This window comes from Streptomyces sp. NPDC044033 (assembly GCF_056434425.1).
The window spans coordinates 497,974-552,900 of sequence record NZ_JBWKFF010000002.1 but is presented as its reverse complement, the minus strand read 5'-3'; the positions used below and the strand labels follow the sequence as shown (position 1 = coordinate 552,900).

Here is a 54,927-nt window from a genome sequence, read left to right as displayed (position 1 = left end):
GCCGCGTACAGGTTGGTGAACGTCGCCAGCTCGTCCAGCGGGTCGTAGAACCGGCGCAGATAGAGCACGAACGCCGTGAGGATGCCCAGCGGCAGCGCCCCGTTGTTCACCCGCCAGCAGCCGAGCGCCAGCACCAGGGCGAGCGCGATGTTGCCCGCCAGCCGGACCCCGGCGGTGTAGCGCGCCACCACGCTGAGCGCCTCGGTGTGGGCGTCCCGGAAGACCTCGTTGAGGTCGTTCATCGCGGTGTGCTTGCGGCGCTCCGCGCGGAACGCCTGTACCGCCCGTACCGCGTTCATCGTCTCGCCGAACTGCACGATGATGTCCGCGACGGTGTTGCGGGCGCGGCGGTACGCCCGCTGCGACCGCTCCCGGAACCAGCGCGTCATCAGCACCAGCGGCACGATGGAGACGAGCACGATCAGGGCGAGCGGCAGGTCCAGCCAGAGCAGCAGCACGGTGATGCCCGCCACCGTCAGCAGCGAGGTCAGCAGCCCGTCCAGACTCCCCTCGACGAGATCGCGCACCGCGTCGATGTCGGAGGTCAGCCGGGAGATGACCTTCCCCGAGGTGTACGACTCGTGGAAGGCGACCGGCAGCCTGCCCGCGTGCTGGAAGATGCGCGTCCGCAGGTCGAGCAGGAGTGACTGGCCGATGCTGCCGGACAGCCGGAAGAACCCGAACCGGGCCGCGGCCGCCAGCACCCCGCAGGCGGTGAAGCCCGCGACGCACCACGTCAGCGTGGTGGAGTCGCCGGCGACCGCGTCCGGGATGCCGTGGTCGATCGCCTGCGCGATGAGCAGCGGGCCGATCAGCTGGGCCGCGTTCTCGACGATCAGCGCGGACATCGCGATGACCACGCGCCACAGCCAGGGGCGCAGCAGCGAGTACAGGAGGGCGCGGGAGCGCTTGCGTACCCGCCGGTGGGTCGCCCGGTCCAGTATCGCCGCGTCCTCGGCGGCCTCCAGATTCTCTGCGCTCTCCGGGTGCTCCGGGTTCGCGGCCCGGTCCCGTGCCGTGGGCGCCGGCTCCAGGACGTCCGCCGTCGGCTCACCGCCGCTCATCGGCTCATCACCTCACTGTCGGGGGAGCCGGGTGTCCGCAGCGGGGCGACCGACATCAGGGAGCGGTAGTGGGCGCTGGAGCCGAGGAGTTCGGCGTGGGTGCCGACGGCCGCGATCCGGCCGTCGGCGAGGACGGCGACGCGGTCCGCCATCCGCGCGGTGTTGGGACGGTGCGCGACGACCAGGGCGGTGGAGTGCCGCAGCACCCGGCGCAGCGCCCGTTCGACCTCGGCCTCCGTGTGCAGGTCCAGGGCGGACAGCGGGTCGTCGAGCACCAGCAGGGCGGGGCGGCCCACGATGGCCCTGGCGAGCGCGAGGCGCTGCCGCTGGCCGCCGGAGAGCGAGAGCCCCTGTTCGCCGATCCGGGTGCGCAGCCCGTCCGGGCCGAGCTCGTCGACGAACTCCTCGGCGCTCGCGGTGCGCAGCGCGGCGCGGATCTCGTCGTCGGTGGCGTCCGGAGCGCCGAGCGCCACGTTGTCGCGGACGCTGAGGGAGGAGAGCATCGGGTCCTCGAAGGCGCAGCCGACGATGGTGCGCAGCTCCGTGAGGGCCAGCTCGCGGATGTCGACGCCGTCGACGGTGATCCGCCCGTCGGTCACATCGGCCATCCGCGGGACCAGGCCGGCCAGGGTGGTCTTGCCGGAGCCGGTGGCGCCGACGAGCGCGAGCGTCTCGCCGGGCCGGATCTCCAGGTCGACGCCGCGCAGCACGGGCCGGTCCGCGCCGGGCTGCTGGAAGTACACGTTCTCGAAACGCAGCGCGCCGCGCACCGGCCGGGCGGCGGGCCGCGGCTTCGGCGGGTCGGTGATGTCCGGCTCGGTGTCGCGGATCTCCCAGTACCGGTCGCAGGCCCCGGCGGCCGTGCTCGTCTCGGCGAGCGCCCACCCGATGCACTCGGTGGGCCAGCGCAGATACGTGCTGACGGTGACGGCGGCGACGAGGTCGCCGAGGGTCAGCGTGCCGTGGGCGATTCCCGCGCCGCCCAGGGCCAGTTGGCCGGCGATGCCGAGTTCGGGGAGGATCAGCAGGGCCGTGGAGAGCGCGGCCATGATGCGTACGATGCGCATCTCGCTGTGGCGCAGCAGCCGGGCCTGGTCGCGGAAGACGCGGACGCGCGCCCTGCCCTGGCCGAAGGAGCGCAGCACCCGGATGCCCAGCATCGTCTCCTCGACGATCGTCGTGAAATGTCCCGTCTGGTCCTGGACTTCACGGGCCGCCACCTTGTAGCGGGTCTCGAAGAAGAAGGAGACCAGCAGCAGGGGTGCGAAGCTGCACAGCCCCACCAGGGCCAGCGACGGGTCGATGGAGAACAGCAGCGCGAGCCCGACCAGCAGGGTCAGCGAGTTGACCACCAGGAAGACGGCGGCGAAGGCCAGGAACTTCCGCAGGGTCACCAGGTCGTTGACCGCCCGGGACAGCAACTGGCCCGACTGCCAGTGCTCATGGAAGCCGATCGGCAGCCGCAGCAGATGCCGGAAGAGGTCGGCCCGCATGCGCGACTCCACCAGCGCGGTGGGCCGCGCTATGAGCTTGCGGCGGCCGTAGAAGCAGACGGCCTCCGCCGCGCCGAGCGCCGCGACGAGGAGAATCAGCCATATCGCCTGCCCGGTCCGGCCGTTGCTCAGCGGACCGTCGATGATGCGCTGCGTGACCAAGGGGATGGTGAGGCCGCACAGCAGCGCGGCCAGCGTGGCCGCGGCGGCCCCGGCCACCGGTACGCGGACCGGCCGTAAATAGGGACCGAGCCGCCAAAGAGCCGTAAACGAGGAACGTGACCTCCTGGGCGCGGCGTCGTTTACGCTCAATTCCTGCTCCTCACCATCATCGAGCGGTGGCCAAACTTCATCGTTGTCCTTGATGTGTGCCGTGCTAGCCTGAATGGAATTCCAGCGGTCATGTGCAAACGAATCGAGGGTCTTTCGTGCAGAATAATCACCTCGCCGACCTGAGTCGAATCAATTCGGACGACAGCTATGCCGAACTCCGAAACGACGCCGCGTTCTGGGAGCCCTGGGTCCGCCGCGCCCTGGACGAGCTCGGCCTGCCCGCGCCCGGCGAACTGCGGGTCCCCGGCGAGAGCACGAACCCGGTGCTGATCAGCGACACCGGCCTGGCGGTGAAGCTGTACGGGGAGCACTGGTGCGGCCCGGAGTCCCACGCTTCGGAACTGGAGGCGTACGAGGTGCTGGCCGGCACCGATCTGCCCGTGCCGCAGCTGCTCGGCCGCGGCGAACTACGCCCCGGCGGGGCGGGGTGGCCGTGGCCGTTCCTGGTCATCGAGCGGGCGTCCGGCATCACCTGGCGGGACGCCGCGGACGCCATGAACGCCGGGGGCGCGGCCGACCGGCCCGCGCTGCTGGCCCTCGCCCGCGAGTTCGGCAAGGTGCTGCGCCGACTGCACGCCGTGCCGCTCAAGGGCTCGGCCGTGCTGCGGCCCGACTCGCCGACCTTCCCCGACCTGCTCAAGGAGCGCCGCGAGGCCACCGTCGCCGACCACCGCGAGTGGGGGTACCTCTCGCCCAGGCTCCTCGATGACGTGCCCGCCTTCCTTCCCGACGTCGATGAGCTGCTGGCCGGCCGCGAGCCGCAGTTCGTCCACGGCGACCTGCACGGCACCAATCTCTTCGTGGACCCCGGTACGGGCGGGATCAGCGGCCTGATCGACTTCACCGACGTATACGCGGGCGACCCCCGGTACAGCCTGGTCCAATTGCACCTCAACGCCTTCCGGGGCGATCGCGAGCTGCTCACCGCGCTCCTTGAGGGAGCCGACTGGGACGTGCGCGACAGCTTCCCCAGGGAAATGCTCCAGTTCACCTTTCTGCATGATTTCGAGGCCCTGGAGGAGACCCCCCTGGACCTGACCGGCATCGAGGACATCGACGAGCTGGCGCAGCGGCTGTGGGGTGTCGTCTGACCCGCCCGCGCGCGGGCCGCGCCCGGCGCCCTCACCCGCGCCGGGCCCGGTGGAAGCGGTAGGCGTCCTCGATCATCTCCTCCAGGTCCGGCCGGCCGGGCTTCCAGCCGAGCTCGCGCCGGATGAGGTCGCCGGCCGCCACCAGGGTGGGCGGGTCGCCCGGCCGCCGGCCCGTCGGCCGGGACGGCACGGGACGGCCGGTGACCCGCGCCACGGCGTCCAGCACCTCAAGGACCGAGAAGCCCTGGCCGTTGCCGAGGTTGTAGATCCGGTGCTCGCCCGGGGCGACGGCGCGCAGCGCCGCCAGGTGCGCCTCGGCGATGTCTCCCACATGGATGAAGTCCCGCACGCAGGTGCCGTCCCGGGTCGGGTAGTCGTCGCCGTAGACCGAGAACTCCGGCCGCTTGCCCAGCGCCACGTCCAGCGCGATGGGGATGACGTGCGTCTCGGGCTCGTGCCGCTCGCCGCAGTCGCCCACCGAGCCCGCGACGTTGAAGTACCGCAGGCTGACCGCGCCCAGCGGATGGGCGCGGGTGTAGTCGCCCAGCGCCCGGTCGACGGCCAGCTTCGACGCCCCGTACGGATTGGTCGGCGCCGTCGGCGCGCTCTCCGTGATCGGCACCTCGGCCGGCTGCCCGTACGTGGCGGCGGTGGAGGAGAAGACGAGCCGCTCGACGCCCGCCGCGAGCATCGCGTCCAGCAGCCGCAGCGTCTCGACGGTGTTGCCCGTCCAGTACCGCTCCGGGCGGCGCACCGAGTCGTCGATCAGGGACCGCGCCGCCAGATGGACCACCCCGTCGAAGCGGTGCGGCCCGGCGAGCACCCGGGCCGCCTCGGCCATCGTGCCGCGTACGAACTCGGCGCCGCGCGGCACCGCGTCCGCGAACCCGCTGGAGAGGTCGTCGACCACCACCACCCGGTGCCCCTCGTCCAGCAGCCGCCGCGCCACGACGCTGCCGATATATCCCGCGCCGCCGGTCACCAATAGCCTCATCGTCCGTCGCCTTTCCCTGTGCGGTCGCCGTGCAGTACGGAATTACGCAAGCAAAATGCCGGCCGCACATCATCGGCCGGTGTTTCACAATCGATTACCCCGGGGCGGCCGAGGTGAAATGCCGCCGACCGTTTCACGGGCTCCGGCTTTTTTCGCATGCGTACTTCCCCAAGATTGTCGGCACTGATATCGTCCTGTCGTATCCCGCTGCCGCCCGAAGTAATTCAATGGGGCGCGCGGAAATTGCTGCGGTATGTGAGCCGCACATTTCGAAGGTGGTACGCACATGAGTGAGACCAACCGGACACGGCCTCGGATTCTCTTTGTGTCGGCCAACGAGTCGGCGCCCTGGGGCCCCAGCGAGACCAACTGGTCGCTGGCCGCCGCCCACTGGCTCCGGGACGGTGCCGAGATCCACGCGAGCGTCAAGGGCTGGGACGAGACCCCCGGCGAACTCGCCGACCTGGAGAAGGCCGGCTGCGTGGTGCACCGCAGGTGGGACCACCCGCCGTACGACCTGCGCCCCGTGCACGAACTCCCTTACTCCGAGCGGCGGCTGAGCACCCTGGAGGCCGTACGGCCCGATTTCGTCATCGTCTCCCAGGGTGACAACTACGAGGGCCTGGGCTGGCTGGAGGAGTGCCGCGGGCGCGGCTACCCCTACGTCGCCTACTCCAACTCCGCCTCCGAGTACGAGTGGCTGACCGACGACGTCGCCGAGCGCCTGGCGAGCGCCTACCGCGACGCCCGCGCCTCCTTCTTCGTCTCCGAGAGCAACCGGGACCTGACGGAGCGCCAGGTCGGTGCCCTGATACCCAACGGCCGCGTGGTGCGCTGCCACTTCAAGGTCGACTACGACGCCGCCCCGCCCTGGCCCACCGAGGACACCCCCGTGCGGCTCGCCTGCCTGGCCCGCCTGGACCCCAACAGCAAGGGCCACGACGTCCTCTTCGACGTGCTGGCGCTGCCCAAGTGGCGCGAGCGGCCGCTGACCGTCTCCGTCTTCGGATCCGGCGAATACGAGGGCGTGCTCCGGGCCCTGGCCTCCCGGCTCGACCTCGCCAACGTGGAGTTCGCCGGGTACACCAAGGACATCGAGGAGGTCTGGCGCACCCACCACGGGCTGGTCCTGTGCTCGCGCGCCGAAGGGCTGCCGACGGTGATCATCGAGGCGATGATCTGCGGGCGGCCGGTGATCGTCAGCGATGTGGCAGGCAACGCGGAGCTCCTCACCGACGGCGACACCGGCTTCGTCGCCGCCGGCCCCGTCGCCGCCTGCCTGGACGAGGCACTGGAGCGGGCCTGGCAGCGCCGCTCCGAGTGGCCCGCGATCGGCGAGCGCGCCGCGGCGGCCGTACGCCGGCAGATGCCCCGGGACCCGATCGCGATCCTGGTGGAGCAGCTCAAGGAACTGGCCGGGTGAGCCGGCCGCTTCCGGGCGCCCGTCGCCCGGAAGCGGCACCGCCCCCCGGCAGCCGCCGTACGGGGACAGCGCCCCCTGGCTTATGCCGTACGAGGCCGGTGCCCCAAAGCTCCTGCCGTACGAGGCCGGTGCCCCAAAGCTCCTGCCGTACGAGGCCGGCGCCCCAAAGCTCCCGCCGTACGAGGCCCCCGGCGTCCGGCTCGCGAGGTGCGGGGCCACTGCCCTCCGGCCCATGCCGTACGACACCGCCGCCTCACGCATCCCGCAGCCGCTCGGCGGCGGCCTCGGGCTCCAGCGGCGTGAAGAAGATGCCGCTGCCCAGCTCGCCGGCGGCGATATAGCGCGGCACACCCGGCGACCGCCACACCGAGACGATCTCCACGTACAGATGCGCCCGCGGCCAGACGCCGCCGTCCGTCGGGTGCTGGTGCACCCACAGGAAGTACGGTGCCGGGCCGCCGAAGAACCGGTCGAACCGGCCGGTCACCCCGGCCAGCAGCCGCGCCAGCGACCGCCGGTCCCGCGCGTCGCAGTCCGGCAGACCGGCGATGTGCCCGCGCGGCGCCAGCCGGACCGTATACGGGTAGATCGGCGCCCGCGGCACCCACGCCGACCAGTCGCCCTCCTCGGCGACCAGCAGCTCCTTGGCCGGACCGGCGCACAGCGGGCAGTCGGCCCCGCCCGAGCCGCCGTCCCTGCCATCGCCATCGCCGACGCCCAACTGCGCGGCGGCCGTCGGCGGCACCTGTGCCAGGCCGAACGCCTGGCCGTGCGGATGGTCGACGGTCGCGCCCGCCTCCGCGCCCCGGTTCTCGAAGAGCAGCACATAGCCCACGTCCGGCAGCGCCCCCAGCGAACGGGTGCACTCGTCCCACAACCCGACCGCGCGCAGCGCCTGTTCCTCGCCCATCGACGCCCACGAGGCGGCGTGGTCGGGGGAGTACAGCAGGACCTCGCACCGCCCCGCCTCCAGCGCGGGCCAGCGGTTGGCGAACCGCCGCACCCGGTAGGGCTCAGGAGCCTCCAGGCCGCCGGGGCAGAACGGGCAGTCCACGCCGCGGGTGCGGGGCCGGCCCTGACGGCTGCCCCGCACCATGACGCGCGCGCCCGTGAGCGGATCCCTCCTCAACTCGGCCACGGAGCCAGTCCCTTCCCGGTGCTACGCGTCCGCACGGATCGCGACCCGGATGACGTCTTCCCCCGGCTCGTCCGCGAGGCGGAACGCCTTGTCCGCGTCCGACAGGTCCACCACATGGGTGATGACCTCGTCCGTGCGCACCGCACCCCGGCTCACCAGCCCCGCGGCGGCCGACATATAGCGGCCCGGCCCCATCACGCCGATCATCTCCATCAGCTTCAGCGGCCACCGCGCGGACTCCAGCTCCACGCTCCGGCCCATCCGGTAGCCGATGAGCCCCACCCGGCCGCCCGGCACCACCAGATCGGTCGCCAGCTTCACGGCGGGCGGCTCCCCGCTCGCCTCCAGCACCACGTCGGGCAGGCCGGCCGGCCCCCTGTCGGCGATCCACGCCGCCACGTCCTCGGGGTCGCTCAGCACCGTCTCGGCGCCGAGAGCCGCCGCCGCCCGGGCCCGCTTGGCGATGGGGTCCACGGCCAGCACGACCCGCGCCCCCACCGCGTGCACGGCCTGGAGCACATTGAGGCCGATGCCGCCGCAGCCCAGCACGGCGACGTTCTCGCCCGGCTCCAGCCGCACCCGGTGCAGCGCGTGCAGCGCCACGGCCAGCGGCTCCGCCTGGGTGGCGGTCAGCAGATCCGTTCCGGGCGCCAGCCGCACCATGTTCGCCGCGGGCACCGCGATGTACTCGGCGCAGGCGCCCGGATCGGTGAAGCCGAACTCCCGCAGCTCGGGGCACATCACCAGCTGGGACCGCCGGCACCAGCGGCAGCGACCGCAGCCCAGCGCGAGGTCGGCGACGACCTGGTCCCCCTCCGCGAAGCCGCCGCCGAGGCTCCGCACGACGGTGCCGCTCCACTCGTGGCCGGGCACGGCCGGGAAGGCGGTGCCGTGCCACGCGTTGTTGTACAGCGACACATCGCTGCCGCAGATGGAGTTGTACGCGACCTTCACCAGCGCCCAGTCCTCGGGGAGCGCCGGGTCGGGCACCTCTCGCACATCGATGTCACGGGGGCCGTTCAGGACTGCTGCTCGCATGCCGTGCCTTTCCGGTAGGTAGCCGGTAGGTGGAAGGAAGGGGAAGGAAGGGAGGGGGCTCAGCGGGGGCCGGGGACGTCGCGGAGCGACTGGGTGACGTAGTGGAAGATCATGCTGTGCATCGCCTCGGCCAGGCCCACGTCCTTGGTCGGGGCGTTCACCTCCAGGTCGGCCAGGTCCCGCAGGGTGCCGCCGGTGCCCGCCGTCACCGCGACGACGCGCAGCCCGGCCTCCTTGGCGTGCCGGGCGGCGGTCACCACATTGGGGCTGGTGCCGGAGCAGCTGATCACCAGCAGCCGGTCGCCGGGCGCCGCCATGAGGCGCAGCGGCTCCACGAACACCCGGTCGTAGCCGCAGTCGTTGGCGTAGGCCGTCAGCATGGAGAGGTTGTCGGTGAGGGCGAGGGCCCGCAGCGGCGGCCCGTCCCCCGTGTAAGCGCCCTTGAGGAGGTCCTGCGCGAGGTGGGAGGCGGCCGAGGCGCTGCCGCCGTTGCCCGCGAGGAAGACGGTCGACCCGTCGCGGCGGACCGCGTCGAGTTCGGTGATGAGCCGGTCGACCTGCTCGCCCATCGAGCCGAGCAGCGGGCCCGCCGTGGCCAAATATTCGTCCCATGGGCCCTGGTCCGGGCGGACGGGGGCGGCGAACGAGTTCTGTGTCATATCTGCGTCCCTGCAATCCTGTCGGGGAATCCGGTGCGCCGTGCCGACGGAGGCACCGGCTTCTCAGTGCACGAAGTCCTCTTCGACGTCGTGGTCGACGTAGCCCGCGCCGCGCAGATCGCCGGTCTCCCCGTCCAGTTCCTGCCAGTCGGAGAGGAACGTCGGACCGTAACCGAACGCCAGCAGCAGCCGGTCGCCGTCCGTCAGCTTCCGCCGGGTGCCGTGCATCAGAGCCTCGTTGAGCAGCAGCATGTCTCCGGAGCGGACGAAGACATCGCTCAGGGTGGGGAAGCCCGTATCGATCAGCGAGGTGCGCACCCCCCGTTCGGCGCGGGAGCGCAGCAGCGGGAAGTTGGCCTTGTGCGACCCCTGTACGTAGCAGAAGGAGCCGTCCTCCTGGGACTGGATGTCGCTCAGGTAGACCAGGGTCTTGACGTACGGGCAGTACAGCTTGCCGTCGTGGTAGGTGTGGGTGATCGACATGTCGCGGCCCACGGAGCCGCCGCCGAGGTCGAGGAGTTCGGCGTTGCCGCCGTGCAGATACAGCACGCTGTCCTTGGCGCGCCGCAGCCCGTACCCCTCCAGAATGCGCAGCGGCTGATTGACGACGTCGCGCACCGGCCCGACCAGCCGGTCGTCCAGGGCCAGTTCGCCGAAGACGGGGCTCGCGGACGGCAGGTCCTTGTAGCGCACCGTGTTCGCGAACCCGGGGTCCGTGGTGGCCAGCCGTTCCAGCTCCGACTTGTACGTCTCCACCTCCACGGGGCCGAACGCGCCCCGGACCACGAGGAACCCCGTGGTGTCGAACAGATACAGCTCTTCCTCCGAGAGTGCGGGCACGGCTGTCCTTTCGCGATGCCGGGGCGGGCGGGGCCGCGGCGGTCAGGTGAGGGCTTTCTCCAGGGCCGTCAGGACGAAGTCGACGTCGTCCTCGCTCATGCGGGTGTGCAGCGGCAGGCAGATGTGCCGGGCGCACACGTCCTCCGACACCGGGTGCCGCCCTTCGCGTGGTATCCGGCCGTCGAAGACCGGCTGGGCGTCCAGCGGCATCTCGTAGATCTCGCCGCCCAGGTGCACCCCCGCCTCCTTGAGGGCGGCCTTCAGCGCGGCCCGGTCCGTGGCGGGCTCCAGCAGCACCGCGTACTTGTACCAGCTGGCCGGCGTGTGCGACGGGAGTACGGGCGTGAGTCCGGGCAGCTCCGCCAGGCCCGCGGTGTACCGCTCGGCCAGCCGCTGCCGCACGCCGAGGAACTCGTCCAGACGGCGCAGCTGGGCCCGCCCGACGGCGGCGTGCAGCTCGCTCATCCGGGCGTTCTCGCCGAGCACGGTGTGGTAGCTGCGCCACAACTCGGGCTTGCCGAGGTTGCGGTAGCACCCGATCGACGCGGCCAGCTCGTCGTCGTCGGTGGTCAGCATGCCGCCCTCGGCACAGGTGATCACCTTGGTGGCGAAGAAGGAGAACGCGCCGGCCACCCCGAAGTCCCCGGCGTGCCGCCCGCCGAGGCGGCTGCCGTGCGCGTGCGCGCAGTCCTCGAACAGCCACAGCCCGCGCGCCGCGCACCAGTCGGCGATCTCCGGCAGCCCGGGGGTGATGAGGCCGCCCATGTGCACCACCAGAACGCCGACGGTGTCCTTGGTGACGGCCCTCTCCAGCGTCTCGACGGAGGGCGCGAACGTCTCCGCCTCCACATCGACCAGGCGGGTGCGCAACCCGGCGAGCAGTGGGGCCGCGGCCGTCGAGTAGAAGGAGTTGGCGGGCACCAGCACCTCGCCGGTGCCGCGTTCCGCCAGGGCCCGCAGCCCGCAGACGAGCGCCGCGGTACCGGACGCGAGCGCCACGGCGTGCCGGGCCCCGGTGTACGCGGCCATCTCCCGCTCGAAGGCCGCCACTTCCTCGCCCTGCGCCAGCTGTCCGCTCTCCAGGGCGGTGCGGATGGAGCCGAGGATGGTCTCGATGTCCTGCTCGGAGAAGTCCGGCCGTACGGGCACGACTTGGTGATCCGTCATCGGCCCGCCACCTCCGCGTCCGGCGCGGTCCGGCCGGCCGCGGCCAGCTGTAGGGCCAGCCCCTCGTCGATGCCGATGCGCGGGCTCCAGCCCAGTTGGCGCCGGGCCTTCTCGGTGGAGACGAAGCGCTGCGAGTAGACCAGTTCGCCGCGCCGGGTCGGCTCCTCCCGGTGGGTGATGGGTACGCCCCCGAACAGGGCGGACACCTTCTGCGCCAGCTCCAGGGTGGTGATGATCTCCGGCCCCTCCAGGTTGTAGACCTGGCCCGCCGCCACCGGCGCGGTCGCCCGGTAGAACGCGTCGGCCAGGTCGTGGGCGTGCAGGAAGGCGCGCCGCTCGGAGCCGTCGCCGAAGACGGTGAGCGGGCCGCCCTCGGCCGCGGCCCGCAGGAACGCCGAGACGACCAGGCCGGGCCACATGCCCGGGCCGTAGACGGGGCTGTAGCGGAGCACCGTGGACTCCAGGCCGTGCAGCCGGGCGAAGTCGCGGGCCAGCAGCTCCTTGGTGATCATCGAGGTGGTGTAGAAGTGGCCGGCGCCGGTCGGCAGGAACGGCTCGTCCTCGTCGATGGCCTCGGTCCGCATCGCGTTGTAGACCCAGCAGCTGCTCGCGATCACGACGCGGGACGCGCCGCCGGCCGCGGCGGCGGCCAGGACGGCCGTGGTCCCGGTGACGTTGGCGTCCATGGCCGTGACCGGGTCGGCCAGCACGGCGCGGGCGTCGGCGACCCCGGCGAGGTGCATCACGGCGTCCGGCCGCCAGGACGTGAACAGCTCGACCAGCTCGTCCTTGGCCGTGATGTCGATCGCCCTGCCGGGGAAGGGGTCTTCGGGGGTCCACCGGTTGTCGAGGACCATGACGTCATGGCCGGCCGACTCGAAGCGGCGGGCGACGTGCCGGCCGATGAAGCCGGAGCCGCCGGTTACCAGGCAACGCATCAGGACCTCTTCCGGACGCTGGGGGAGTGCGGGGCGGGGACGGGTACGGCGGCTGCCGTGCGTTCGCTGAGCCGGTCCTGCCAGGTGTCGGCGCTCTCGACGGCGCAGCCGTCGTCGGCGTCCGGCCGCTGCTCCAGCAGGGTCAGGAAGCGGTGGTCGGTGAGTTCCTCGGTGCTGTGCTGCTGGACGTCGCGGAAGTCGCGCCGGGTGCGCTGCTGGTGCGGCATCCGGTGGCCGACGCTGCCCATGCAGTTGCGGCAGGCGCCCAGCGGCTCGGTGCCCTGGAGATAGGCCAGCAGCCGCTGGGGGAAGTCCGGCTCGTCGGTGATCCGCAGGCCGTCCTCCCACAGCGGCGCCGTGCCTTCGAGGACCTGGGGCAGGAAGACGGATTGCGGGCACTTGAAGAAGTGCCCCTCGTACAGGGTGTGGCAGCGCCAGACGTGCGCGATCTGGCAGGTGTTGAAGATGCGCTGGACCAGCGACTTGTCCTGGGTTCCGTGCTCCGCGTACGAGTAGCGGAAGTGCGAGTAGTGCGAGATGTTCAGCAGGACGTCGTGCTCGGCCGCGTGGGCCCGCACCCGGGCCATCTTCTCCTCGTCGAGTTCCTGGTCCGGGTAGACGGAGATCTCGACCTCGTCCACCGCGGCCCAGAAGTCCTCGCGCATCCGGGGCAGCAGCAGGCCGTTGGTGCAGACCGTGATGTGCGGTGCGAGGCCCGAGGCGCGCACCTGGTGGAGGATGGGCACCAGTTGGGGGTGGAGGAGCGGTTCGCCGCCCAGCACCTTGACGAACTTCGCCGCGAACGACTTGGCCAGCAGCGTGAGATCGCGGGCGGCGGTGTCGGGGTCGATCAGGGACCGGCGGAAGACCGGTGAGAGATGGCTGCACGAGGCGCAGCCGAGATTGCAGTGGTGCGCGACGTTCAGCTCGCAGCCTTCCGGACTTACGACCTTGCCGTCCGTGATGTGATAGGTCATCAGTTCCTCATTCTCGCCAGGAGAACGTCGAATCGAAGGAGAGGGAGAAGTTGTTGGAGTAGCCGCCGAGGTAATAGCGGAGCGTGGGGCGTTCCGTGCAGGAGACGGGCTCGCGTCGCGCTCGCAGATCCATGGCCAGCTTGTCGTCCTCGCCGATCCGGTCGGCCTCGTCCTGGGCGTCGAAGGTGTCGCTGAAGGGGACCTCCAGCAGCAGTTCCCGCGCGAGCATCCACTCCCCGGTGTCCACCTCGATCACGGGATCCGGCACGCCGAGCGGATCGAGCCGGTCGCGCCGTACGCAGGACCCCGGCTCCACCACGCCCTTGGCCCGCAGCCGCTCGTACTCCGCGCGCCCCTCGGCCTCGTCCTCGGACCACGGCGAGCGCGGTTCGAGGTACGGGGTGCCGTCGGCGTTGACCATCCGCAGCTGGGAGTGGACGGCCCGGTGGCCCGTGCGGCCGGCGCACTCCAGCAGCGTTTCGAGGTGGTCGGGCTCCCATTCGTTGTCGTCGTCGAGGAACGCGACCCAGGGGCTCCGGCTGATCCGTACGGCCATGTTGCGCAGCCGCGAGGAGCGGCCGGGGCCGGAGACGTCGCGGGGGCCGCGGCCGACGAGCAGCCAGCGCACGTTCGGCGGCGGTTCGGGCAGCTCGCGCAGCGAACGGTAGGTGTCCAGGCAGTCGTCGATGACGATCAGATGCTCGAAGCCGCCCGGCGGGTGCTGCCCCTGGGCGCTGCGCACCGCCCGGCCCAGCAGCTCGGGCCGGGTGCGGGTGATCGTCACCACGGTGATCGGCACCGCGGCCGGCCGCTCGGGTCCGGGTGTTCCGCCGGCGTTCACAGCGGCAGCCTGCCGGTCCGGGAGCCGTCTTCGGTCAGCCGGAACGGCAGCTCCCGCAGCCCCGCCTCGCCCAGCGACCGCCGCACGTCGGCGTGGTGGTCCGGCGGGCAGACCAGCAGCAGGAAGCCGCCGCCGCCCGAACCGAGCAGCTTCGCGCCCCGCGCGCCCGCCTCCAGGGCCCGGTCGTGCAGGGCCTGGAGGTGCGGGCTGCTGATCCGTGAGCCGAGCCGCGCTTTGAGCGACCAGTGCTCGTTGACCAGTGCGGCCACGGCGTCCATGTCGCCCTGGGCCAGCGCGTCGGCCATGCCGTGCGTGATGGAGCGGATGGCGTGCAGCCGCCGCAGGGACTCGTCGTGGCCGTTGAGCGTGCGCTGGTTCTGCTCGGCGAGGATGTCGCCCGCGTCCCGGCTGATGCCGGAGTGGAAGAGCATCAGCCGCTCCTCCAAGGCGGCCCGGGAGGCGGCCGGCAGGTCGAGCCGGTCGGGGGCCACCCGGCCCGAGGGGTGGAACCGCAGCAGCCGGATTCCGCCGAACGCGGCCATGTAGTGGTCCTGCTTGCCGACCGCGCGCCCGAGGTCGTCGATCTCCACGGCGCTCGCGGTCTCGGCGAGCGCCTGCGGCGACAGGGCGCCGGGCGCGGCCGCCGCGTGCAGCAGCGAGACGGCGAACGCGGCGGATCCGCCGAGCCCGCTGCCGCTGGGCACGTCGCTGAAGGAGGCCACTTGATAGCCGCTGCGCAGCCCGGCGCGCAGCAGGCAGGCCCGCGTCATGGGGTTGGGGTGCTGGTGGGTGCGGTCGCACAGGTCGTAGCTGTCGGTGGCGGCCCGTACCCGGCCGTCGAACTCGCGGGGGAAGACGGTCACGCCGACGTACCGGTCGATGGCGCAGCTGATGACCAGCCCGCCGTGGCGCGACGAGTAGCTGGGCAGGTCGGTGCCGCCGCCGGCCAGCGAGATGCGCAGCGGCGAGCGGGCCGTGACGATGGCGGGCGCCGCCGGGTCGGTGGCGTCGGGGGCGGCCGGGGGAGGGGTGGGAGCCGTGGGCAGCGGCCAGCGGATGTCGGTCATGAGACGGTGTGCCCCTCGGCTCCCCGCGCTCCCTCGGAGCACTCCGCGCCACGGCGCAGCAGGTCGTGGACGGCGGCGGCGACATGGGCGTGCGGTACGGGCGTGAGGTAGTGCTCGTCCGCGTTGAGCGGGGCGCCGAGCGAGCTCAGCAGCACCATGGAGACGTCGTCGCCGTCGCACGAGCGGTAACCGCGCTTGTTGTCGAACGCGATGTGGTGCAGCACCGTCTTCGGCGAGATGCCCGCCGTCAGGCACCGGCAGACGCCCACCCGGTCGATCAGCTCCTCGTGGACGGCCACGGCCGCCTCGTCGAGCAGCCCCATCCGGTGCGCCACATCGGCCGCCGCGAGCATGCCGAGGGCGACGGCCTCGCCGTGCTTGAGCGCGGCCTCCTTGGGGCCGTGCGCCGTGCTGGCCAGTTCCAGGGCGTGGCCGATGGTGTGCCCGTACTCCAGGAGCAGACCGGAGTACTTCTCGTACGGGTCCTCGCGCAGCAGCCGGCTCTTGACAGCGAGGCTGAGGTCGAAGATCTCGCCGAGGTCGGCGGGGGTGTAGTCGGCCCGGCGCCGCAGCAGCCGGCGCAGCCGGGGGATCTGGGAGGGGTCGATCGCCAGGGCGTTCTTGACGGTCTCGCAGGTGCCGGAGCGCAGATCGCGGGGCGATCCCAGGGCGACCACCGCCAGGTCGACGAGGATCAGCTCGGGCGGGTGGTAGAGGCCGACCATGTTCTTGGCGTGCGAGGTGTTGACGGCCTGCTTGACCGAGATGACCGAGTCGCAGGCGGCGATCACGGTCGTCGGCACGTGCACGAGCCGCACCCCGCGGAAGAGCAGTCCGGCGAGGAGGCCCGCGATGTTGCCGGGGATGCCGCCGCCGACCGCCACCACCACGGTCCTGCGGGTGGCCCCGAAGTCGAGCGCCAGGTCGATGAAGCGGGACAGCGTCGCCAGGTTCTTGTGCTCCTCGCCCGGTGGATGGGAGAGCAGGAGCGTGGGGGCGGCGGCGTCGAGGACGCCGGCCAGTTTCGCGGCGACGACGTCCGCCACATTGTCGTCGGTGACCACGACGAAGCGGTCGGCCTGCATGCCGCTCAGCGTCTGGGCCATCGCGTCCTGCACGTCCTCGCCGAGCAGGACGCGCACCCGTTTGTCCGCCACGTCGAAGTGGCGCTCGCGCAATCGCCGTACGTCCGCCGCGATCTCGGTATCCGCGGGGGAGGGGGCTGCGGGGGAAGGGGCCTGAAGATCCATCGCCATCACTTTCGGAGAGAGTCGATACGCTGCTTCGCGATGCCGATCGCCTCCGCGGAGAAGTCGTTGCACGACCACTCGCGTCCGGCCGACTCGGCGGCCAGCGCCGTCGAGCCGATCCCGCAGAACGGGTCGACGACGCGCTCGCCCTCCTCCGTGAGCAGGCGGATGAAGTACAGCGGCGCCGCGACCGGAAAGCGGTCCGCGTCGGCCAGGCTCAGCCGCTCGGACACCCCGTCGAGATACGGGTAGTCGGCGGCGGAGTCCCCCATGGCGAGGAAGTTGCCGAACGGCTGCGTCAGATAGCTCTGGAACCCGCGCACCCGCCGGGTGTCGACCGGCACATCGGGGGTCCGCGACAGCCAGAACCACGTGGTGACGCAGTCGTGCAGCCGGATCCGCCGCTGGGTGACCCACTCGTCCCGCGCGTCGAGGAGTTCGGGGTTGTACCAGTAGAACTCCTGGAGAAGGTGCCAGTCGCCGCGCGCGAGCAGCCGGCTGATGGCGGCGAAGTTCTGCACGGTGCGCACCGGCCGGTCCCGCGCCCAGCCGCAACCGGTCTCGATCACCACGCTGCCGTCCGGCCGCAGGACCCGGGCGAACTCGTCCATGTAGCCGTCCAGCCAGTCGCCGAACGCGGGGTTGGTCGGGTCGTCGGACGACGGCTCGTAAGGGCCGGTGAACCAGGGGGATGTCACCACCAGCCGCACACTGGCGGCGGGCAGCGACCGGAGGAAGGCGGTCGCGTCGCCCTGGGTCAGGGTTCCGGCGGCGGTGGCGGCCACCGTGCGTACGGTGGTGCCGGTCTCGGTACGAGCGCTCATCGAGGGCCTCTCGCTCGGCGACGGGGGGATCGGGGCGACGGCTTCAGGACAGGGGGAGCTGGGCGCGGGCCTTCTCCAGCGCGGTGACGACGAGCTCCATGCGCTCCGGCGCCGCGAGGAAGAGGCGGTGCGGCAGGACCACGGCGTTCTCGCCCGCGAACTCGGCCGCGGGCAGCTCGAACCGGGTGGGGTCCAGCGGCTGTACGCCGCCCGCGCCCTTGGTCCAGCCGGAGCGCAGCGGCTGGTAGAGGACGTTGTGGTGGAGCGCGGAGTCGATGGGTTCGACATGGAGGCCGAGCGCCTGGGACAGCACGGTGGCCACCGCGTCCTTGGCGCCCGGGCCGAAGACCGCCGGATCGAGCCGGACGCAGTACTGGTAGGCGGCGTCCGCGGTGAGCGCGGCCGGCCGCTTGAGCGGGCGCGCCCCGTCGAAGCCGTCGAGCAGCTCCTCCAGCCGCCGCATCGAGGTCCGCCGGCGGTCGTTCTCCGCGTCCAGCCGGGTCAGGCCCTCCAACGCCACCGCGGCGTTGAACTCGCTCATGCAGTAGTTGTAGCCCTGCACCCCGGGCAGCTCTTCGAGCTCCAGCTCGCCGACCGGCGCGACGCGGTGGCCCCGGCCGTCCGCCCGCTTGCGGAACAGCCGGTCGTGGACCGTCGGGTCCGAGGTGACGGCGACGCCGCCCTCACCGCAGGTCAGCAGCTTGGTCTGCTGGAGGCTGAAGGCGGCGGCGTCGCCGATCGAGCCGAGCCGGCGGTCCCGCCACATCGCGCCGTGCACGTGCGAGCAGTCCTCCAGGAGGGCGATGCCGTGCCGCTGGGCTAGGGCGGACATCGCGTCGAGGTCCACCGCGGAGCCGTACAGGTGCACGGCCATGATCGCCTTGGTGCGCGGGGTGATGGCCGCCGCCGCGGCCGCGACCGACATGCACAGGGTGTCGGGCTCGATGTCGACGAGGACCGGCACCGCGCCGACGCGGAGCACGGTCGACGCGCAGGCCACCCAGGTCAGGCCGGGCACGAGCACCTCGTCACCGGCCTCGACGCCGAGCGACTCCAGCGCGATGGTGAGTGCCGCCGAGCCGTTGCAGGTGGGTACCGCGTAGGGCACTTTCATGAAGTCGGCGAACGCGGTGGCGAAGGAGTGCTCGTACGATTCCTCGCCCGTGTAGGCGCCGCTCACCGCCCAGCGGCCCGACCTGAGCGCGGCGAGCAGGTTCTGCTCGGTCTGCGGGGAGTGCGTCGGCCACTGAGGCCAGGGGAGAGCGTCGGTCATCGTAACCCTCCGATGAGGTCTCGGTCAGTCAGCGGATGGGGGAGGTAGGGGAGTTGGGGGGTGCTGGGGCATGGGGGTGCCGACGAGGGGGTGCGGACGAGGGCCCCGGGGGCGGGGGCTGCGAGCAAGCGGAACCGTGCGAACGTGCTGGACGTGCCTGACCTGCGGGACGTGTCTGACGTGCTGGTTCACGGGAAAGCGCCGCGGTGGTGGGGATGGAGCGCGGTGCGCGGGGCCGGGCTGGGGGAGTGCGTCTGAGGGACGTACTGGCATCCATAGGAGCGGGTGATCCGCGGTCTGAGCGTACGCCCAGTGTTGATGCGCCTGTCAACCATGGTGAATGGTGATGGCTTATTGCCGCCCCGTGTTGTCCGCTGTAGTTGTGGCGCGTGGGGCCGAGCGGGCGTGGTGAGCGTGCCCGGGGGGCAAAGCCGCGGCTCGAAACGTACCGGACGGGCTGTTCCCGGCTGGCCGAAAAGCCATCAACCCATGCGTGTATAGGCCCTGTTGTCAGCTGTGACGGATGAGGGTTGACTGTCTTGCGACGCCGCCTCCCGGTGGCGTCCGCGACGGGGACGTGCGGAATCGGCTCTCATGCGCCCGTGAGGCCGCCGCAGGCAGGGGCGAGAAAATGACCAGAGGCGAGTCGGCGGCATCGGGCCACTCCAACAGGCCGATCCTGCGCAAGCTCGACCGACGGCTGAACGAGCTGATCACCGCGCTCTACCCCGAGGAGCGCAAGCGGCCCGGCTACGCCCGGCTCGCCAAGGAGATCAGCGAGCAGACCGGCGGCGCGATCTCGGGCACCTACCTGTGGGAGCTCGCCACCGGCCGCAAGCGCAACGTCACCCTGGAACAGCTCGACGTCCTCGCCGAGTTCTTCGGCGTGCCCCCCGGCTACTTCCTGGACGACGAGGTCGCCGAGCGCGTCAACGCCCAGTTGGCCCTGGCGGCGGCGCTGCGCGACACCCGCGTGCGCAACCTCGCGCTGCGGGCCGACGGACTCTCGCCCGCCAGTCTCGACGCACTGCTGACGATGGTGAACGAAGCGCGCAAATTCCAGAACCTGTCGACCGATGAGGACCCCGACCATCCCATTACCACGGAGCGCTGACCGGGGCCGGCCGCCGCCGGCCGCACGAGGTTCGCCGACGCACTCGAACCCGCCCGAGCCTCTTCCAGTCCTCTGGGGGCCGTCCGCCGACAGGCGCGATCCACGCGCCTCGAACATGGTCGTAGGAGCACCGCATGCACCCTCGCGACATCCGGATACGCCGTCGCTGCAACTCCGCGCTGGCCCGGCTCGACCCACCGCGGCCGTTCTCCGTGACAGCGCTCTGCGACCAACTGGCCGAACAGCGGCGACGCCCCATCCATCTGCACCCACTGCCGCCGCATGCCGCGGCGTCGGGGACATGCGGCATGTGGCTGGCGACCGAGGCGGCGGACCACATCTTCTTCGAGCAGCGGACCGGACGGCTGCATCAGGAGCACATCGTCCTGCACGAACTCGGCCACGTCCTGCTGGACCACTACGCACTCGGCCCGGACGGCGACGGAGCGGCCGGCCTCCTGCCCGACCTCGATCCCCAGCTCATCCACCGCCTCCTGCGGCGCACCAACTACACCACGCCCCAGGAGAAGGAGGCCGAAACGCTCGCCGGACTGATACGGACCCGGGCGGAGGCGGCCGGCCGACGGCTCGACGGGGTACTGGGCAACCTCCAGGCCGCCATGGGCGTACGCGGTTGATATGTATCCGGGGCTGACCACGTGCGTCGCCGGGTTCGAGGCCGCCTCGACCATGCTGCTGTTCGCCGCCGTCCTGTGGCGGCTGCCCTCCGTCCTGCGGCGCCCCCAGGAGCGCCTGCTCTGGGGCACGATGGCGCTGACCGCCGCCTCCATGGCCATGAACATCCCGCCCGTCGCCCACCTGCTGAGCGACGGCCCCGCCACGGTCTGCACCGTGGCCCTGGCCAGAAACATGATCGGGGTGCTCTCCGCGTGCGGCGTGCTGTACTTCGTCGCCGCGTCCGGCGGCAACCGGCGGTTCAAGAGCGCCGCTCTGCTCGCCGTGACGATCATCCTGGCCGCCATGGTGTTCATCGCGTACGGCGTGGACCCCCTCGGCCCGGACGCGGTCACCGACCCCACCGGGACCCCGCGCACCGCCGGCTACTGGCTGCTCCTCGGCTCGACGCACCTGGTCGCCGACACCGCCTGCGTCGTGATGTGCCGGCGCTACACCGGCCGCTGCGCGGACCGGAGCCTGTGCGTCAGCCTGGCCCTGTTCGGCTGGGGAGCGGTGTTCGCCGGCATTTTCTGGGCCGGCCGGCTCATCGGGCTCCTCATCCCGGTCGAGGACGCCGACCCGTATCTGCGGATCGCGCTGGGACTGCACGCCGTGCTGCGCGCCGCCGCCCTGCTCGTACGCGACCTGGCCGCCGTCGCCCGCGCCGCGTCGGACGCCCGCGCGATCTGGCGGCTGTGGCCGCTGTGGCGGGACCTGGTGGCGGCCGTGCCGCACGTCGCCCTGAAGAGGTACCGGTGGCGCGGCACCGAGCTGCTGTGCGCTCCCTCCCACTGGCGCTACCTCGTGTACCGCAAGGTGATCGAGACCCGCGACGCCATCCTCGTGCTCCAGGACTACGCGGGCCCGGCCACCTTGGAGCGCGCCCGCGGCCATGTCGCGGCGGCCGGCCTCCCGGCCCGCGCCGCCCGCCCCGCCGTGCTCGCCTGCGTCATCCGCGAAGCCTGCGCGGCCAAGCGGGCCAACCTCCGGGAGGCCGGCCAGGAGACCGCGGCCATCGAGGTGGACCGCGGTGAACTGGCCGCCGAGATCGACTTCTTGCTGGAGGTGGCCGAGGCGTACACCTCGGCCCCTGTGAAGTCCTTCGTGAAGTCCTCCGGGAAGTCTCCCGACAAGCCCTTCGACCATCCCTCCGGCAACTCCTCCGGCAAACTCTCCGGCAAGCCCCGCGGGACCCGCCCCGACCGGCAGCGGTTCGGCCGTCAGCCCAGATCGAAGGCGTTGCGCAGCCCGAGCCGGTAGCGGAACTCGTCGTCGGCCTTGAACGGCGCGAGCTCGGGCGCGCGGTACAGCGGCGTGACGGCACACCGCTCGGCCCCCGAACCGGTCGCGTCCAGAAGGGCGTTGACGGCGGCCCGCGCGGAGGCGTTCGCACCCTCCATCGTCGCGAGGTCCACATCGGTGGCCACGTAGTCCCCGGAGAGGAAGAGGTTGGGGATCGCGGTGTGCGCGGTGGGCCGGTTGTACCAGGTGCCGGTCGGATGGATGAACAGCTGCTCGTCATTGACCGGGTGCGGAGTGCCGATCACGACGGCCGGGTCGAGGAACCAGGAGTGCAGCGCTCCGTCGCGCAGCACCGTGCGGCCCGTGTCGTTGAGCCCGGCCTTCATCTGCGCCCACACCTCCCGCGCGACCTCCTCGCGCGTGCACTCCTTGGCCGTCTTGCCGTAGAGGATGCCGGGCCGGCCCCACTCGGAGACGTCCACCGACAGGCAGTCGGCGGCCGCCCCGTCGCCGTAGTCGCGGGGGAAGTCGCGCCCGGCCCAGTACTGCGCCTGCCCGACCGCGGTGATCGACCACGGCGAGTCGATGTGGTTGATGTGCCCGTGCAGGATCGGCGTCGGCTCGGTCAGATAGAACTGAATGCCCGTCATCCAGTCCGTCTCCAGCTTGTCGCAGCGCGCCAACTGCGGGTCGGCGGCCCGCACTCGCGCGTTCCAGGTGGTACGGGCGTGCTCCACCGGCATCGCGGAGACGAAGTGGTCGGCGGTGACCGACTGCCGCGCGCCCCGCGCGTCCGTCACCACGGCCTCGGTGATCCGGCCCCCCGCCAGCGTCAGATCCCGCACGGCCCAGCCGGTACGGAACTCCACGCCCAGCGACCGCAGATGGGAGGCCCAGGGGTCGATCCACGCCTCATTGGTGGGCGCGTTCAGCACCCGGTCCGGCTGCCCGTCCGCGCCGCGCCCCAGCAGGTTGAAGAAGAACGCCTCGAAGCAGTTGGCCACGGTCTTGGTGCTCGCGACCTCCGCCTTCGTCGCGACGATGTTGCGGGTGATGCCGATAGCCAGCAACTGCTGGTAGTTCTTCGACATCTTCGCGGCCTTCAGGAACTCCCACCACGGGGTGCGCTCCCAAGTGTCGAGCCGCCGCTTGTCGCAGCTGGTGAAGAAGACCAGGATGCGGTTGACGAAGTACGCGATCTCGTGGGCGGGCAGCTTCGAGAAGGTCTCGAACAGCGCGGTCAGCGCCCGCAGCACCGCGTCCGGGGTGAGCACGGGCGGCGGGCTGCCGACGATCTGGAACGGCAGCCGGATGTCCTCCTGGCCGATGCGGGCCAGCATCACCTCGGAGGAGGCGACGAGGTTGTCGTGGCAGCCGTTCGCGTTGCCCGCGAACGGGATGCGGCGCAGCGTGTCCGGCAGGTTCCGGTACCAGCCGGGGATGAAGCGGAACCCGTGCTCGCCCGGCAGCGGTCGGCGGCCGCCCCGCGCGCTGCCCGGCACGTCCATGCTGCGGGCCTTGCCGCCCAGCGCCTTCTTCTCGTACACCGTCACCGTGAATCCGCGCTCGGCGAGTTCGTGCGCGGCGGTGAGCCCGGCGACGCCGCCGCCGAGCACCGCGACGCTGCGGCCCGCCGCGGCGCGGCGCGGCGCCGCCGTCGCCCGGCCGGTCAGCGCGGCCGTGCCCGCCACCGCCGCGGCCCCGCCGATGAAACCTCTTCGGGTGCTGCCGGTACCTTCCATGCCCCTGATCCCCTACCGTCGGTAACCCAGTACCTCAGGCGCAGGAGCATAGAAGCGGCGCGCCGACCCCGGAAGGCAACCGCCGACACACCCGCACATTGGCGCGAAAGAGACCGCGGCACGGGGCAGGCTGGAATCACCGGCAGCCGCGGAGCAGCCGTCGCCCGGGAGGAAACCAAAGTGGAACCACCGGCGGTTGCGAAGAGACCGCCGCCCGCGAAGAAGAAGACGAAGGGGCAGCGTCATGGCAGCAGTCCAACCGCTCTCGCACAAAGACGTCGAGGAGCGCCTCCAGGAGCTTCCCGGCTGGTCCACCGACGGCGACCGCATCAGCCGTGAATACACCTTCGACGGCCACTTCCAGGCGGCGGCGATGGTGATCCATGTCGCGCAGATCCAGGAGGAGCTCGGCCACCACTCCGAGCTGAACCTCGGTTACAACAAGATCACCATCACCGTGAACACGCACAGCGCGGGCGGCAAGGTCACCGGCCTCGACGTCGAACTCGCCCGCCGTGTGGAGGAGATCGCCCCGGGGCACGGCGCGCGCTGACGGGGCCGGGGACGGGGCCCGCGACGCTCGCACGGGCCGACGCCGGGCTCACCCATGTCCGTACGGCCACGGCCGACACCGGGCGCCCGCTCAGGCCCGTACGGCCACCGGCGCCCGCGCACGGCAAGGCCCGCTCACGTCCGTACGGCCGCCACTGGAGCCCGCGCACCGCGCACCGCTCACCGCGAGCCGCACGGCCCGCCGGAGTACCGGCGGGCCGTGCGGTGGTCGTCGACGGGCGCGGACTACTGCACGCGGGTGTCCGCTTCCTCCTCCGTCGTCTCGTCGGGCAGCCGCACGTCGATCACGGCGATGTTCACCTCCACGACCTCCAGCCCCGTCATCCGCTCCACGGCGGAGATCACGTTCTCCCGGACGTCGCCCGCCACCTCGGTGATCGGCACTCCGTACTCGACCACGATGTCGAGGTCCACGGCCGTCTGCCGCTCGCCGACCTCGACCTTCACCCCGCGCGTGACGTGCGAACGGCCGCCGGGCACCCGGTCGCGCACCGCGCCGAGCGTCCGGGCCAGCCCGCCGCCGAGCGCGGCCACGCCCGGCACCTCGCGTGCGGCCATTCCGGCGATCTTCTCGACCACGCCGTCCGCGATCGAGGTCTTCCCCCGGGTGGCGGGCGCGGTGCCGGCACCGGCGGGCCCGGCCTGCACGGTCGCGCCGCCACCCTGCGGTATCCCGCCGGTCCGCGGCTCGTTGACCGCGGTGGTGGCCGTCTTCGGGGACGTCGACATGGGCTCTCTCCTCGGATCGTCATCGGATCGCTCGTCCTGACACCTGTTCGGACACGGCCCGTCGCCTTGCGTCACGCGCCGCCGCGGATTTCCTATTCTTCGCTCACCGCGTGAGGAACGTGGTTCCCGTACGTCGAACAGGATGGCGGCAGGACCGGACGAACGGAACCGCGCCGAACGGAACGGCGAGGAAAGGAGCCGGTGAGTGCCCGAACGCAGCGACACCCTGCTGGCGGTACGGGCCGGGGAAGGCGACGAGGGCGCGTTCGAGGTGCTGGTCCGACGGCACAGCGCGACGCTGCTCAGCCTGGCGACACGCCTTCTCGGCAGCCGTGCCGACGCGGAGGACGCCGTACAGGAGGCATTCGTCAGCGCCTGGCGCAGGCTCCCCGACTTCCGCGGCGACGCCGCCTTCTCGACCTGGATGTACCGCATCGTGACCAACCGCTGCCTCAACATACTGCGCGCCCGCCGCCCCACCCAGGACCTCGCCGCGATACCGGAACCGCCCGCCCCGGAACACGCGGCGTCCCCGGTCCGCGCGGTCGAGGGGACGGCGGCGGTCGAGGCGCTCACCGTCGCCCTGGCCGGGCTCACCCCCGAGCAGCGCGCCTGCTGGGTACTGAGAGAGCTGCACGGACTGTCGTACAGCGAGATCGCGGAGGTGGTGCGGATCAGTGAGCAGTCCGTACGCGGCAGGATCTTCCGAGCACGGCGCTATTTGACGGAGGCGATGGGCGCATGGCGCTAGACGACGCGACCGACGACGCCACCCTGCCGTGCGGCCGGACGCTCAGCTCGGTATGGGAGAGCGCGGGCGACGACCCGCACGTCGCCGACTGCCCGCACTGCCAGGAGGCGCTGGCCGGGCTGGGCGTCCTGGACACTTACGTACGCCAGGCGCGGGCCGCCGCGGACCCGCCCGCGGAGGAGATCACCGCACGGGTCATGGATCTCGTACGGGCCGAACTGCGCCCCGGCCGGCCGCTGCCGCTCGGCGACCCGGACGAGGACGCCTGGATCGTGGAGACCGCGGCCGCCCGTACCTTCCGCGCCGCCGCCGAGAGCCTGCCCGGGGTCCTCGCGGGCAGCTGCCGCATCGTGCCGCTGGACCCCGAGGCCGCCCGCCGCGCGCCGCCGCCGGGCTCCGCCCCGTACCGGGGGCCGCTGCGGCTGGCCCTGGAAGTGGCGGCCACCGTGGACTGGACGGTGCCCGAACTGGCCGACCGGGTACGGGTCCTGGTCGCCGACGCGGCGCGCCGCACGGTCGGTATGGACGTCGCCGAGATCGACGTCTCGGTGGTCGACATCCTCGACGAGGAACCTCCGACGCCCCAGGACACCGGCCGGGGCACCACTCGGGACGGCGAAAGGGGACCCCGATGAGCGGCACCGCACCGGAGACCGCCCGCGTGCTGACGGCGGCGGCCGACGCCGCCCGCGCGACGCCCGGCGTCGCCTTCCTGCGCCCCGGCCTCGCCGACGTGGTGCGCGGCGCGGCCGCCCGCCGGCTGCCGGCGGGCGCGGGAGGCGCGGTGGCCGCCTGGGGCGCCGCCCGGACCCGCGTCGCGGGCGTACGCGCGGAGCGGCTGCCCGGCGCGGGCGGCTGGCAGCTCCGCGTCCACCTGGCCGTGCGCCGCGGCCACCAGGCCCTCGGCGTCACCCGCGCGGTGCGCGAGGCCGTATCGGCAGCCGTGATCGCGGCCGCCGGCACGGAGCCGGGGGAGCCGGCGCCGCGCGTCGGCGTGACCATCACCGTCACCGACATCACCTGACACGACGACGGCGTTCAGGGCCCGTCGACCGGTGGGCCGTTGCGGAAACGGCAACAGGGTTTGGCGGAACGGCCGGGCTTGGCACAGGCTCGTAGCCGTACGGACCAGGCCGGCAGACCGGAGGCAGCGATGACTGACCAGCAGCAGCACGCGCACCACCAGCACCACGAACACAAGCACCACCACGACTCGGCGCACATGGACTGGGACGTGATGGGCCCGCTGCTCGAACTGGGCGCCGAAGTACAGTCGCCCGTCGTCGACCAGGCCGCGGTCTGGCTCCGCGAGCGCATCGAGGCGGCGGGCGGGCCCGGAGTCCGGCGGATGCTCGACATCGGCAGCGGGCCCGGCGTCGGTGCCTGCCAGTTCGCGCAGGCGTTCCCGGAGGCCGAGGTCGTCGCCGTGGACGGCGCGGAAGCGCTGCTGGAACGCACCCGCGTCCGCGCCGAAGGGCTCGGCCTCGCCCAGCGCGTACGCACCCACCGCGCCGACCTCCCCGACGGGCTCAGCACGGTCGGCGAAGCCGACCTCATCTGGTCCGGCATGGCCCTGCACCACATCGGCGACCAGCGGTCCGCCGTGGACCGGCTCGCCCGGACGCTGCGCCCCGGCGGCCTCCTCGCCATCGCCGAAGGCGGCCTGCCGATGCGCGCCCTGCCCCGCGACATCGGGTTCGGCCGCCCCGGGCTCCAGGGGCGGCTGGACGCCCTCAACGACGACTGGTTCACCGAGATGCGGGCCGCGCTGCCCGACGCCAAGGAGGACGTCGAGGACTGGCCCGCGTTCCTGGCCGCCGCCGGGCTCACCGACGTACGGAGCCGGACCTTCCTGATCGACCTGCCCGCCCCGCTCGGCGCGGACGCCCGCGCGTACGTCCACGGCATGCTCACGCGCCAGCACGAGGTCGCGAGCGAACTCCTCGGCCCCGAGGACGGCACCGCGCTCGACCGCCTCCTCGACCCCGAGGACCCGCAGGGCCTGATGCTGCGCCCGGACGCCTTCCTCCTCACCGCCCGCACCGTGCACACGGCGGTGAAGCCGGCCTGAGTGCCTGAGCCGTGGCCCTGGCCGGGCACGCCGAGTCCGGCGTCGCTGCCGCGACGCCCTGGCAGCTCCGGTACAAGGGCCTTCCGGCGCCTCGTGATCGCCCGCACCGGACGCCGGTCCGAGCAGGGCGATGACACGGGCTCTGGCACCGAGTCCACCGCGACGGCCCGCCGCCGCGTGCGCTCGGTACGGCACACGCGGCGACGGGCCGCTCTCATCCGCTCGGTCTGCCGGGTCGCCCCGGACCGGGCGGACCGTCAGACGCCGAAGCTGTCCGGGTCCGGGCCCAGCCGGGTACCGGAGTCCAGCGTCGCGATCGACGCGAGGTCCTCGTCGTCCAGCTCGAAGCCGAAGACGTCGATGTTCTCCTTGATCCGGGACGGGGTCACGGACTTGGGGATGACCACGTTGCCGAGCTGGAGGTGCCAGCGCAGCACCGTCTGCGCCGGAGTGGCGCCGTGCTTGCGCGCGATGGCCGCGATCTTCGGGTCGTCCAGCAGGTCCTTGCCCTGGCCCAGCGGCGACCACGCCTCGGTGGCGATGTTGTGCTGGGCGTGGTAGGCGCGCGCCTCGGCCTGCGCGAACTGCGGGTGCAGCTCGATCTGGTCCACGGCCGGGACGACGGACGTCTCCGCGAAGAGCTGTTCCAGGTGGTGGGGCTGGAAGTTGGAGACGCCGATCGCCTTGGCGCGGCCGTCGGCGAGGATCTTCTCGAAGGCCCGGTAGGTGTTCACGAACTCACCGCGCCCCACGGCGGGCCAGTGGATGAGGTACAGGTCGACATAGTCCAGGCCCAGCTTGGACAGGGACGTGTCGAAGGCGCGCAGCGCGGAGTCGTAACCCTGATCTGTGTTCCACAGCTTCGTCGTGACGAACAGTTCGTCACGGGCGATGCCGGAGGCAGCCAGCGCCCGGCCGGTGCCTTCTTCGTTCTCGTAGGCCGCGGCGGTGTCGATGCTGCGGTAGCCGGCCTCCAGGGCGTGCCCCACTGCCGTGAACGCCTCGTCGTCGGCGACCTGCCACACACCGAAGCCGAGCTGTGGCATTTCGACGCCGTTGTTGAGAGTGAGGGAAGGGACCTTGCTCACGCCAGATCATCCTTAATCGTCGGAATGCTGATACTCCATGGTGAACTATCAGCCACTTCGGCGCATTCCCGCCGGAGCGGCTGAATGTCATGCGCACCGCAACGCATGCCCCGTGTGGCGCGGGAACTATGCCTGGTGCGGTGGCGATGCCTGGTGGACATGGCGACTACGCACGGTACAGCGCGTCGATCTCCACCGCGCAGGCGCGCTCGATCGCCTTGCGCTTGAGCTTGAGCGAGGGTGTCAGCAGCCCGTCCTCCTCGCTGAACGGCGCGGCCAGTATCCGGAACGTACGGATCGACTCGGCGTGCGAGACGAGCGTGTTCGCGGCCACCACCGCCCGTCGGATCTCCGTCTCCAGATCCGGGTCCCGTACGAGCGCGGCGGCGTCCGGCACCGGCTTGCCGCGCATCATCAGCCAGTGTGCGACGGCCTCCGCGTCGAGGGTGATGAGCGCCGCCACGTACGGGCGGTCGTCGCCGACGACGATGCACTGGGCCACCAGCGGATGGGCGCGGACCCGCTCCTCCAGGGCCACGGGCGAGACGCTCTTGCCGCCCGACGTCACCAGGATCTCCTTCTTGCGTCCGGTGATGGTCAGATACCCGTCCTCGTCGAGGGCGCCGAGGTCCCCGGTGGCGAGCCAGCCGTCCCGGAGCACCGCGCCGGTCGCCTCGGCGTCGCCCAGATAGCCGGCGAAGACCTGCCCGCCGCGGAGCCAGACCTCCCCGTCGTCGGCGATGCGCACGGTGGTGCCGGGCACCGGCCGCCCGACCGTGCCGAAACGGGTCTGCTCGGGCGGATTGGCGGTGGCCGCGGCGGTCGACTCGGTGAGCCCGTACCCCTCGAAGATGGTCACACCGGCGCCCGCGAAGAACAGGCCGAGCCGCCGCTCCATCGCCGAGCCGCCGGACATCGCGTGCCGCATCCGGCCGCCCAGCGCCTCGCGCACCTTGGCGTAGACGACCTTGTCGAAGAACTGGTGGCGCATCCGCAGCGCCGCGCTCGGTCCGTGGCCGGTGCCGAACGCCTTGTGCTCCATCGCCTCCGCGTACCGCACCGCCACCTCGACGGCCTTGTCGAAGGGGCCCGCCTTCCCCTCCGCCTCCGCCGCGCGCCGGGCCGCGCCGAAGACCTTCTCGAAGATGTACGGCACGGCGAGGACGAACGTCGGCCGGAAGGACCGCAGGTCGGCCAGGAGCACCGAGGCCGTGAGCTGTGGCTGGTGGGCCAGCTTGACGCGGCCGCGCACCGCCGCGATCTGCACCATCCGCCCGAAGACGTGCGCGAGCGGCAGAAAGAGCAGCGTCGACGCCTCGTCGTCAGGGCGCGAGTGGAAGACGCTCTCGTACCGCTGGACGATGTTGTCGGTCTCGGCCATGAAATTGGCGTGCGTGATGACGCAGCCCTTGGGGCGGCCGGTGGTGCCCGAGGTGTAGATGACGGTCGCGGGCGAGTCGGGGGTGAGCGCCAGCCGGTGCCGGTGCACCACCTCGTCCTCCAGGTGCGCCCCGGCCGCGTACAGCTCCGCCAGCGCCCCCTCGTCCAGCTGCCACAGCCGGTCCAGCCGCGGCAGCCGGTCGATGACGGAGCCGACGGTCATCGCGTGGTCCTCGTCCTCCACGACGCAGGCGCACACGCCCGAGTCGTAGAGCGTCCAGAAGACCTGCTCGGCGGAGGACGTGGGGTACAGGGGGACCGGCTGGGCGCCGATGGACCACAGGGCGAAGTCGAAGAGCGTCCACTCGTAGCGGGTGCGGGACATGAGGGCCACCCGGTCCCCGAACCGCACGCCCTGGGCGAGCAGCCCCTTGGCGAGCGCCAGCACCTCATCGCGGAAGAGCGCCGCGCTCACGTCCTGCCAGCGACCGTCGACGTCGCGGCTGAGGGCGGCCCGGTCCGGGTCCTTCGCGGCGTGGTCGAACACGACGTCCGCCAGCCCTCCGACGTGCGGCGCCGTCGCCATCAGGGGGACGGTGAACTCACGCAACTACCCGCTCCTTGTGACACTCCGTATCCGCATGGTGCCGCGACCGTATGCGATCCCGTACGGCTCCAGAACACCTTCTCGGCGGCTCGATGACGCGGCCCCGCGCGCATCTGCACGGAATCTCTCCGGTGTGGGCACTGGGCCGTTACCCCAGGACCGGACCAATCCGGGGCGCCCCCTGGAGCCGGTCGCCACCCGCCAGAACCGCCTCCGCCAGCGCCTCGGCGGGCCCCCGCGCCGAGCCCGCGCGCGCCGCGTGCAGCAGCACCACATCGATGCCGCCGAGGTCGGGCAGGCCCGCCCGCGCCGGAACGCCGAGCAGCCCCGGCGGAATCATGCCCCGGGTGTGCGCCATCACTCCCAGCCCCGCCCGCGCCGCCGCGATCAGCCCGTTCAGGCTGCGGCTCGTACACGCCACGCGCCACGAGCGGCCGTGCCGCTCCAGCACCTCCAGGGCCCGGACGCGAGTGACGCCCGGCGCGGGGTAGAGGACCAGCGGCAGCGGCCGGTGCGGGTCGATGCGCAGCCGGGCGCTGCCGATCCAGACCAGCTTGTCCCGCCAGACCAGCTCTTCCCGCACCCCGCCGTGGCCGCGCGGCTCCTCCGGGTGGCGCTTGGCCAGCACCAGGTCGAGCCGGCCGGCGGCCAGCAGTTCGTGCAGCGTCTCGGACAGCTCCACGGTGAGCTCCACCTCGACGTCCGGGTGGTCGTGGCGGAAGGCGTCCAGGATCTCGGGCAGCCGGGTCAGCACGAAGTCCTCGGAGGCCCCGAACCGCAGCCGGCCGTGCAGCCGGGTGCCCGCGAACCAGGTGGCGGCCCGCTCGTTGGCCGCCAGGATCGTACGGGCGAAACCCAGCATGGCCTCGCCGTCCTCGGTCAGCTGCACGCTGTGCGTGTCCCGGACGAAGAGCTGCCGGCCGGCCTGCCCCTCCAGCTTGCGCACCTGCTGGCTCACGGTCGACTGGCGCACCCCGAGGCGCTGCGCGGCCTGGGTGAAGCTGAGGGTCTGCGCGACGGTCAGGAACGTACGGAGCTGCCCCGGTTCGAACATGCCGACCAGGCTAGCGGCGTAGCGTGGGGTTATCGCGTTCTGTGATGACAGTCAGCACGGTCAGAGGGGTTCCCGATGCGGCTGAACACGGGCAGGCTGGAGAGGGCACCGCGTGGCACCAGCCAACTCGTGGGAAAAAACGTTTCGGCCGGTTCTCCCGAAGGGGGAGCAGCAGCCGGCCGCCGATCGAAGAGAGACCATGCGTCGCCCAGCCTTCCTGTCCAGACTCCCGGTGGACCCCTACATATGCGCGCTGCTCGGCACGGTGGCCCTCGCCGCGGTGCTGCCCGCGCGCGGCTCCGCCGCACCGGTCGCCGACGGCGCGTCCACGGGCGCGGTGGCACTCCTGTTCTTCCTCTACGGAGCGCGGCTGTCCACCCGCGAGGCCATGGACGGCATGCGGCACTGGCGGCTCCACCTCACCGTACTGGCCTGCACGTTCGCCATCTTCCCGGTGCTGGGACTGGCCACCCGCGGCCTGGTCCCGTACGTACTGAGCCCGCAGCTCTACACCGGACTGCTCTTCCTGTGCCTGGTGCCGTCCACGATCCAGTCCTCGATCGCCTTCACCTCCATCGCGCGCGGCAATGTCGCGGCGGCGGTCTGCGCGGGCTCCTTCTCCAGCATCATCGGCATCGTCCTCACCCCGCTGCTCGCCGCCCTGGTCCTGGGCAACAGCGGCGGCGGCCTCTCGCTGGACTCGCTGGTCTCGATCCTGCTCCAGCTCCTGGTGCCGTTCGCCGCCGGGCAGTTGCTGCGCCGCTGGGTCGCGGCCTTCCTCGTCCGGCACAAGAAGGTGCTCGGCTACGTCGACCGCGGCTCGATACTCCTCGTCGTCTACGCCGCCTTCAGCGAAGGCATGGTGCGCGGCATCTGGCACCAGGTGACGGTGTGGCGGCTGCTCGGCCTGCTGGCCGCGGAGGCCCTGGTGCTGGCCGCGATGCTCACCATGACCACCTTCGGGGCGCGCAAACTGGGCTTCAACCGCGAGGACCGGATCGCGATCACGTTCTCGGGCTCGAAGAAGAGCCTCGCCGCCGGGCTGCCCATGGCCACCGTGCTCTTCGGGGCCCAGGCCAGCCTGGCGGTGCTGCCGCTGATGCTCTTCCACCAGATGCAGCTGATGGTCTGCGCGGTTCTGGCCAAGCGCTACGCGCGCCAGGCGGACGCCTTGGCTCCGCCGCCGGAGGCGGGCGAGCCGTCCGCGGCCCCGGGGCAGGGCTCAGCCGACGGGCCGGCGTCGGAGTCCTCCGGCGAACCGGCGAACGCCGCCGCGTAGCCCGGCGCGGCCGCGCCGGCCCGTCGGCCCGTACGCCAGGCGAGGAGCGCGCCCAGCGCGAACGCCCCGGAGGCGATCACCGCCGACAGCCGGACCCCGGCGACGAGGCTGCCGCCGGTCGCGGCAAGGGTGCCGAAGAGCGCGACGCCGACGGCGTTGCCCACCTGGCGGGCCACATTGAAGACGGCAGAGGCCATGCCCGCGCCGTCCGCCGGAACATCCGCTACTGCGTCGACTGGAGCGAACAGCGCCACCACCTCTCCGGCGCCCTCGGCGCCGCCGTCACCCAGCGCCTGTTCGCACTCGACTGGCTACGCCACGGCGCGAGCCCCCGCGTCGTACACCCCACGGAAGAGGGCAAGGCCGGGCTGGAGCGCGTCTTCGGCATACGCGCAGAGGGGTCCAGTGAGGTCCAGCCGCACTGACCATGGCGCTCAGCGCTCGGGTGCCGCCTCGCACGGAAGGCACCACGGAAGGCACCACAGAAGGCGGCACGAAAGGAGCCGCCTCCACCGGGCGCATCCTCGGCGCCCTGCCACCGCCGGGGCGCGCGAGCCGGGGCTCGTGCGCCGATACGCCGGTGCGGGGACCGTGGGGCGAATGGGAGCATGAGTTCTATGCCCTCAACTGCCGCGTCCACAGAGCTTCCTGACGACCTGCGCCACAAGACCTCACCGGCCTGGCTGGTGACACTGCTGGTCTGCGCCGGGCAGTTCCTCGTGGTGCTGGACGTCTCCGTCGTCAATGTGGCACTGCCCGCGATGCGGGGCGGTCTTGGGCTGAGCGAGCTGGGGTTGCAGTGGGTGGTCAACGCTTATGTGATCACCTTCGCGGGGTTCATGCTGCTCGGCGGGAGGGCGGCTGACATCTTCGGCCGCAAGCGGATCTTCGTGGTCGGTCTCGTGCTCTTCACGATCGCGAGTCTGGCGGGCGGCCTCGCCCAGGAGGCGTGGCAGCTGGTCGCCGCCCGCACGGTGCAGGGCGTCGGCGCGGCCGTGCTCTCCCCGGCCTCCCTCACCATCCTCACCACCTCCTTCCCGGTGGGCCACGCCCGCACCCGCGCGATAGCCACCTGGACCGCCGTCGGCGCGGGCGGCGGCGCGGTGGGCGGGCTGGTCGGCGGGGTGCTGACGGAGTACCTGTCCTGGCGCTGGGTGCTGCTCATCAACGTGCCCGTCGGCGCCCTCGTCCTGACCGGTGCCGCGCTGTGGCTGACGGAGAGCCGCCGGAGCGAGGGACGGCGGCTGGACATCCCGGGCGCGCTCCTGGTGACCGGCGGCCTCGCCCTGGTGGCGTACGGCATCGTGCAGACCGAGTCGAAGGGCTGGACCGCCCCGGCCGCCCTGCTGCCGATGGCTGCCGGACTGGTCGTCATCGCCGCCTTCGTGGCGGTCGAGGCCCGTACCAAGGCGCCTCTGATGCCGCTGAAACTCTTCCGCATCCGTTCGGTGTCGTCGGCGAACGCGGCGATGGTCCTGGCCGGGGCCGCCATGTTCTCGATGTGGTACTTCCTCTCCCTCTACATGCAGAACGTCCTCGGATACACGCCGCTGCAAGCCGGCCTCTCCTTCATCCCGCACTCCCTGAGCATCGTCCTCGGCTCGAAGATCGCCCCCCGTCTCATGCACCGCATCGGCGCCAAGAACCTCGCCATCGCCGGAGCGCTGATATCCGCGGCCGGAATGGTCTGGCAGAGCCGCATGAGCGCCGACGGCACCTACCTCACCGACATCCTCGGCCCCGGCATCCTCATGGCCCTCGGCGCGGGGCTGATGGCTACTCCCGTCGCCTCGCTCGGCACCTCCGGCGCCGACCCCTCCGACCAGGGGCTCGTCTCCGGCCTGATCAACACCTCCCGCCAGATGGGCGGCGCGCTCGGCCTGTCGATCCTCTCCACCGTCGCCGCCTCACGCATCGACTCCGGCGGCGGGAAGAGCGCCCTGGCCGGCGGCTACGGCCTGGCCTTCGGCGTCGGCTCGCTCATCCTGCTGGGCAGCGTGCTCATGATGGCCCTCACCCTGCCCCGCCACCGCGACACCGCCCACGGCTGACCCCGCGAACGGACCAACCGACCGGCCTCAGAACCGCACCACGCGGTCCAACGGCAGCCACAGCACCGCGGCCCCGCCGTCGACCGGGGCGTTGTCCATGCGCATACGGTCCAGCTCCGCGTCGGACAGCGCCCGGCCGTACACCCGTGCCTCGTCCAGAGCGCCCGTCAGATACGCGCGGCTGTCGGCCTTCTGCCCCAGATGCACCCCGAACGGCGAGGTGCCGCTCACCGTGCCCGGCACATCCGGTGCGCTCGCCGCCACGCCGTCGACGGTCAGGACGAGCCGCCCGCCACCGCGCCGCAGCGCCAGATGGTGCCACTGGCCGTCGTTGTACGCCCCCTGGCTGCTGACGACGGCGGTCCTGGCCGGCGCCGAGCCCGATAACGCCGTGATCTGCCCTGATATTCGGCCGCCCGCCGGCTCCGCCCATAACGCCACCTGCGGGGACCTGGTGCCCACCCCGCCCATCCACAGGAGCGGCTGCTCGCCGCCGGCCGCGTCGTAGCGGAACCAGAGCGCCGCGGTGAAGTCACGGGAGCCGAGCGGAAGCGAGTCGCGGTAGGGCAGGCGGACGGCGTCGTCCTTCCCGTCGAAGGCGAGCCCGGCCCCGAACCTGCCGTCCGTGGGCCGTGCACCGCCGAGCACGGCAGCGGAGCGCGCGCCCGCCGCACGATCTGGGGTCCGAGGGTCCGCCGCGCGGCGCGGACCGAGCCAGCGCTCCGTGAAGCGGGCGAACCGGATCTCCTCCCGCGCGTCCCGCACACCCCCCTCGTAGAGCAGACCGGTCCGCTGGCGGTCGATCGTCACCATGTCTGAGTAGCCCGACCAGTCGCTGGTGACGGCCTTGCCGCGGTCCGCGCTCTCCCAGGTGCGCCCCTCGTCGTAGGAGGAGCGGATCATCATCGTCCGTCGGCGGTCCGGGTCGGCCGGCAGGGACAGGAGCCAGCGCCCCGGCCGCCGCTGGATGACGGAGCCCTGCACCATGGGCGTATAGAGGTCCGGGATGGTGCGGAACGGCCTGGCGAAGCTGTCGCCGCCGTCCCGGCTGACGGCGTAGTCGCGGTTGCCGAGGTCGACGCCGTCCTGTTCGCGCCCGTTCACATAGATCGTGCCGTCGCGCCGCTCGGCGAGCGTCATCTCGGACGGCTTCTGACGGAAGGTGCCACCGGGGGAGATGGGCCAGCTGTCGACAGCGCCGATGTGCCAGTGCCGCCCGCCGTCGTCGCTGTGCATGAGGGCCGCGTGGTTGGCGGTCACCCGGCGGCCGTTCCAGCTCTCGGCGTTGACGGTGAAGACGAGGCGGCCGCGGTGCCGGCCGTGGGCGAGCTGGATGCCGTGCACGGGACCGGTCGCGTACCAGGAGTTCCAGCCGCGCGGCCGCAGCGCGCGACTGGCGTTCCGGGCCGGCGACCAGTGCACGCCGTCGTCGTCGCTGTACTGGAGGTGGGGTGTGCGGGCGCAGGGCACGTCGCAGCTCTTCGCGTCGGCACGGCCCTTGTTGCGGGTGGTGGCCAGCACGATACGGCCGCTGCGGCGGTCGACGACCGGCGCGGGGTTGCCGTGGGTGTCGCCGTTGCCCCTGTCGACCACCTGGAGCCGGCCCCAGGTACGGCCGCCATTGGTGGATCGCTTGAGGACGAGATCGATGTCGGTCGCGTCGCCGCAGTTGCGCTTCCTGCCCTCGGCGAAGGCGAGCAGGGTGCCATGGGCCGAACGGACGATCGCGGGAATGCGGAAGCACGCGTAACCGGGGTGCTGCGACGCCTTGAACAGGACGCGCTGATCGAAGTCGGCGGGCGCCGCCGAAGGGGCGGCGCCCGCGGTCGGAGCGGGGAGGGGGAGGAGTGCGAGCAGCGCGCCCGAGGCCAGGGCCATGGCGCGTCGCAGCCACCGTCTGACGGCGAGTCTGCTGATGAGGTATCTGCTGACGACATGTCGGTGCAGTGCTTGAAGTTCCGAAGCCATGGTGCGCCCTTCACGACAGCTGGAGGTCCAACGTCCCATGTCCTATGTGCGGTGCGCAGAACGTACTTGTCGTTCCTTCATACTCACAAGAACCGCGCGTCACCTGACGGGGGCTCACCTGGGCCGCAGGATCACCTTGCCGAGATTGGCGCGCGTCTCGATGATCTCGTGGGCCGCGGCAGCCTGCACCAGGGGCAATCCGGCGTGGATCGCGGGCCGCAGGGCGCCCTCGGCGAAGAGCCGCCACAACTCCGCGCGCCACCGCTCGTACAGCCGCGGCCGATCGCGGGCTATCAGCCGGAGCTGGAAGCCGATGGCGGATTTCGCCCCTACGAGGAGGTCGTACGCCTGGATGGCCCCGCCTCCCGAGCTGTACGCCACCAACCGGCCGCCCGGCGCGAGGGCGGCGACGGCACGGGAGAGCAGCTCCCCGCCGACCGCGTCCAGCACGATGTCCACTGGCTCGCCCCAGGACTCGTCCTCGTACGCCACCACTTCGTCGGCCCCCAGCCCCTTCAGGAACGCGGCCTTCTCCGGGGAGCTCGCGGCGGCCACCACACGGGTCGCGCCACGCGCCTTGGCGAGCTGCACGGCGAGGTGCCCCACCCCGCTCGCCGCCCCGGTGACCAGCACGGACTCGCCCGCCGCAGGCCGAGCGGCCTCGTACGCGCCGAGGGCGACCAGCCCGGACCGCACCAGCGCGACGGCATCGGCCGCGCTCGCGCCGGCGGGTATGTGCGAGGCCATGGTGGTGCTGAGGAGTGCGCGGTCCGCGTAGCCGTCGCCGAAGCAGAGACCGGTGACCCGGTCGCCCGGGGAGAAGCCGGTGACGTCCGGGCCGAGCGCGAGGATCTCTCCGGCCACCTCGCCGCCGAGGCCCGCGGGCAGCGGCCGGCCGCCCTCGCGCACCTTCCGCACGACGGGCAGGGTGACGCCGATCGCCTCCGTGCGCAGCAGTAGCTCACCGGAGCCGGGGACGGGGACCGGGGCTTCCTCGACGCGCAGGACCTCGGGGCCGCCGTTCTCGAAATACCGGACGCGTCGCACGCCCACCTCTCGCTGTCGTTGGGAGTCCCAACGATACACACTTTTCATTGGGAGGACCAATGTTTATTCGATAGACTTTCCCCATGGCCGAGAACCCTCCCGCACTCGCACGGATCCAAGCCCTGCCGAGCTGGCTCCTCAACCGTGCCGCCGCCCGCGGCCGCCGACTGGTGAGCGACGCGCTCGCGCAGGACGGTCTGCGCATGCCGCACCACGCCGTGCTCTCCGCCGTCGCCGACCTGGGGCCGGTGGCCCAGGCGGAGCTGGGGCGCTCGACGGGCTTCGATCCGAAGGACATGGTCGGCTTCCTCAACGACCTGGAGGCCGCGGGGCTCATCACCCGCGCACCGGATCCGAAGGACCGCCGCAAGAACGCCATCGCCATCACCGCGGCGGGCCGCCGCCGCCTGATACGGCTCGCCAGACTGGGGGACGAGGCCAACGAGGCGCTCCTGGCCCCGCTCTCGGTCACCGAGCGCGAACTGCTCCTGGCCCTGCTCGCACGCGTGATCGAACCCGAAGCGGACACCGCCGACGAATAGCGCCTGTGTATAGCGGTGGCGAGTGGCGGAGGCGGGCCCGCCACCCCGCCCGAGCCTCCGGCCTCTCGCCCCCTTCGTGCGAGGTCAGCCCCTGGCGGCCGCCGCGCCCAGGGCGATGCGGTGATCGCCCGCGTACACGTTCATCGAAGAGCCGCGAAGGAAGCCGACCAGGGTCAGGCCCGTCTCCGCGGCGAGGTCGACGGCGAGGGAAGAGGGGGCGGAGACGGCCGCGAGTACGGGGATGCCGGCCATCACCGCCTTCTGGGCCAGCTCGAAGGACGCCCGGCCGGACACCAGCAGGATCACATCGGAGAGCGGCAGCCGCCCCTGTTGGAGGGCGCGGCCGACGAGCTTGTCGACCGCGTTGTGGCGGCCCACGTCCTCGCGCACGTCGAGGAGTTCGCCGTCGGTGGTGAAGAGCGCCGCGGCGTGCAGTCCGCCGGTCCGGTCGAACACGCGCTGCGACGCGCGCAGCCGGTCGGGCAGGGCGGCCAGCAGCTCGGGTTCGATGCGGACCGGCAGGGCGTCGGCGATCTCCCAGCGCGTCGTGGTCCGCACGGCGTCCAGGCTGGCCTTGCCGCACAGGCCGCACGACGAGGTGGTGTAGACGTTGCGTTCCAGGGTGATGTCGGGGACCTGGACGCCGGGCGCGAGCCGGACGTCCACCACGTTGTAGGTGTTGGACCCGTCCTCGGTGGCCCCCGCGCAGTAGACGATGTTCGCCAGTTCCTCCGCGCTGCCGAGGACGCCCTCGCTCACCAGGAAGCCCGCCGCCAGCGCGAAGTCGTCGCCGGGGGTGCGCATCGTGATGGCCAGCGGCTTTCCGTTCAGCCGGATCTCCAGCGGCTCCTCCATGACGAGCGTGTCGGGGCGCTCGCTCACGGCTCCGTCGCGAATGCGGATGACGCGGCGCCGCGCGGTGACCCGTCCCATGTCGATCAGTCCCGTCCGTCCGATCCAGCGTGTACCGTCCGAGGTGGTCCCCGGCGGTTCCATTGTCCTGTACGTATATGAAGGGCCGGCGCGCGGCCTACGCCATGGCGAGCGGGGTGCGCGCCGATGACGGCCGAAGACGTATAAGGCGAAGAAGGCGCCAAAGGGGCCAAGTAGGCGTCGCAGCCGTCGAAGATGGCGGCGAATGCGGCGAATGTGGCGGATAAGGCATCGAAATCGCGAATTCGCTCTCCATGCAGTGGAATATTGTCTACAGTATTCCATGAGAGTTGGGTGGTGCGCGGAGCGTGCTCGAACTTTCTTGCGAGGCGTGCCGCTCAGCCGTCTAAAGTTCGCCGTAGACCGTAGACAGAAACCAACGGAGGGGCCCGATGCTGTCCGCCGGACTGCCACAGGGATCGGTACCGAAACTCGAACGGCCCGGACCACTGCGCGAGCGGGTCTATGAAGCGTTGCTCGACCTGATCACCACGCGCGCGCTACGGCCCGGTCAGCACCTCGTGGAGAGCGAGCTCGCCGGCCACCTCGGCGTCTCCCGGCAGCCCGTGCGCGAGGCGCTTCAGCGGCTCAACACCGAAGGCTGGATCGACCTGCGACCCGCGCAGGGCGCGTTCGTCCACGAGCCCACCGAGGAAGAGGCCGACCAGCTGCTCTCCGTCCGCACGCTGCTGGAGGCCGAGGCCGCCAGGCTCGCCGCGGCGAATGCCGCCTCGGCCGGCATCTCGGAGCTGGAGACGCTCTGCGCACAGGGCGAACGGGCCGTGCGCGAGGACGACGTGGACGCGGCCGTCGCCGCCAACGCCGAGTTCCACGCCAAGGTCATGGAGCTGGCGGGCAACGCCGTGCTGACCGAACTGGCCGGACAGGTCGGCCGCCGCGTCCGCTGGTACTACACGCCGATCGCCCGGCAGCGCGGCAAGCAGTCCTGGATCGAGCACCGCGAACTGATCGCCGCGATCGCCGCCCGCGACGAACAGAAGGCGACCGAGATCATGCGCACCCACACCGAGCACACGCGCCTCTCCTACCACCAGCGCGACACCTCGGCCTCTTCCTGAGTCCGGGCCTGGGCCGGGGTCTGGATCCGGGCCAGGGTCTGGGTCCGGGCCTGGGCCAGGGTCTGGGACTGAGCTGGCCCCGGACCGCTCCCCGAGCCGGTACGTGCGTACGTGCGTACGGCCCGGCGGCATCCACGCCACCGGGCCGCACGCGCGAGCATTGTCGGCCACTACGCCGGCCATGAACGCGGCGCAGAAGCCGCCGAATCCGCTAAACCGCCTCGCGATGGACCGGCAGCGGCCTCGTCCTGACCTTGACGCGCCGCATCCTCGGCTGCCCCGGGGGCCGTAGCAGCATCGAGCACCCGGCGGCGATCAGCGAGATGCCGCCCGCCAGGACGTACGCCCCGGAGTAGCCCCAGGCCGAGACCGCCATCGCGCCCAGTCCACCGCCGAACAGCCCGCTGACCAGCTTCGCGCTGTAGACCAGCCCGTAGTTGGACGCGTTGTGGTTCTCACCGAAGTAGTCCGGGACCAGCGCGGCGAACAGGGGGAAGAAGGCCCCGCCGCCGAAGCCGGAGACGACGGCGAAGAACAGGAACATGAACTGGTTGCGGGTATCGCCCGCCCACAGCACCCCGAACTGCGCCACTCCCTCGATCACCAGCACGCACACCAGCGTCGGCTTGCGCCCCCACCGGTCCGAGATCCAGCCGACGGCGCCCCGCCCCGTTCCGTTGATCACCGACATGACGCCCATGGAGAGGGCCGCCACCAGCGGCCCGAACCCGACCTCCTTGGCGAAGGGCACCTGAAAGGAGATGCCGAAGATCGACACCCCCGCGATGATGACGAGGCAGAGCCACATCAGCGGCAGCATTCCGGTCCGGGTGGCTTCCATCGGCCCGTACTGACGGGCCGCCGGGGGATTCTTGGAGAGGCTGCCGCCGTTCTTGCCGGCCGTGCGCGGGCTCAGCGGATCGATGTGCGCGGGCCACCAGTTCTTGGGCGGGTCCTTGAAGAAGAAGGCGCAGCAGCCCACCACGATCAGCACATACAGCCCGACCAGGTCCAGCACCTCCCGGTAGTCCTCGGCGTCGAAGGTGTAGTTGAAGATGAAGATGAACGGCAGCGCGCCGTACGCGAACCCGCCGTTGACGAATCCGGTCTTGCCGCCGCGCCGCTCGGGGTACCACTTGCCGACCATATTGATGCAGGTCGCGTAGACCATTCCGGCGCCGATACCGCCGATGACCCCGAAACCGATGATCGCTTCGACGACATTGTGCAGATGGGAGATCGACAGGAATCCGACGCAGGCGAGCGCGGCTCCCAGGAACATCGCCGCGCGAGCCGACAGCACCCCCTTCTCCCGCAGCCGGCCGGCGGGGAAGGCGATGCCGGCCTGGAAGAAGACCCAGACGCTGAGGATCCAGAAGGTGTTGGTGTTCGTCCAGCCGTGCGCTTTGTGCAGGGTGCTTTCGGCGGACCCATAGGCGTACTCGAAGACGCTGATGCCCATCATCGCGACCCACGGCAGTATCACCATCAGGCGGCGCTTGTGTCCGAGAATGTCGAGGTCGCTCTCGCCGACGCGGTAAACGCGCCCTTTGCTGTCTGTGATCTCCCGGTACGCGGGCGATTCCGTGTTCTCCCGCCCGCCGTTCCGTCGTTGTTCGGTCTGCCGTTCCGCGTTCCGTCGTTCCTCTGTGCTCATGCTGTTGTCCCCTTGGCGTCGAAAGAACCTGATCAGTTCCCCCTGTTCCGGTCTTTTCGCGAGCTCGGGGACGCCCTACGTCACCAAGTGGCCCACCGCCCGGGCCCAGTGGCAGAGGCTGTCGCCGTGCGCGTCGGCGATCGGCTCGCCCTCGGGGGCGGCGGGCCCCGTACGGCCCGTGGTGCGGGCCGTACCCAAGGGGGCGCGTACGGCCCGTACCGCCTCCTCGACATAACCGGCCATCAAATCACTCCATCCGTTTTGAGCAGCTGAATTTCGTTCTCGTCGAGGCCCAATTCCCCCGCATAGATGTCCGGGTTGTGCTCACCGAGCAGCGGCGAGCGGTCGATGGTGATGGGGGAGTCGGAGAGCTTGATGGGCGAGCCGACGGTGGTGAACGTCCCGCGCTCCGGGTGCTCGACCTCGACGACCATTCCGTCGGAGGCGAGCGAGGCGTCCGCGAGGATCTCCTTGGTGGAGAGGATCGGGCCGCAGGGGATGTCATGCGCGGTGAGCCGCTCCAGCACCTCCCACTTGGGCAGCGTGCTCGTCCACTCCTCGATCAGCTGGAACATCTTGCCCAGCTTGGGCAGCCGGGCCTCGGGCGTCGCCCACTCCGGGTCCGAGGCCAGTTCCGGGCGGCCGAGCAGCCCGGCGATCGGCCGCCAGCCGACGGGCTGGACGATGACGTAGACGTAGTCGTTGGGGCCGCCGGGTGCGCACTTGACCGCCCAGCCGGGCTGGCCGCCGCCGCTCGCGTTGCCCGAACGCGGCACCTCGTCGCCGGATCCCTCGTTCGGATACTCGGTCAACGGCCCGTTCGCGAGCCGCTGTTGATCGCGGATCTTCACCCGGCACAGGTTGAGTACGGCGTGCTGCATGGCGACGTTCACGCGCTGCCCGCGCCCGGTGCGCTCGCGCTGGTAGAGGGCGGCGAGGATGCCGGCGACCGCGTGCACGCCGGTGCCCGAGTCGCCTATCTGCGCGCCGGTCGCCATCGGCGGCCCGTCCGCGAAGCCGGTCGTGGACATCGACCCGCCCATGGCCTGCGCGACCACCTCGTACGCCTTGAACCCGGTGTACGGGCCGTCCCCGAAGCCCTTGATGGAGGCGTACACGATCCGGGGGTTGATCTCCTGAATCCGCTCCCAGGTGAAGCCCATCCGGTCCACCGCGCCCGGCCCGAAGTTCTCCACCATCACGTCCGAACGGCGGATCAGTTCGGTGAGGATCTCCTTGCCGCGTGCGGTCTTGGTGTTGAGAGTGATGCTGCGTTTGTTGCAGTTGAGCATCGTGAAGTAGAGCGAGTCCACGTCCGGGAGATCGCGGAGCTGTCTGCGGGTGATGTCTCCGGTGGGGGCTTCGAGCTTCACCACGTCCGCGCCCATCCAGGCGAGGAGTTGAGTGGCGGACGGGCCGGACTGCACATGCGTCATGTCGAGCACGCGCACACCTTCAAGCGCCCTGTCCGCGCCGTGTTGTGCCACAGCGGGCCTCCTTGCTTTCACACCTGTGGTTCGTGGGGGCTTGGTTCTCGGGCCTCGGCCTTGGGGCGTGGGGGAGGGGGCCGTACGAGGGCGGGGACTGAGGGCTCTTCGGGCATGGCGAGTGGTGCCTCTTCGTAGAAGATTGCATACAGTCGACGAATACTGTATGAACCTTGGTACTCCCCTTGGCGGTTGCTGTCCAGAGGGTCGGGGAGAGGTCGCGGGAATTGAAACAGGAGCGATCGCACGGACCTGCTGGAGGTGTCCGCGCGCCGGTGCCCCCGCGGCGTACGAGCGCCTCACTCGGCGGATCGGCGGGGGCGCGCTTGCCGGACAGCTTCCCGGATTGCCGCGTGATGCCGCGACTGCTCCGTCGATGACCTGCTGACTCGCCGCTGTGGCGCTCTCGTGCCATCCGCCGGCTCGCCCGGCGGGTCTAGCCGATGCCCTGCCGGTCGGGACGCAACGCAAACGCCCGATCGGCGGCCTCCGGCACCGTACGCTCCACTGCCCGCAGCAGGAGCGTACGGTGCCGGGCCAACGGCACCCGCCGTTCCTCGTCGGCGAGCCACCACAGATCGTCGAGCGCGGCCATCATCCGCCGGCTGACCTGCGGGTTGCCCTCGACGCACCCCCGGATCTCGCTGAACCCCAGATCCACCAGATCGGTCCACTCCGGCAACTCCTGCACCAGCCGCACCACTCCTTTCCCGTCGCGGTGGTGCAGCACACCCAGCGGCCGGTCCGCGACGGCTGCCAGGAACTGGGTGATCCGGTCCAGGCACTGCACGGCGGTCGTCGGATCGTTCACGGCGGGGGACAGGGCGCGCAGCGCGATGTCGGAGAGCTGGCGCAGCCCGAACGCCGGGTCCTGGTGGTACGTCCGCTCGACGCCGACGTACAGGGTGTGCCGCAGGGCGCGCCGTGAGGGCGTGGTGCCGCCGTGGACGGCGAGCACCGGCGTTCCGGGCACCACGAAGTCCCCGATCCGCGGCATCAGGCGCAGTACCGCCCCGTTGCGCCGGGCGATCCGCACGAGCCGCGCGATATGCGCATCCCGCAGCACCCCGGCCCGGCCCTGGTGTTCGGCCTCGGCCACCACGTCCGGCAGAGCCGGCGTGTCCCCGCTCTTGTGCTCGTACCGTTCGAGGACCCGGAACGCCTCACGCGTGATTCGGTCGACGACATGGCTGACGCGCATCAGCCGGATCGTCGAGTTCACATAGGCGATGAACAACACCAGGCTCACCAGCACCAGAACCACGCAGGTGATGCTGGAGATGAAGGGCACGGTGGACACCGTGCGCGGGTTCGCGTCGCCCTCGTACGACGCCTGCACCAGCAGGGCGAAGAGGAAGGTGGCCAGGAACACCGCGAACGTGCACTTGGTGATCCGGCTGCGGACGTAGAGCCGCACCACGCGCGGGGAGAACTGGCCGCTGGCCATCTGGAGCGCGACGAGGCTGATCGAGAAGACCACGCCGATGAAGGTGAGCATCGCCGACCCGATGGTCGTGATGATCGTCTTGGTGTCCTCGGAGACCTTGATCAGCGAGGAGACGGTCCCGTAGTCGCCGTCCCCCTGCAACGCCTCGACCACCAGATTGTCCAGCGTGAGCACCACCGCGGCCAGCGCGATCGCCCCGATGAGCCCCGCCGCGGGCGTGAACCAGAACGTATCCCGCAGGTGCTCCCGCAGCGGCGAGAGCGGCCGTGGCCTGCGCATCCCGTCAGTCTGTACTGTTTGCCCGTCATTGCCCATAAATAGAGGTTATGGCCCGAGCGAATAGGCAGGTGAAAGGCACTCCGAAACCTTGGTATCGTTGTCCATGTCGCCGCGGGCAACGCCCCGCGCCGATGACACCTTGTCCGGGTGGCGGAATGGCAGACGCGCTAGCTTGAGGTGCTAGTGCCCTTTATCGGGCGTGGGGGTTCAAGTCCCCCCTCGGACACCAGCTGAGACCCCTGTTCATCAGGGGTTTTCTGCATTTCTGGGCAGCGGCGTGGCCAACAGCCCAGCGAATCCCCAGGTCAGGTCAGGGATGACAGGCCAAGCCTGTTGGCTCTGGAAGCGGCGAGCTTCCGGGCTCCGTTCTTACGTGAGTGGCTGTAGCGGGCCATGGTGTAGCCCGGCGAGTGGTGCCGGACGTTCGCGGAGACCCGATTCGAAAATCCAACCTTCCCGCAGGTCACCCCGCCTCCGCTGATTGGAGGGACACTTGATGACCGAGCGTGTTGAGCTGGCTGACCAGGCGCCGCGTCTGCCGCGTCCGGCCGGTTCGCTGGAGGAAGTAGTCCGCTCCGGGGTCGGCGCACTCGGCATCGCGGGTGCGTATGTGCCAGATCGAGGTCAGGATTGTGGGTTACTGACTTTGAAAGCGTGATGTCTTCATGGTGGGGTGAGCACGGGATGGTGGGGTGAGCACGGGGCTTCTTTGTTCGCGGGGGCTACCGGAGCGGGCAGTCCAGTTCCGGCATGGCCCGATTCGGGGAACAGTGCACCAGGGCCAGGGCCAGGGCCAGGGACAGGAACGAAGGCCGTTCGAGATAGAAGCCGTGGGATACGTCCCCGCCCCGACCAAGCCGTTCAGCAGCGGAGTTGGCTAGTAGTGCAAGCCTCGTACTGTCGCGGTCCGACTCGGAAGCGAGCCGGGGCGCGTACTCGGCGAGCCGTTCCCTGAGCCATTCCGCTGCTTCCGTCGGCTCCTCCCAGGTGCCACGAATCAGCTTGCTCGGCTTGATGAGCCAGTACGCCGTTTCCAGCGGCGGCAGATCCACGACGGGGAACTCCGCCTTCACTTCCTTGTACCGCTGAATCGGCTCCGGCTTCCCGTCGGCCGGGGGCGGATCAGGGTGCGGAGGCCGCCTCAGCGCCTCCTCGTCAAAACGCTGCTTGGTCCCAGTCCATAGATAGCCATGGTGGTGCAACTGGTCATCCCGTCCAGAGCGGTTGAAGGCGGCCCCACTCTCCCCAGAGAGCAGAGGCCGCCAGTCAGTGAGCGGCCGGTCAGGCCGAGACGCCGAAGCGCGCCGGGTCGATACCGGCCGCGTCTAGTTCGGCAGTGGTGAACCGCAGCGGGGCCATGTCGGGACGCTTGTCGTCGCCCAGCGCCCACGCTTCGGGGCCGATCTTCGCCAGCGTCGCGCACGACTCGCCGTCCGGATGCGTGTTGCCCCCGCACGCCTTGAAGAATGTGGCTCCGTCGAGAGGCAGGCTGTACAGGTCAGTTCCAGGCATGAGTGTGCCTTCCTGTGAGGTCAGCGACGGGGCAGGCTCAGAGCTGGTATTGCTCCGACTTCGACACGTACACAACCCCAGGGCCAAGAGCCGTCGCCGACTCCCGGAACGACTCATGCAGCATCGATCTGGAGTTGTCCCGCATGGCGTTGGTCAGGTTGTCCGCCAGCAAGGCGGCCTCAGACGGAAGTAGGACCATTTCCGTGTCCGCCATATGCCGACCGTTCTTCGTCAACCACATGGGCACACGAATGTTCCCATCACCATCCTGATATGCCGGACGGCTTGGGATTGGGTCCATCCGCCACCCCTGCGGGGCCTTCTGTTCTTGGTTCCTCGGTTCGGTCGGCATGAGTACATCCTCGGACTACCGGCGAGGGACCTCTAGCCTTATTCGCGTTGTCGGGTAAAGATCACGAGCGGAAGCCGCTAGCCCATTCGGACAGTCGTTCCCTGGCTTCATCGTCGAAGACTGCGTACCCCTCGTAGATACTAAACTCATTCAGGTATGCCGACACGTCCCGATGATCCCGAAACACCATTGCCCCGGTCGAAGTCTCCACGGTGGCTATCCGAGAGTCATAAACGGTGAACGTATTCAGTGGCGCATTCGGCATATGGCCACCCAGGGGAATGACACCTAGGCGCACGTTCGGCAGTAAGCTGACAGAAGCGAGTCGGTCTACCTGCATAGCCATGGCCGACGCAGGAAGGTATGGCCACCTAACAGCCTGCTCAGTCAGAATGAACGTGAACCGTTTCGACGTGTTGTGCAGGACGGCCTGTCGCTCCAGCTTCTTGCCGATGGCTTTGCTGTGATCACCGGGGACGGTGGCGAGACTCGCCCTCACATATTCGGGGGTCGCCAGTAGGCCCGTCACCATGGACAGGAGGAAGTACCGAAACTCGGTAGACGACTGCTCGAAGCCTGCCAGCTCGTTCTGCTTCTTCTCCAGGCCAGTACGGCGCTGTGACCACACGTCTTGCCACTCTGTGTTGGCTGTGCGGGCAAGGGCCGACACCTGCGCCACCATGTCGGCCGGAGCATCCAGCGCTCGGAGAACGAGCTCCACGTCGACGAGGGACGGGGTTAGCTTCCCGCCCTCGATATTGCTGATCTTCGTCTGAGATATATTCGTACGCTTAGCGAGCCAGACCTGAGTGCGTCCGGCTCGCTTGCGTAGGCTCTTCAGAGTCTCCGCTAGGCCAGCCTTCGACTGGCCTAGCTCCTGCGGCTCAAACGTCAAGGCCCTTCACGTACTCCTCAAAGGGCACCGACTCGGCCAATGCGATTCGCTGGTATTCCACGTAAGGGCTCGCACTGCCTTCGTGCACTTTTCGATTGATCTGAGTTCCGTCCGCCTCATAGTTCATGAGGACGACCTCTTGCCGGTCGAACATCCAGAAGTCCTGGACGCCCACCAAAGGATTTGGCCGGTCGGTGACATCCATAATCCGGACGTCCTCACCAGCCCACACATGCGGCCGGTAGTACATGAACTCATAGCAAAGGTAGTCCGAGAGTGGACGGGTCACGATATGCACGCGCCCCTTGCTCTTGCCCTCGCGCCGTACCCGTTTTAGATCCTCGGTGTACTCATTCGAGTGTGTGCGAGGATCGATGCGTTCCCCGGCTTGAAAAGCCCTGATCTCCTTGGCTTCCTGCGGGACGTAGTACGCAGGCAGCGTTTCGAGCCGCCACGCCTCGCTCTGGAAGTCGCGGAACTTGGCCGCCCAAGCGTCACCATCCAAGAGCACGGAAAGCCTCCCTGAGAACGTGCTCGGGAATCTCCACCAGGCCCTCGCCGTCAGACGGCGTGAAGGCGCCGGACATGTTGCCTTGGACGATGATGGAGCCGCTCTTCGTCCGGTACAGGTTGGGGCAATCGTTCTGGTTGCACTCCGGGTCGTCGACGTTGCCCGTTAAGCGGGTCAGATCCTCGCGAGCCATGACGGTCCACCCTCCCGCACAAGGCGTGTCCTTGCTGCTGAAAGGACGTTAGGACGCGGTCGGGCGGGACGTCCATGCGGTCACGCCAATATTTGCGTTGTCGGGTAGACGATCATGGGTGGATGGGCGAAGGAAGCCCGCCCTGCACTGCCGGCCGCAGGCCGACGCGAGGGCGCCGCATCGCCAGGTTCTTCCCTCTGAGCGCGCGCTGAGTGCCCGGTCAGCGCACTGGCCAGGCTGCATGGCGACAGCCTGGCCAGTTTCGGCCCCCACAACGGGGCCCGAGGTGTGAAAAGCGAGATGTCCAATAACCGGCCCAAGAGGGCCGAACACTGCAACGGGCCACAACCGGCAGGGTTCCTGGGTCGCACGGTCATGCTGCCGGTCGTGGGCGGGGGGCGTGGCTCCAGGTGTTCAGGCCGTGAATGCGAGGGAGGCTGCCTCGCTGACCGCGTGGGTGAACGCGTCCCGGCTGTGGCGTATCTCGGTGGCCAGGACCCGGCCCACCGACGGGGATTCCGGGCCGGCGGGGACCTCGATCTCCCGGCTCGACCACCAAGTACCACCCGCGGGCTTGTCCTCCCGGAAGGTGACGTGGAAGCGGAGCCGTGTCACCTGGTCCGCCACAGGCTCCAGCCGGATGCAGAAATCGGCTTCCGGCACTTCGATCCGGACGACGTTCTCGACGCAGGACATCCGAATCGCGTCTGGCACAGCTTCTGTACACAGCAAGGCGGCATGGCGTACGGCACTTCCTGAGACCGCGATCCTGGGCCTTCGCTCAGCCATCAGACGCTCCTCTCGGGTTCGGCGGCGGCCCCCTTGCGGTTCTCCCACGCGACGGCGGCGACTTTGCGGAAGAAACCGGCGTAATTGCGCTCGACATGCATGGCGAGTACTTCGACCTCGGGGTGCCGTTCCCGGAGCCTGTTGATCGGTACGACCATCGCCGCGTGGTGCTCGACGTGGAGGTTGTTGCCGTTGGTGAACCATGTGGTCAGCCAACTGCCGCGGATCGAGCGGGTGTTCCGCAGTACGTCCGTGGTGCTGGATTCGCACAGCAGGTGTTCCGGTAATTCCACCAGAAAGTGCAGGGGCACGGCGAAGGCCAGCGGGAGTACCCACAGCCGGAGAAGAGGCTCGCCGAAACCCAGTGCCGCGGCGGCCACGGCGGCGACCACTATCAGGCCGATCAGCCGGTACTCCGCGATGATCTCTTTTCGCCGCCGCTCGGCGATCTGGCCGATGTCGTAGGACCAGCTACCGATCCAGCTGCGCAGCACATCGCGGAGCACGGTGATAATCCGCGGGTAGTCCAGCAGCCCTCGGAGCAGCAGTCCCGAAGTGATCGGCTTGCGCGTGTCGAACCCGAAGAACTCCGCGTCCTGCAGAGTGCCCAGATACCGGTGGTGCTGCAGATGCCTGACCCGGTAGTGGCTGTAGGAGACCAGCAGGGGGATGCCGAGGGGGACTCCCACCAACCGGTGGAGTTTGGAGGATCGGAAGGCGGAGTGGTGCAGGCACTGGTGCTGGAGCTCGACCATGTGGGTGTAAATGGCGCCGAGAAGCAGTGCACCGGTCAGCGCGAGGAGCCAATTCGGACGCAGCGCGAGGTATCCACCGGCCACGACAAGGCCGGCGGCCAGAGCCATTTTGAAGGTGAAGACCGCTTCGTCCCAGCCTGAGACCCGGCTCTTGCGGAAGAGTAGTTGCGGTGAATTCTTCGATGCCGCGGTGGTCATCGACCTGCCCCTTGCTTGGGCAAACCGCGCATGGCATCCCAGATCCGCTGGTAGTAGGCGTTGGCCACGCGCACCCGGGTGGCCACGCCCAAGGAGATCTCCCTCAGGAGCTCCGGCGAACGGTTGACCAGCGGCAGGAAGACGCCTTCGAACCATTCGGCGCCGTGGTCGGCATCGACCTGAACGTGCACTCGCTGGTAGTCGATGACGTCCGCGGGCACGCCGAGGCGGTTGCATCCGTCGACCATGGCCTGGAAGCGAGGTGAAGCGCTCTGCTCCAGTACCCCCATCGCCCCGAGCGCGCGAGGGTTGAGGTGGCGGTGGATGCCGTACATCAGGAGCATGCAGGCGTTCTCGAAGGCTTCGGGGCAGAAGAGGGCCTCGCGGCCGATGCCGGCTTCGGCCAACCGCTTGCGCATGTAGACGGCGGAGTGCTCGAACATGCGGGTGTGGACGTGGTCGATGTCGCCCTCGCCCATTTCGTCCCAGTAGTTCTCGGCGATGGTGAGCTTGGTGTGTCCTTCTGTGCCGATCTGCACCATGGCCATGAGGTCGTCGAATTTGCTGTCGACGAGCTCTTCGCCCATGAAGAACAGCGCCATCTCCTCCAGGCTCGCTTCGTCGGCCAGGTAGTTGCAGAAATCCGGCTGCGTGTGCTGTGACGCCACTTCCAGGAACCAGTCGTGGAAGTCCTCGCCGCTTTTGGGAAGCGTGGTCGTATCGACTTGCGCGTCCTCCCACGCCAGCCAGGCGTCCTCGATCTCGACGATCTCATGGCTGGTATTGAGTCGCGGGATGCTGGCAAAGTCCTCGGGACCGCCCATGTAGGCCACGTAGTGGGCGTGCAGCCGGCTCAGAAGGGCTTCCCTCGCCACCGGGTCGGGTGCGCCCTGCTGCGGAAACGCCCTGCTGACCTGCTCGGTGTGCGAGGCGGCGAGCGCCGTCTCCATGGCGGTGAATGTCACGATTCTTTTCCTCTCTGACACAGCGAAGACCGTGGTTTGTTCAACGCGGATCCACACCACGGTGCGATGGCGTCGCTGAAGACGCCTCGATGGCTCGGATTCCTCTTCTCGGCGGAGGCGAGTGGTATCGCGACGGGCGGTACCTACTCGTCATCGGGCAACAGACGACTCACCAGGGCTGATCGGTGTTTTTGAGATGGTCTGCCGGCGAATTCCCGCGTTGCGGGTGCCGCTTTCTCCGTCGTCGGCGTTTTCCTCGGTATTGAGCAGGGCGACGGCGTGGTTCACGCCGGCCGCGGAACAGGCGGCTGCTGCCGACTCCTGACTCGATAGGGCCGTAGGGCCGTAAGGCCGTAGGCCGCAGTGCAGGGGGTCACCGTTGAGATGGCTGATTGGCATCTGTTGCACGCATGGCTGCGCCGCTGCACCTCCACCCGGTCGTCAGTAGACACGTGGAAGACGGAGTGCCGCCGCTGTCAGCACGTCTCACGTGGGTCACGACCCGAGACCGAGCCGCGTCGAGCAACTGAGAGACATCCTTCCGCTGCTCGCCGGGAGAGACCCGGACACATCAGAAGATGAGAATGATCCACTTGCCGCGATCACGGGCCCGAGCTGCCGTTCAGCATCCCACTACGGCGTATCCGTGGGGTGAACCTCTTATTCCGCTTTACACGGCGCCCGCGAATGTCACGCACGAAGGGTGTAGGCCACCATGCGAATAGCTTAAACAATCATTGTGGGTCAGCCGGTGTGGCGGAACGATTTCCGTGTCAGCACGCACAGGCGGAACGATTTCCGCATCGGCACGCACAACGGGCAGGGGAGGTATCGGTGACGGAACGGCGCTTCTACCGCGAAGGGGCGTTGCGTATGCAGGAAGCCCTGCATACGGAACGGCTGGCGGGCCACATCGCCGGCAAGTACGTAACCGACCAGCTGGACGAGGCCGCAGCCACGATGTTGCGGGAGGCGGATTGCTTTTACTTGGCGACAGCTGACGCCGAGGGTTACCCCGACTGCTCCTACAAGGGCGGCCTGCCCGGGTTCGTCCAAGTTCCGCATCCCAAACTGCTCCAATTTCCCAGCTACGACGGAAACGGTATGTTCCGGAGCTTGGGCAACATTCTCGACAATCCTCAGATTGGAATGCTGTTCATCGACTATGACAAGCCGATCAAGTTGCGCGTGAACGGCACGGCGCAGGTGTCGACGGACGGCGAGCTGCTCGCCTCGTTTCCGGAAGCGGATGCCGTGGTCGAGGTCCATGTCCGGCAGGTGTTCGAAAATTGCCCCCGTTACCTGCATGATGTGCGTGTGGGCCAGTATTCGGAGCACGTCCCCCGTCCGCACCACGCTCCGCCCGACCCGCAATGGAAACTGAAGGATGAGTACCAGGGGATGGTACGTCTGCGGAATCCCTGACGGGCCTCAGGGGCCTCAGCTGCTGTGTGCGAGCGCCGAGGTCCGTGAGTACGCACGCTTGAGGCGCTGCCGCAGGATGAGAAACCAACTCGTGACGGCCGCCGAGGACTTGGCCACCAGAACCACGGTTCGCGCCGGGGACGGTATGCCGGCGATGTCCACCGACCGTGTCAGCCCCTCCCGCCGCACCAATGCCGAAGAGGGGACGTAGGTGATCGCCTGAAGCGCTACGGCCATCTCCTGGGCGAGGGCCCAGTCGTCCGTACGGCCGACGATCCGGGTGAGGATGCCGTGGCGTGCGAAGTGCGAGGTGACGAGGCGATCGCAGTCCGAGCCGACGCGCGGCAGTATCCAGGGAAAAGCGGACAGCGAATCCGAGCCGGAACGGACCGCGGAGGAGAGCAGCTTCGGCGGGCCGACGAGCACGAAAGCCTCGTGTCGCAGCGGGATCGTGCGGAAGCGTACGTCCTCGGGCGCGGCTGCCTCCTGTATCGAGATTGCGGCATCCAGACTGCCGGCCTGTACGAGATCACGGCCCTCATGGGGGCTCGTTTCGTACAGTTCAAGGCTGAAGGGGAGTCCTTGGCCGACCCCGAGCGCCGGGAGTACGCAGTTTCCCATCGCCGAGGGGAAGGCTCCGAGCCTGACGCGTGGTTTGCTCCGGGGCGGTGCCGCCCCGTTCTCCTGGTGCTCCGAGACGGAGGTCTCCCACAGGTCGGCGATCTTCGACGCGACCTGGGCGATCACCGAACCGCTGTCCGTCAGCCGGATCCCTCGCCCTTCAGGCTCCACAAGCGGAAATCCACATTCTGAACTCAACGCCTTGATCTGCTGAGATACCGCAGACGGGGATAAATGCAATGCCTTGGCCGCGGCATGGATCCCACCGTGGCATCGTACGGAATCCAATGTCCTGAGCTGTTGTAGGTTGGCCATTGCTCCGCTCTCGTCGGGGGGCCGACGACGACGTCAGGCCCATCGGGAGTATCCAAGGAAAGCGCGTACCGGGAACGTGCCGAGGCCGGCGACCTTGATGGGAACGGCAGTGAACCTCCCCCCTTGCTCCGGGACGAGGGAGAGGTTGGTGAGGTGCTCGACCACCGGGATGCCCGCACCGAGCAGTTCCGTATGCGCCGGGCGTTCACGCGAATTGGTGTCGTCGATGTTGAGGGAGTCGATTCCCACGAGCGCCGGGTCGGCTTCGGCGAGCAGTGCGGCGGCTTCGGCGGACAGGTGGGGGTGCTGACCGTTCTCGTAGGTGTCCGTGGCCCAGTGCCGTGACCAACCGGTCCTGATGAGGACGGCACGGCCCTGGAGTGCGAATTGCGCGAAACACTCCGGCGGAATCGTCTGCTTGTCGGTTTCGATCAGGGTGACGGGTACGCCGGCGACTCGGGCCAGGTCGAGGGCGGTGAGGTCGTAACCGTCCGCGTAGCGATGGAAGGGGACGTCCATATATGTGCCTGTCTGGCCGACCAGGCAGAGCTTGCCCAAATGGAATTCAGTTCCCGGCGCGTACATCTCCCGCGACTGCTCGCGGGAGATGTGGTCCGTGAGGACCGGCTGCGGCATTCCCGGATAGGCCGTCGCGCCCGGCACGATCTCGTGGCTGAGGTCGACGAACACGTCCCCGGGGCCGCCGTGGCGGAAGGACCCCTGAGAACGAGACGGAGGGGAACTGTTCACCATGAAGGGTCCACCTTCTCTTCTGTGGAATGAGTAATGATCGTTGGAGGATCTGGACCTGTACAAGGAGGCCCGTCGTGTTCCGGCCACTCCGCCTACTGCGGGATGTGGGTCGGAGTCCCGGCCTGACGCTCGTCGGTGGACGGATTGGCGCTGCGGTGTTCGGTGCGCGCGTCCCGGAGTGCGAGCGGGGCGGCCAGGAGTATCAGGACCGCGGCGGCGCTGAAGGAGCCATCGACGCCCAGTACGTGCGAAGTGAGCCCGACGGCCATGGCGCCGATCCCCGTGCCGGCGTCGTAGGCCATGTTCCACGCCGTGCTGGCTGCCCCGTGGCCGCGGGGGCCGGCGCGGCGGAACATGATCACCAGCGTGTCGTTCTGCAGGGCGCCGAAGCCCAGGCCGTAGACGATGGCCGCGGCCGCGGACAGGACCGCGCCG

Annotated in this window: 55 protein-coding genes, 1 tRNA gene and 1 pseudogene (2 of these 57 cut by a window edge); 16 read left to right on the top strand and 41 right to left on the bottom strand. The window is 70.2% G+C overall.

Annotated elements, in window-relative coordinates:
• On the bottom strand, positions 1-1,064 hold the 5' portion of the coding sequence (locus AC07AB_RS06015) for an ABC transporter ATP-binding protein (RefSeq protein ID WP_478560725.1). Its footprint begins 877 nt before the window's first position; the window shows 1,064 of its 1,941 coding nt (coding positions 1-1,064); it begins with the start codon at positions 1,062-1,064; its stop codon lies off the left edge, out of view.
• Positions 1,061-2,869: an ABC transporter ATP-binding protein gene (locus AC07AB_RS06010; RefSeq protein WP_478560722.1), complete on the bottom strand. Its 1,809-nt coding sequence runs from the start codon at positions 2,867-2,869 to the stop codon at positions 1,061-1,063. Before AC07AB_RS06010 ends, AC07AB_RS06015 begins: the two co-directional genes overlap by 4 nt.
• A 116-nt stretch (positions 2,870-2,985) precedes the next feature.
• Between AC07AB_RS06010 and AC07AB_RS06005 the strand changes: the two genes are divergently transcribed.
• A complete protein-coding gene (locus AC07AB_RS06005) occupies positions 2,986-3,981 on the top strand; it encodes a phosphotransferase family protein (protein WP_478560720.1) in 996 nt (331 codons plus the stop codon).
• A 31-nt stretch (positions 3,982-4,012) separates the two neighbouring features.
• Here the strand turns inward: AC07AB_RS06005 and galE are convergent, their stop codons facing one another.
• Positions 4,013-4,975 (bottom strand): UDP-glucose 4-epimerase GalE, encoded by a 963-nt coding sequence (gene galE, locus AC07AB_RS06000; protein ID WP_478560717.1) that lies wholly within the window; start codon positions 4,973-4,975, stop codon positions 4,013-4,015.
• Positions 4,976-5,261: 286 nt separating this feature from the next.
• On the opposite strand from galE, the gene AC07AB_RS05995 reads away from it, so the two are divergent.
• Entirely contained in the window at positions 5,262-6,398 is a 1,137-nt protein-coding gene (locus tag AC07AB_RS05995) for a glycosyltransferase family 4 protein (RefSeq protein WP_478560714.1), read from the top strand.
• 253 nt (positions 6,399-6,651) lie between these two features.
• Here the strand turns inward: AC07AB_RS05995 and AC07AB_RS05990 are convergent, their stop codons facing one another.
• The 12 genes from AC07AB_RS05990 to AC07AB_RS05935 form a co-directional block, all read right to left on the bottom strand.
• Entirely contained in the window at positions 6,652-7,536 is an 885-nt protein-coding gene (locus tag AC07AB_RS05990) for a galactose-1-phosphate uridylyltransferase (protein ID WP_478560711.1), read from the bottom strand.
• A 21-nt stretch (positions 7,537-7,557) separates the two neighbouring features.
• Complete coding sequence (locus AC07AB_RS05985) at positions 7,558-8,574, bottom strand: zinc-dependent alcohol dehydrogenase (RefSeq protein WP_478560708.1); 1,017 nt, start codon at positions 8,572-8,574, stop codon at positions 7,558-7,560.
• A gap of 59 nt (positions 8,575-8,633) precedes the next feature.
• Positions 8,634-9,233, bottom strand: coding sequence for an SIS domain-containing protein (locus AC07AB_RS05980; RefSeq protein WP_478560705.1), 600 nt, complete (start codon positions 9,231-9,233; stop codon positions 8,634-8,636).
• 63 nt (positions 9,234-9,296) lie between these two features.
• The gene (locus AC07AB_RS05975; protein WP_478560702.1) at positions 9,297-10,073 is read right to left on the bottom strand and encodes a phytanoyl-CoA dioxygenase family protein; all 777 of its coding nucleotides are present in this window, start codon (positions 10,071-10,073) and stop codon (positions 9,297-9,299) included.
• Between the two features lie 42 nt (positions 10,074-10,115).
• The gene (locus AC07AB_RS05970) at positions 10,116-11,240 is read right to left on the bottom strand and encodes a DegT/DnrJ/EryC1/StrS family aminotransferase (protein ID WP_478560699.1); all 1,125 of its coding nucleotides are present in this window, start codon (positions 11,238-11,240) and stop codon (positions 10,116-10,118) included.
• On the bottom strand, positions 11,237-12,178 hold the full coding sequence (locus AC07AB_RS05965; protein ID WP_478560696.1) for an NAD-dependent epimerase/dehydratase family protein: 942 nt from the start codon (positions 12,176-12,178) through the stop codon (positions 11,237-11,239). Before AC07AB_RS05965 ends, AC07AB_RS05970 begins: the two co-directional genes overlap by 4 nt.
• Positions 12,178-13,155 carry a radical SAM protein gene (locus tag AC07AB_RS05960; protein ID WP_478560693.1) on the bottom strand — a complete coding sequence of 326 codons (978 nt, stop codon included), beginning with the start codon at positions 13,153-13,155 and terminating at the stop codon, positions 12,178-12,180. The genes AC07AB_RS05965 and AC07AB_RS05960 overlap by 1 nt, the downstream gene beginning before the upstream one ends.
• A gap of 7 nt (positions 13,156-13,162) precedes the next feature.
• A complete protein-coding gene (locus tag AC07AB_RS05955; protein WP_478560690.1) occupies positions 13,163-13,996 on the bottom strand; it encodes a glycosyltransferase family 2 protein in 834 nt (277 codons plus the stop codon).
• A complete protein-coding gene (locus AC07AB_RS05950; RefSeq protein WP_478560688.1) occupies positions 13,993-15,063 on the bottom strand; it encodes a GHMP family kinase ATP-binding protein in 1,071 nt (356 codons plus the stop codon). Before AC07AB_RS05950 ends, AC07AB_RS05955 begins: the two co-directional genes overlap by 4 nt.
• Positions 15,060-16,313, bottom strand: a complete 1,254-nt coding sequence (locus AC07AB_RS05945; protein WP_478560685.1) for a 2-deoxy-scyllo-inosose synthase — start codon at positions 16,311-16,313, stop codon at positions 15,060-15,062. The genes AC07AB_RS05950 and AC07AB_RS05945 overlap by 4 nt, the downstream gene beginning before the upstream one ends.
• A gap of 5 nt (positions 16,314-16,318) precedes the next feature.
• Complete coding sequence (locus AC07AB_RS05940; protein ID WP_478560682.1) at positions 16,319-17,137, bottom strand: DNA-methyltransferase; 819 nt, start codon at positions 17,135-17,137, stop codon at positions 16,319-16,321.
• A 43-nt stretch (positions 17,138-17,180) separates the two neighbouring features.
• Positions 17,181-18,410 carry a DegT/DnrJ/EryC1/StrS family aminotransferase gene (locus AC07AB_RS05935; RefSeq protein ID WP_478560680.1) on the bottom strand — a complete coding sequence of 410 codons (1,230 nt, stop codon included), beginning with the start codon at positions 18,408-18,410 and terminating at the stop codon, positions 17,181-17,183.
• A 631-nt stretch (positions 18,411-19,041) separates the two neighbouring features.
• Here AC07AB_RS05935 and AC07AB_RS05930 point away from each other — a divergent pair.
• The 3 genes from AC07AB_RS05930 to AC07AB_RS05920 all read left to right on the top strand — a co-directional run bounded on the left by AC07AB_RS05930 (position 19,042) and on the right by AC07AB_RS05920 (position 21,462).
• Positions 19,042-19,524 (top strand): hypothetical protein, encoded by a 483-nt coding sequence (locus AC07AB_RS05930; RefSeq protein WP_478560677.1) that lies wholly within the window; start codon positions 19,042-19,044, stop codon positions 19,522-19,524.
• Between the two features lie 134 nt (positions 19,525-19,658).
• A complete protein-coding gene (locus tag AC07AB_RS05925) occupies positions 19,659-20,162 on the top strand; it encodes a hypothetical protein (protein ID WP_478560674.1) in 504 nt (167 codons plus the stop codon).
• Between the two features lies 1 nt (position 20,163).
• Complete coding sequence (locus AC07AB_RS05920) at positions 20,164-21,462, top strand: MAB_1171c family putative transporter (RefSeq protein ID WP_478560671.1); 1,299 nt, start codon at positions 20,164-20,166, stop codon at positions 21,460-21,462.
• Here AC07AB_RS05920 and AC07AB_RS05915 read toward each other — a convergent pair.
• The gene (locus AC07AB_RS05915) at positions 21,423-23,186 is read right to left on the bottom strand and encodes a hydroxysqualene dehydroxylase (RefSeq protein ID WP_478560668.1); all 1,764 of its coding nucleotides are present in this window, start codon (positions 23,184-23,186) and stop codon (positions 21,423-21,425) included. The genes AC07AB_RS05920 and AC07AB_RS05915 overlap by 40 nt on opposite strands.
• Before the next feature lie 244 nt (positions 23,187-23,430).
• Here AC07AB_RS05915 and AC07AB_RS05910 point away from each other — a divergent pair, with 244 nt between their 5' ends.
• The gene (locus AC07AB_RS05910) at positions 23,431-23,739 is read left to right on the top strand and encodes a 4a-hydroxytetrahydrobiopterin dehydratase (RefSeq protein WP_478560665.1); all 309 of its coding nucleotides are present in this window, start codon (positions 23,431-23,433) and stop codon (positions 23,737-23,739) included.
• Positions 23,740-23,984: 245 nt separating this feature from the next.
• On the opposite strand, the gene AC07AB_RS05905 is transcribed toward AC07AB_RS05910, so the two are convergent.
• A complete protein-coding gene (locus AC07AB_RS05905; protein ID WP_478560662.1) occupies positions 23,985-24,488 on the bottom strand; it encodes an Asp23/Gls24 family envelope stress response protein in 504 nt (167 codons plus the stop codon).
• A gap of 205 nt (positions 24,489-24,693) precedes the next feature.
• Between AC07AB_RS05905 and AC07AB_RS05900 the strand changes: the two genes are divergently transcribed.
• From AC07AB_RS05900 to AC07AB_RS05885, 4 genes are all read left to right on the top strand, one after another.
• Entirely contained in the window at positions 24,694-25,239 is a 546-nt protein-coding gene (locus AC07AB_RS05900) for an RNA polymerase sigma factor (protein WP_478560659.1), read from the top strand.
• Positions 25,230-25,874 carry an Asp23/Gls24 family envelope stress response protein gene (locus AC07AB_RS05895; RefSeq protein WP_478560656.1) on the top strand — a complete coding sequence of 215 codons (645 nt, stop codon included), beginning with the start codon at positions 25,230-25,232 and terminating at the stop codon, positions 25,872-25,874. Before AC07AB_RS05900 ends, AC07AB_RS05895 begins: the two co-directional genes overlap by 10 nt.
• The gene (locus AC07AB_RS05890; RefSeq protein ID WP_478560653.1) at positions 25,871-26,263 is read left to right on the top strand and encodes an Asp23/Gls24 family envelope stress response protein; all 393 of its coding nucleotides are present in this window, start codon (positions 25,871-25,873) and stop codon (positions 26,261-26,263) included. The genes AC07AB_RS05895 and AC07AB_RS05890 overlap by 4 nt, the downstream gene beginning before the upstream one ends.
• 129 nt (positions 26,264-26,392) lie before the next feature.
• On the top strand, positions 26,393-27,310 hold the full coding sequence (locus tag AC07AB_RS05885; RefSeq protein ID WP_478560651.1) for a class I SAM-dependent methyltransferase: 918 nt from the start codon (positions 26,393-26,395) through the stop codon (positions 27,308-27,310).
• A 257-nt stretch (positions 27,311-27,567) separates the two neighbouring features.
• Here AC07AB_RS05885 and AC07AB_RS05880 read toward each other — a convergent pair whose 3' ends face one another.
• From AC07AB_RS05880 to AC07AB_RS05870, 3 genes are all read right to left on the bottom strand, one after another.
• Positions 27,568-28,398, bottom strand: a complete 831-nt coding sequence (locus tag AC07AB_RS05880) for an aldo/keto reductase (protein ID WP_478560648.1) — start codon at positions 28,396-28,398, stop codon at positions 27,568-27,570.
• Positions 28,399-28,564: 166 nt separating this feature from the next.
• On the bottom strand, positions 28,565-30,364 hold the full coding sequence (locus tag AC07AB_RS05875; RefSeq protein ID WP_478561569.1) for an AMP-dependent synthetase/ligase: 1,800 nt from the start codon (positions 30,362-30,364) through the stop codon (positions 28,565-28,567).
• Between the two features lie 169 nt (positions 30,365-30,533).
• Positions 30,534-31,439, bottom strand: a complete 906-nt coding sequence (locus AC07AB_RS05870) for a LysR substrate-binding domain-containing protein (RefSeq protein WP_478560645.1) — start codon at positions 31,437-31,439, stop codon at positions 30,534-30,536.
• A gap of 199 nt (positions 31,440-31,638) precedes the next feature.
• Here AC07AB_RS05870 and AC07AB_RS05865 point away from each other — a divergent pair, with 199 nt between their 5' ends.
• Positions 31,639-32,718, top strand: a complete 1,080-nt coding sequence (locus tag AC07AB_RS05865; protein ID WP_478560642.1) for a bile acid:sodium symporter family protein — start codon at positions 31,639-31,641, stop codon at positions 32,716-32,718.
• Between the two features lie 608 nt (positions 32,719-33,326).
• The gene (locus tag AC07AB_RS05860; protein ID WP_478560639.1) at positions 33,327-34,769 is read left to right on the top strand and encodes an MFS transporter; all 1,443 of its coding nucleotides are present in this window, start codon (positions 33,327-33,329) and stop codon (positions 34,767-34,769) included.
• A gap of 27 nt (positions 34,770-34,796) precedes the next feature.
• On the opposite strand, the gene AC07AB_RS05855 is transcribed toward AC07AB_RS05860, so the two are convergent.
• Together AC07AB_RS05855 and AC07AB_RS05850 are read right to left on the bottom strand one after the other, a co-directional pair.
• Positions 34,797-36,647 (bottom strand): exo-alpha-sialidase, encoded by a 1,851-nt coding sequence (locus AC07AB_RS05855; RefSeq protein ID WP_478561566.1) that lies wholly within the window; start codon positions 36,645-36,647, stop codon positions 34,797-34,799.
• Between the two features lie 204 nt (positions 36,648-36,851).
• Positions 36,852-37,784 (bottom strand): quinone oxidoreductase family protein, encoded by a 933-nt coding sequence (locus AC07AB_RS05850; RefSeq protein ID WP_478560636.1) that lies wholly within the window; start codon positions 37,782-37,784, stop codon positions 36,852-36,854.
• Positions 37,785-37,867: 83 nt separating this feature from the next.
• Between AC07AB_RS05850 and AC07AB_RS05845 the strand changes: the two genes are divergently transcribed.
• Positions 37,868-38,326: a MarR family winged helix-turn-helix transcriptional regulator gene (locus AC07AB_RS05845; protein ID WP_478560633.1), complete on the top strand. Its 459-nt coding sequence runs from the start codon at positions 37,868-37,870 to the stop codon at positions 38,324-38,326.
• 84 nt (positions 38,327-38,410) lie between these two features.
• Here the strand turns inward: AC07AB_RS05845 and fdhD are convergent, their stop codons facing one another.
• Positions 38,411-39,259 carry a formate dehydrogenase accessory sulfurtransferase FdhD gene (fdhD, locus tag AC07AB_RS05840; RefSeq protein ID WP_478560630.1) on the bottom strand — a complete coding sequence of 283 codons (849 nt, stop codon included), beginning with the start codon at positions 39,257-39,259 and terminating at the stop codon, positions 38,411-38,413.
• A gap of 392 nt (positions 39,260-39,651) precedes the next feature.
• Here fdhD and AC07AB_RS05835 point away from each other — a divergent pair, with 392 nt between their 5' ends.
• A complete protein-coding gene (locus AC07AB_RS05835; protein WP_478560627.1) occupies positions 39,652-40,338 on the top strand; it encodes a GntR family transcriptional regulator in 687 nt (228 codons plus the stop codon).
• 211 nt (positions 40,339-40,549) lie between these two features.
• Here AC07AB_RS05835 and AC07AB_RS05830 read toward each other — a convergent pair whose 3' ends face one another.
• From AC07AB_RS05830 to AC07AB_RS05815, 4 genes are all read right to left on the bottom strand, one after another.
• The gene (locus AC07AB_RS05830) at positions 40,550-41,995 is read right to left on the bottom strand and encodes an OFA family MFS transporter (protein WP_478560623.1); all 1,446 of its coding nucleotides are present in this window, start codon (positions 41,993-41,995) and stop codon (positions 40,550-40,552) included.
• A gap of 75 nt (positions 41,996-42,070) precedes the next feature.
• On the bottom strand, positions 42,071-42,238 hold the full coding sequence (locus tag AC07AB_RS05825) for a hypothetical protein (protein ID WP_478560621.1): 168 nt from the start codon (positions 42,236-42,238) through the stop codon (positions 42,071-42,073).
• Positions 42,238-43,482 carry a formyl-CoA transferase gene (gene frc, locus AC07AB_RS05820; RefSeq protein ID WP_478560618.1) on the bottom strand — a complete coding sequence of 415 codons (1,245 nt, stop codon included), beginning with the start codon at positions 43,480-43,482 and terminating at the stop codon, positions 42,238-42,240. The genes AC07AB_RS05825 and frc overlap by 1 nt, the downstream gene beginning before the upstream one ends.
• Positions 43,483-43,918: 436 nt before the next feature.
• Entirely contained in the window at positions 43,919-45,208 is a 1,290-nt protein-coding gene (locus AC07AB_RS05815; RefSeq protein WP_478560615.1) for a DUF2254 domain-containing protein, read from the bottom strand.
• 141 nt (positions 45,209-45,349) lie between these two features.
• Here AC07AB_RS05815 and AC07AB_RS05810 point away from each other — a divergent pair.
• Positions 45,350-45,437, top strand: a tRNA-Leu gene (locus AC07AB_RS05810).
• A gap of 234 nt (positions 45,438-45,671) precedes the next feature.
• On the opposite strand, the pseudogene AC07AB_RS05805 reads toward AC07AB_RS05810, so the two are convergent.
• From AC07AB_RS05805 to AC07AB_RS05755, 11 genes and pseudogenes are all read right to left on the bottom strand, one after another.
• Positions 45,672-45,842 (bottom strand): annotated as a pseudogene (locus AC07AB_RS05805) (IS110 family transposase); the annotation flags it as partial.
• Positions 45,843-45,930: 88 nt separating this feature from the next.
• Entirely contained in the window at positions 45,931-46,410 is a 480-nt protein-coding gene (locus AC07AB_RS05800; protein ID WP_478560612.1) for a hypothetical protein, read from the bottom strand.
• A gap of 79 nt (positions 46,411-46,489) precedes the next feature.
• Entirely contained in the window at positions 46,490-46,720 is a 231-nt protein-coding gene (locus AC07AB_RS05795) for a DUF397 domain-containing protein (RefSeq protein WP_478560609.1), read from the bottom strand.
• A 37-nt stretch (positions 46,721-46,757) separates the two neighbouring features.
• The gene (locus AC07AB_RS05790; protein WP_478560606.1) at positions 46,758-47,072 is read right to left on the bottom strand and encodes a hypothetical protein; all 315 of its coding nucleotides are present in this window, start codon (positions 47,070-47,072) and stop codon (positions 46,758-46,760) included.
• Positions 47,073-47,133: 61 nt separating this feature from the next.
• Positions 47,134-47,967 carry a helix-turn-helix domain-containing protein gene (locus AC07AB_RS05785; protein ID WP_478560603.1) on the bottom strand — a complete coding sequence of 278 codons (834 nt, stop codon included), beginning with the start codon at positions 47,965-47,967 and terminating at the stop codon, positions 47,134-47,136.
• The gene (locus AC07AB_RS05780; RefSeq protein ID WP_478560600.1) at positions 47,957-48,478 is read right to left on the bottom strand and encodes a DUF6879 family protein; all 522 of its coding nucleotides are present in this window, start codon (positions 48,476-48,478) and stop codon (positions 47,957-47,959) included. Before AC07AB_RS05780 ends, AC07AB_RS05785 begins: the two co-directional genes overlap by 11 nt.
• Positions 48,462-48,671 carry a hypothetical protein gene (locus AC07AB_RS05775; RefSeq protein WP_478560597.1) on the bottom strand — a complete coding sequence of 70 codons (210 nt, stop codon included), beginning with the start codon at positions 48,669-48,671 and terminating at the stop codon, positions 48,462-48,464. Before AC07AB_RS05775 ends, AC07AB_RS05780 begins: the two co-directional genes overlap by 17 nt.
• Before the next feature lie 414 nt (positions 48,672-49,085).
• The gene (locus AC07AB_RS05770; protein WP_478560594.1) at positions 49,086-49,385 is read right to left on the bottom strand and encodes a hypothetical protein; all 300 of its coding nucleotides are present in this window, start codon (positions 49,383-49,385) and stop codon (positions 49,086-49,088) included.
• Between the two features lie 74 nt (positions 49,386-49,459).
• Complete coding sequence (locus AC07AB_RS05765) at positions 49,460-50,413, bottom strand: fatty acid desaturase family protein (protein ID WP_478560591.1); 954 nt, start codon at positions 50,411-50,413, stop codon at positions 49,460-49,462.
• Complete coding sequence (locus AC07AB_RS05760) at positions 50,410-51,378, bottom strand: iron-containing redox enzyme family protein (RefSeq protein WP_478560588.1); 969 nt, start codon at positions 51,376-51,378, stop codon at positions 50,410-50,412. Before AC07AB_RS05760 ends, AC07AB_RS05765 begins: the two co-directional genes overlap by 4 nt.
• Before the next feature lie 150 nt (positions 51,379-51,528).
• Positions 51,529-51,666 (bottom strand): hypothetical protein, encoded by a 138-nt coding sequence (locus AC07AB_RS05755; RefSeq protein WP_478560585.1) that lies wholly within the window; start codon positions 51,664-51,666, stop codon positions 51,529-51,531.
• 546 nt (positions 51,667-52,212) lie between these two features.
• Between AC07AB_RS05755 and AC07AB_RS05750 the strand changes: the two genes are divergently transcribed.
• Positions 52,213-52,803 carry a pyridoxamine 5'-phosphate oxidase family protein gene (locus AC07AB_RS05750; protein WP_478560582.1) on the top strand — a complete coding sequence of 197 codons (591 nt, stop codon included), beginning with the start codon at positions 52,213-52,215 and terminating at the stop codon, positions 52,801-52,803.
• A gap of 15 nt (positions 52,804-52,818) precedes the next feature.
• Here AC07AB_RS05750 and AC07AB_RS05745 read toward each other — a convergent pair whose 3' ends face one another.
• From AC07AB_RS05745 to AC07AB_RS05735, 3 genes are all read right to left on the bottom strand, one after another.
• Positions 52,819-53,739, bottom strand: coding sequence for a LysR family transcriptional regulator (locus tag AC07AB_RS05745; RefSeq protein WP_478560579.1), 921 nt, complete (start codon positions 53,737-53,739; stop codon positions 52,819-52,821).
• Between the two features lie 33 nt (positions 53,740-53,772).
• Entirely contained in the window at positions 53,773-54,492 is a 720-nt protein-coding gene (locus AC07AB_RS05740) for a cyclase family protein (protein WP_478560576.1), read from the bottom strand.
• Between the two features lie 92 nt (positions 54,493-54,584).
• Positions 54,585-54,927, bottom strand: partial view of an MFS transporter gene (locus tag AC07AB_RS05735; protein WP_478560573.1) — the 3' end only. Its footprint extends 914 nt past the window's final position; the window shows 343 of its 1,257 coding nt (coding positions 915-1,257); the start codon falls outside the window, past its right edge; it ends in the stop codon at positions 54,585-54,587.

What these genes read in the sequence shown, in the direction of transcription:
- galE (WP_478560717.1), bottom strand. Translation starts at nt 4,975, where the DNA reads ATGAGGCTATTGGTGACCGGCGGCGCGGGATATATCGGCAGCGTCGTG.
- AC07AB_RS05995 (WP_478560714.1), top strand. Translation starts at nt 5,262, where the DNA reads ATGAGTGAGACCAACCGGACACGGCCTCGGATTCTCTTTGTGTCGGCC.
- AC07AB_RS05985 (WP_478560708.1), bottom strand. Translation starts at nt 8,574, where the DNA reads ATGCGAGCAGCAGTCCTGAACGGCCCCCGTGACATCGATGTGCGAGAG.
- AC07AB_RS05980 (WP_478560705.1), bottom strand. Translation starts at nt 9,233, where the DNA reads ATGACACAGAACTCGTTCGCCGCCCCCGTCCGCCCGGACCAGGGCCCA.
- AC07AB_RS05970 (WP_478560699.1), bottom strand. Translation starts at nt 11,240, where the DNA reads ATGACGGATCACCAAGTCGTGCCCGTACGGCCGGACTTCTCCGAGCAG.
- AC07AB_RS05965 (WP_478560696.1), bottom strand. Translation starts at nt 12,178, where the DNA reads ATGCGTTGCCTGGTAACCGGCGGCTCCGGCTTCATCGGCCGGCACGTC.
- AC07AB_RS05960 (WP_478560693.1), bottom strand. Translation starts at nt 13,155, where the DNA reads ATGACCTATCACATCACGGACGGCAAGGTCGTAAGTCCGGAAGGCTGC.
- AC07AB_RS05950 (WP_478560688.1), bottom strand. Translation starts at nt 15,063, where the DNA reads ATGACCGACATCCGCTGGCCGCTGCCCACGGCTCCCACCCCTCCCCCG.
- AC07AB_RS05945 (WP_478560685.1), bottom strand. Translation starts at nt 16,313, where the DNA reads ATGGATCTTCAGGCCCCTTCCCCCGCAGCCCCCTCCCCCGCGGATACC.
- AC07AB_RS05940 (WP_478560682.1), bottom strand. Translation starts at nt 17,137, where the DNA reads ATGAGCGCTCGTACCGAGACCGGCACCACCGTACGCACGGTGGCCGCC.
- AC07AB_RS05935 (WP_478560680.1), bottom strand. Translation starts at nt 18,410, where the DNA reads ATGACCGACGCTCTCCCCTGGCCTCAGTGGCCGACGCACTCCCCGCAG.
- AC07AB_RS05930 (WP_478560677.1), top strand. Translation starts at nt 19,042, where the DNA reads ATGACCAGAGGCGAGTCGGCGGCATCGGGCCACTCCAACAGGCCGATC.
- AC07AB_RS05925 (WP_478560674.1), top strand. Translation starts at nt 19,659, where the DNA reads ATGCACCCTCGCGACATCCGGATACGCCGTCGCTGCAACTCCGCGCTG.
- AC07AB_RS05920 (WP_478560671.1), top strand. Translation starts at nt 20,164, where the DNA reads ATGTATCCGGGGCTGACCACGTGCGTCGCCGGGTTCGAGGCCGCCTCG.
- AC07AB_RS05915 (WP_478560668.1), bottom strand. Translation starts at nt 23,186, where the DNA reads ATGGAAGGTACCGGCAGCACCCGAAGAGGTTTCATCGGCGGGGCCGCG.
- AC07AB_RS05910 (WP_478560665.1), top strand. Translation starts at nt 23,431, where the DNA reads ATGGCAGCAGTCCAACCGCTCTCGCACAAAGACGTCGAGGAGCGCCTC.
- AC07AB_RS05905 (WP_478560662.1), bottom strand. Translation starts at nt 24,488, where the DNA reads ATGTCGACGTCCCCGAAGACGGCCACCACCGCGGTCAACGAGCCGCGG.
- AC07AB_RS05895 (WP_478560656.1), top strand. Translation starts at nt 25,230, where the DNA reads ATGGCGCTAGACGACGCGACCGACGACGCCACCCTGCCGTGCGGCCGG.
- AC07AB_RS05890 (WP_478560653.1), top strand. Translation starts at nt 25,871, where the DNA reads ATGAGCGGCACCGCACCGGAGACCGCCCGCGTGCTGACGGCGGCGGCC.
- AC07AB_RS05885 (WP_478560651.1), top strand. Translation starts at nt 26,393, where the DNA reads ATGACTGACCAGCAGCAGCACGCGCACCACCAGCACCACGAACACAAG.
- AC07AB_RS05875 (WP_478561569.1), bottom strand. Translation starts at nt 30,364, where the DNA reads ATGGCGACGGCGCCGCACGTCGGAGGGCTGGCGGACGTCGTGTTCGAC.
- AC07AB_RS05870 (WP_478560645.1), bottom strand. Translation starts at nt 31,439, where the DNA reads ATGTTCGAACCGGGGCAGCTCCGTACGTTCCTGACCGTCGCGCAGACC.
- AC07AB_RS05865 (WP_478560642.1), top strand. Translation starts at nt 31,639, where the DNA reads ATGCGTCGCCCAGCCTTCCTGTCCAGACTCCCGGTGGACCCCTACATA.
- AC07AB_RS05860 (WP_478560639.1), top strand. Translation starts at nt 33,327, where the DNA reads ATGAGTTCTATGCCCTCAACTGCCGCGTCCACAGAGCTTCCTGACGAC.
- AC07AB_RS05855 (WP_478561566.1), bottom strand. Translation starts at nt 36,647, where the DNA reads ATGGCCCTGGCCTCGGGCGCGCTGCTCGCACTCCTCCCCCTCCCCGCT.
- AC07AB_RS05845 (WP_478560633.1), top strand. Translation starts at nt 37,868, where the DNA reads ATGGCCGAGAACCCTCCCGCACTCGCACGGATCCAAGCCCTGCCGAGC.
- fdhD (WP_478560630.1), bottom strand. Translation starts at nt 39,259, where the DNA reads ATGGGACGGGTCACCGCGCGGCGCCGCGTCATCCGCATTCGCGACGGA.
- AC07AB_RS05835 (WP_478560627.1), top strand. Translation starts at nt 39,652, where the DNA reads ATGCTGTCCGCCGGACTGCCACAGGGATCGGTACCGAAACTCGAACGG.
- AC07AB_RS05830 (WP_478560623.1), bottom strand. Translation starts at nt 41,995, where the DNA reads ATGAGCACAGAGGAACGACGGAACGCGGAACGGCAGACCGAACAACGA.
- AC07AB_RS05825 (WP_478560621.1), bottom strand. Translation starts at nt 42,238, where the DNA reads ATGGCCGGTTATGTCGAGGAGGCGGTACGGGCCGTACGCGCCCCCTTG.
- AC07AB_RS05815 (WP_478560615.1), bottom strand. Translation starts at nt 45,208, where the DNA reads ATGCGCAGGCCACGGCCGCTCTCGCCGCTGCGGGAGCACCTGCGGGAT.
- AC07AB_RS05795 (WP_478560609.1), bottom strand. Translation starts at nt 46,720, where the DNA reads ATGCCTGGAACTGACCTGTACAGCCTGCCTCTCGACGGAGCCACATTC.
- AC07AB_RS05790 (WP_478560606.1), bottom strand. Translation starts at nt 47,072, where the DNA reads ATGCCGACCGAACCGAGGAACCAAGAACAGAAGGCCCCGCAGGGGTGG.
- AC07AB_RS05775 (WP_478560597.1), bottom strand. Translation starts at nt 48,671, where the DNA reads ATGGCTCGCGAGGATCTGACCCGCTTAACGGGCAACGTCGACGACCCG.
- AC07AB_RS05765 (WP_478560591.1), bottom strand. Translation starts at nt 50,413, where the DNA reads ATGACCACCGCGGCATCGAAGAATTCACCGCAACTACTCTTCCGCAAG.
- AC07AB_RS05745 (WP_478560579.1), bottom strand. Translation starts at nt 53,739, where the DNA reads ATGGCCAACCTACAACAGCTCAGGACATTGGATTCCGTACGATGCCAC.
- AC07AB_RS05740 (WP_478560576.1), bottom strand. Translation starts at nt 54,492, where the DNA reads ATGGTGAACAGTTCCCCTCCGTCTCGTTCTCAGGGGTCCTTCCGCCAC.